48 protein-coding genes and 1 pseudogene (2 of these 49 running past the window's edge) are annotated in these 57,671 nt (G+C 67.1%); 21 read left to right on the top strand and 28 right to left on the bottom strand.

All coding sequences use genetic code 11. The annotated features are described in order from the left end of the window. The 4 genes in view from HWX09_RS11555 to HWX09_RS11540 are tightly spaced (at most 18 nt apart) and all read right to left on the bottom strand, a layout consistent with a single transcriptional unit that may run on beyond the window. Positions 1–297, bottom strand: partial view of a methionine ABC transporter permease gene (locus HWX09_RS11555; protein ID WP_027781522.1) — the start only. Its footprint begins 360 nt before the window's first position; 297 of the gene's 657 nt are visible here — the first part of the coding sequence; it begins with the start codon at positions 295–297; its stop codon lies off the left edge, out of view. After that, positions 290–1,468, bottom strand: a complete 1,179-nt coding sequence (locus tag HWX09_RS11550) for an ATP-binding cassette domain-containing protein (RefSeq protein WP_027781523.1) — start codon at positions 1,466–1,468, stop codon at positions 290–292. Before HWX09_RS11550 ends, HWX09_RS11555 begins: the two co-directional genes overlap by 8 nt. Before the next feature lie 18 nt (positions 1,469–1,486). Beyond that, the gene (locus HWX09_RS11545; RefSeq protein WP_027781524.1) at positions 1,487–2,899 is read right to left on the bottom strand and encodes an LLM class flavin-dependent oxidoreductase; all 1,413 of its coding nucleotides are present in this window, start codon (positions 2,897–2,899) and stop codon (positions 1,487–1,489) included. Between the two features lie 11 nt (positions 2,900–2,910). After that, positions 2,911–3,762: a MetQ/NlpA family ABC transporter substrate-binding protein gene (locus HWX09_RS11540; protein ID WP_027781525.1), complete on the bottom strand. Its 852-nt coding sequence runs from the start codon at positions 3,760–3,762 to the stop codon at positions 2,911–2,913. A gap of 423 nt (positions 3,763–4,185) precedes the next feature. Here HWX09_RS11540 and HWX09_RS11535 point away from each other — a divergent pair, with 423 nt between their 5' ends. From HWX09_RS11535 to HWX09_RS11520, 4 genes are all read left to right on the top strand, one after another. Next, the gene (locus HWX09_RS11535; RefSeq protein WP_027781526.1) at positions 4,186–5,550 is read left to right on the top strand and encodes a 2-hydroxycarboxylate transporter family protein; all 1,365 of its coding nucleotides are present in this window, start codon (positions 4,186–4,188) and stop codon (positions 5,548–5,550) included. 174 nt (positions 5,551–5,724) lie between these two features. Further along, positions 5,725–7,620 (top strand): ATP-binding protein, encoded by a 1,896-nt coding sequence (locus HWX09_RS11530; RefSeq protein ID WP_027781527.1) that lies wholly within the window; start codon positions 5,725–5,727, stop codon positions 7,618–7,620. Further along, a complete protein-coding gene (locus HWX09_RS11525; RefSeq protein WP_027781528.1) occupies positions 7,610–8,971 on the top strand; it encodes a sigma-54 dependent transcriptional regulator in 1,362 nt (453 codons plus the stop codon). The genes HWX09_RS11530 and HWX09_RS11525 overlap by 11 nt, the downstream gene beginning before the upstream one ends. 25 nt (positions 8,972–8,996) lie before the next feature. Next, on the top strand, positions 8,997–9,326 hold the full coding sequence (locus HWX09_RS11520) for a DUF3579 domain-containing protein (protein WP_027781529.1): 330 nt from the start codon (positions 8,997–8,999) through the stop codon (positions 9,324–9,326). A 22-nt stretch (positions 9,327–9,348) separates the two neighbouring features. On the opposite strand, the gene HWX09_RS11515 is transcribed toward HWX09_RS11520, so the two are convergent. Continuing rightward, on the bottom strand, positions 9,349–10,194 hold the full coding sequence (locus HWX09_RS11515; protein WP_027781530.1) for a GSU2403 family nucleotidyltransferase fold protein: 846 nt from the start codon (positions 10,192–10,194) through the stop codon (positions 9,349–9,351). After that, positions 10,191–11,330, bottom strand: coding sequence for a helix-turn-helix domain-containing protein (locus tag HWX09_RS11510; protein ID WP_027781531.1), 1,140 nt, complete (start codon positions 11,328–11,330; stop codon positions 10,191–10,193). Before HWX09_RS11510 ends, HWX09_RS11515 begins: the two co-directional genes overlap by 4 nt. A gap of 303 nt (positions 11,331–11,633) precedes the next feature. Between HWX09_RS11510 and HWX09_RS11505 the strand changes: the two genes are divergently transcribed. Next, entirely contained in the window at positions 11,634–12,485 is an 852-nt protein-coding gene (locus tag HWX09_RS11505) for an alpha/beta hydrolase (RefSeq protein ID WP_027781532.1), read from the top strand. 262 nt (positions 12,486–12,747) lie between these two features. Continuing rightward, the gene (locus HWX09_RS11500; RefSeq protein WP_027781533.1) at positions 12,748–13,683 is read left to right on the top strand and encodes an AraC family transcriptional regulator; all 936 of its coding nucleotides are present in this window, start codon (positions 12,748–12,750) and stop codon (positions 13,681–13,683) included. On the opposite strand, the gene HWX09_RS11495 is transcribed toward HWX09_RS11500, so the two are convergent. The 5 genes from HWX09_RS11495 to HWX09_RS11475 all read right to left on the bottom strand — a co-directional run bounded on the left by HWX09_RS11495 (position 13,646) and on the right by HWX09_RS11475 (position 19,925). Next, entirely contained in the window at positions 13,646–15,166 is a 1,521-nt protein-coding gene (locus HWX09_RS11495) for a hypothetical protein (RefSeq protein ID WP_027781534.1), read from the bottom strand. The two genes, HWX09_RS11500 and HWX09_RS11495, sit on opposite strands and share 38 nt — an antisense overlap. Before the next feature lie 16 nt (positions 15,167–15,182). Then, a complete protein-coding gene (locus HWX09_RS11490; protein WP_230469044.1) occupies positions 15,183–16,526 on the bottom strand; it encodes a DUF6765 family protein in 1,344 nt (447 codons plus the stop codon). Continuing rightward, entirely contained in the window at positions 16,523–18,157 is a 1,635-nt protein-coding gene (locus HWX09_RS11485) for a hypothetical protein (RefSeq protein WP_027781536.1), read from the bottom strand. Before HWX09_RS11485 ends, HWX09_RS11490 begins: the two co-directional genes overlap by 4 nt. A 46-nt stretch (positions 18,158–18,203) precedes the next feature. After that, entirely contained in the window at positions 18,204–18,407 is a 204-nt protein-coding gene (locus HWX09_RS33595; RefSeq protein ID WP_234015457.1) for a hypothetical protein, read from the bottom strand. Positions 18,408–18,956: 549 nt separating this feature from the next. Further along, on the bottom strand, positions 18,957–19,925 hold the full coding sequence (locus HWX09_RS11475) for a LysR family transcriptional regulator (RefSeq protein ID WP_027781538.1): 969 nt from the start codon (positions 19,923–19,925) through the stop codon (positions 18,957–18,959). A gap of 176 nt (positions 19,926–20,101) precedes the next feature. Between HWX09_RS11475 and HWX09_RS11470 the strand changes: the two genes are divergently transcribed. Together HWX09_RS11470 and HWX09_RS11465 are read left to right on the top strand one after the other, a co-directional pair. Continuing rightward, on the top strand, positions 20,102–21,406 hold the full coding sequence (locus HWX09_RS11470) for an MFS transporter (RefSeq protein WP_027781539.1): 1,305 nt from the start codon (positions 20,102–20,104) through the stop codon (positions 21,404–21,406). A gap of 73 nt (positions 21,407–21,479) precedes the next feature. Beyond that, entirely contained in the window at positions 21,480–22,973 is a 1,494-nt protein-coding gene (locus HWX09_RS11465) for a M81 family metallopeptidase (RefSeq protein WP_027781540.1), read from the top strand. Between the two features lie 273 nt (positions 22,974–23,246). On the opposite strand, the gene opcM is transcribed toward HWX09_RS11465, so the two are convergent. From opcM to HWX09_RS11445, 4 genes are read right to left on the bottom strand one after another with little or no spacing between them, the layout of a single operon-like run. Then, the gene (opcM, locus tag HWX09_RS11460; RefSeq protein ID WP_027781541.1) at positions 23,247–24,782 is read right to left on the bottom strand and encodes a multidrug efflux transporter outer membrane subunit OpcM; all 1,536 of its coding nucleotides are present in this window, start codon (positions 24,780–24,782) and stop codon (positions 23,247–23,249) included. A gap of 10 nt (positions 24,783–24,792) precedes the next feature. Further along, positions 24,793–27,978, bottom strand: coding sequence for a multidrug efflux RND transporter permease subunit CeoB (gene ceoB / locus HWX09_RS11455; protein WP_027781542.1), 3,186 nt, complete (start codon positions 27,976–27,978; stop codon positions 24,793–24,795). Between the two features lie 46 nt (positions 27,979–28,024). After that, positions 28,025–29,242: a multidrug efflux RND transporter periplasmic adaptor subunit CeoA gene (gene ceoA, locus HWX09_RS11450; RefSeq protein ID WP_027781543.1), complete on the bottom strand. Its 1,218-nt coding sequence runs from the start codon at positions 29,240–29,242 to the stop codon at positions 28,025–28,027. A gap of 31 nt (positions 29,243–29,273) precedes the next feature. Then, complete coding sequence (locus HWX09_RS11445) at positions 29,274–30,134, bottom strand: alpha/beta hydrolase (protein WP_027781544.1); 861 nt, start codon at positions 30,132–30,134, stop codon at positions 29,274–29,276. 185 nt (positions 30,135–30,319) lie between these two features. Between HWX09_RS11445 and ceoR the strand changes: the two genes are divergently transcribed. Continuing rightward, positions 30,320–31,324 (top strand): putative multidrug efflux transcriptional regulator CeoR, encoded by a 1,005-nt coding sequence (gene ceoR, locus HWX09_RS11440; RefSeq protein ID WP_027781545.1) that lies wholly within the window; start codon positions 30,320–30,322, stop codon positions 31,322–31,324. Positions 31,325–31,345: 21 nt separating this feature from the next. Here the strand turns inward: ceoR and HWX09_RS11435 are convergent, their stop codons facing one another. Further along, entirely contained in the window at positions 31,346–32,053 is a 708-nt protein-coding gene (locus HWX09_RS11435) for a hypothetical protein (protein ID WP_051421304.1), read from the bottom strand. Positions 32,054–32,326: 273 nt separating this feature from the next. Then, the gene (locus HWX09_RS11430) at positions 32,327–32,644 is read right to left on the bottom strand and encodes an H-NS histone family protein (RefSeq protein WP_027781546.1); all 318 of its coding nucleotides are present in this window, start codon (positions 32,642–32,644) and stop codon (positions 32,327–32,329) included. A gap of 330 nt (positions 32,645–32,974) precedes the next feature. Here HWX09_RS11430 and HWX09_RS11425 point away from each other — a divergent pair, with 330 nt between their 5' ends. Then, the gene (locus HWX09_RS11425) at positions 32,975–33,661 is read left to right on the top strand and encodes a response regulator transcription factor (RefSeq protein ID WP_027781547.1); all 687 of its coding nucleotides are present in this window, start codon (positions 32,975–32,977) and stop codon (positions 33,659–33,661) included. Between the two features lie 384 nt (positions 33,662–34,045). Further along, positions 34,046–34,339 carry a DUF4148 domain-containing protein gene (locus HWX09_RS11420; protein ID WP_027781548.1) on the top strand — a complete coding sequence of 98 codons (294 nt, stop codon included), beginning with the start codon at positions 34,046–34,048 and terminating at the stop codon, positions 34,337–34,339. Between the two features lie 216 nt (positions 34,340–34,555). Here HWX09_RS11420 and HWX09_RS11415 read toward each other — a convergent pair whose 3' ends face one another. From HWX09_RS11415 to selD, 3 genes are all read right to left on the bottom strand, one after another. After that, positions 34,556–35,635, bottom strand: coding sequence for a purine nucleoside permease (locus tag HWX09_RS11415; RefSeq protein ID WP_027781549.1), 1,080 nt, complete (start codon positions 35,633–35,635; stop codon positions 34,556–34,558). A gap of 230 nt (positions 35,636–35,865) precedes the next feature. Beyond that, positions 35,866–36,459, bottom strand: coding sequence for a LysE family transporter (locus tag HWX09_RS11410; RefSeq protein ID WP_027781550.1), 594 nt, complete (start codon positions 36,457–36,459; stop codon positions 35,866–35,868). A gap of 72 nt (positions 36,460–36,531) precedes the next feature. After that, positions 36,532–37,596, bottom strand: a complete 1,065-nt coding sequence (gene selD, locus HWX09_RS11405; RefSeq protein WP_027781551.1) for a selenide, water dikinase SelD — start codon at positions 37,594–37,596, stop codon at positions 36,532–36,534. A 164-nt stretch (positions 37,597–37,760) separates the two neighbouring features. Between selD and HWX09_RS11400 the strand changes: the two genes are divergently transcribed. Continuing rightward, a complete protein-coding gene (locus tag HWX09_RS11400; protein WP_027781552.1) occupies positions 37,761–38,597 on the top strand; it encodes a DMT family transporter in 837 nt (278 codons plus the stop codon). A 36-nt stretch (positions 38,598–38,633) separates the two neighbouring features. On the opposite strand, the gene HWX09_RS11395 is transcribed toward HWX09_RS11400, so the two are convergent. Next, positions 38,634–39,737 (bottom strand): porin, encoded by a 1,104-nt coding sequence (locus HWX09_RS11395; RefSeq protein WP_027781553.1) that lies wholly within the window; start codon positions 39,735–39,737, stop codon positions 38,634–38,636. A 349-nt stretch (positions 39,738–40,086) separates the two neighbouring features. On the opposite strand from HWX09_RS11395, the gene HWX09_RS11390 reads away from it, so the two are divergent. The 3 genes from HWX09_RS11390 to HWX09_RS11380 are packed head-to-tail and all read left to right on the top strand — an operon-like array spanning position 40,087 to position 43,336. Beyond that, the gene (locus HWX09_RS11390; protein ID WP_027781554.1) at positions 40,087–40,986 is read left to right on the top strand and encodes an N-formylglutamate amidohydrolase; all 900 of its coding nucleotides are present in this window, start codon (positions 40,087–40,089) and stop codon (positions 40,984–40,986) included. Continuing rightward, on the top strand, positions 40,983–41,756 hold the full coding sequence (locus HWX09_RS11385; RefSeq protein WP_027781555.1) for an IclR family transcriptional regulator: 774 nt from the start codon (positions 40,983–40,985) through the stop codon (positions 41,754–41,756). The genes HWX09_RS11390 and HWX09_RS11385 overlap by 4 nt, the downstream gene beginning before the upstream one ends. Before the next feature lie 29 nt (positions 41,757–41,785). Further along, a complete protein-coding gene (locus HWX09_RS11380; protein ID WP_027781556.1) occupies positions 41,786–43,336 on the top strand; it encodes an SLC13 family permease in 1,551 nt (516 codons plus the stop codon). A gap of 73 nt (positions 43,337–43,409) precedes the next feature. On the opposite strand, the gene HWX09_RS11375 is transcribed toward HWX09_RS11380, so the two are convergent. Further along, entirely contained in the window at positions 43,410–44,918 is a 1,509-nt protein-coding gene (locus HWX09_RS11375) for a PLP-dependent aminotransferase family protein (protein WP_027781557.1), read from the bottom strand. 126 nt (positions 44,919–45,044) lie between these two features. On the opposite strand from HWX09_RS11375, the gene HWX09_RS11370 reads away from it, so the two are divergent. Together HWX09_RS11370 and gabD are read left to right on the top strand one after the other, a co-directional pair. Then, positions 45,045–46,328, top strand: a complete 1,284-nt coding sequence (locus HWX09_RS11370; RefSeq protein ID WP_027781558.1) for a 4-aminobutyrate--2-oxoglutarate transaminase — start codon at positions 45,045–45,047, stop codon at positions 46,326–46,328. Between the two features lie 90 nt (positions 46,329–46,418). Next, entirely contained in the window at positions 46,419–47,888 is a 1,470-nt protein-coding gene (gabD, locus tag HWX09_RS11365; RefSeq protein ID WP_027781559.1) for an NADP-dependent succinate-semialdehyde dehydrogenase, read from the top strand. Positions 47,889–48,003: 115 nt separating this feature from the next. Here the strand turns inward: gabD and HWX09_RS11360 are convergent, their stop codons facing one another. Beyond that, positions 48,004–49,548, bottom strand: a complete 1,545-nt coding sequence (locus HWX09_RS11360) for a PAS domain-containing methyl-accepting chemotaxis protein (RefSeq protein ID WP_027781560.1) — start codon at positions 49,546–49,548, stop codon at positions 48,004–48,006. 312 nt (positions 49,549–49,860) lie between these two features. Here HWX09_RS11360 and HWX09_RS11355 point away from each other — a divergent pair. Next, positions 49,861–50,001: pseudogene (locus HWX09_RS11355) on the top strand (SAM-dependent methyltransferase); the annotation flags it as partial. 74 nt (positions 50,002–50,075) lie between these two features. Next, on the top strand, positions 50,076–50,636 hold the full coding sequence (locus HWX09_RS11350; protein ID WP_034185244.1) for a GNAT family N-acetyltransferase: 561 nt from the start codon (positions 50,076–50,078) through the stop codon (positions 50,634–50,636). Positions 50,637–50,752: 116 nt separating this feature from the next. On the opposite strand, the gene pcaF is transcribed toward HWX09_RS11350, so the two are convergent. Beyond that, the gene (gene pcaF / locus HWX09_RS11345; RefSeq protein ID WP_027781563.1) at positions 50,753–51,955 is read right to left on the bottom strand and encodes a 3-oxoadipyl-CoA thiolase; all 1,203 of its coding nucleotides are present in this window, start codon (positions 51,953–51,955) and stop codon (positions 50,753–50,755) included. Between the two features lie 225 nt (positions 51,956–52,180). On the opposite strand from pcaF, the gene HWX09_RS11340 reads away from it, so the two are divergent. Next, positions 52,181–52,969, top strand: a complete 789-nt coding sequence (locus HWX09_RS11340) for an IclR family transcriptional regulator (protein ID WP_027781564.1) — start codon at positions 52,181–52,183, stop codon at positions 52,967–52,969. A 242-nt stretch (positions 52,970–53,211) separates the two neighbouring features. Here HWX09_RS11340 and HWX09_RS11335 read toward each other — a convergent pair whose 3' ends face one another. Both HWX09_RS11335 and HWX09_RS11330 read right to left on the bottom strand, forming a co-directional pair. After that, complete coding sequence (locus tag HWX09_RS11335) at positions 53,212–54,327, bottom strand: succinylglutamate desuccinylase/aspartoacylase family protein (protein ID WP_027781565.1); 1,116 nt, start codon at positions 54,325–54,327, stop codon at positions 53,212–53,214. A gap of 55 nt (positions 54,328–54,382) precedes the next feature. Beyond that, positions 54,383–55,156, bottom strand: coding sequence for a transporter substrate-binding domain-containing protein (locus HWX09_RS11330; RefSeq protein ID WP_027781566.1), 774 nt, complete (start codon positions 55,154–55,156; stop codon positions 54,383–54,385). A gap of 136 nt (positions 55,157–55,292) precedes the next feature. Between HWX09_RS11330 and HWX09_RS11325 the strand changes: the two genes are divergently transcribed. Further along, a complete protein-coding gene (locus HWX09_RS11325) occupies positions 55,293–56,213 on the top strand; it encodes a LysR substrate-binding domain-containing protein (RefSeq protein ID WP_027781567.1) in 921 nt (306 codons plus the stop codon). Between the two features lie 38 nt (positions 56,214–56,251). Here the strand turns inward: HWX09_RS11325 and HWX09_RS11320 are convergent, their stop codons facing one another. Together HWX09_RS11320 and HWX09_RS11315 are read right to left on the bottom strand one after the other, a co-directional pair. Next, the gene (locus tag HWX09_RS11320) at positions 56,252–57,583 is read right to left on the bottom strand and encodes an MFS transporter (RefSeq protein WP_027781568.1); all 1,332 of its coding nucleotides are present in this window, start codon (positions 57,581–57,583) and stop codon (positions 56,252–56,254) included. 53 nt (positions 57,584–57,636) lie between these two features. Next, on the bottom strand, positions 57,637–57,671 hold the final stretch of the coding sequence (locus HWX09_RS11315; RefSeq protein ID WP_027781569.1) for a M20 aminoacylase family protein. 1,156 nt of this gene lie beyond the right edge of the window; the window shows 35 of its 1,191 coding nt (coding positions 1,157–1,191); its start codon lies beyond the right edge, outside the window; the stop codon is at positions 57,637–57,639.

Below are 57,671 nucleotides of genomic sequence, written 5' to 3'. Positions count from 1 at the left end.
GGCGATCGACAGCGGCACGACGGCCGCCCAGACACCGATCGTCGTGCCGATCAGCACGCGCGTGAACGGCAGCAGTGCGACCAGCAGGATGATGAACGGCGTCGAGCGGAACACGTTGACGAGCGCGCCGAGCACCGCGTTCACGCCGCGCCGCGCATAGATGCCGCCGGGCGCGGTGGTCACGAGAATCACCGCGAGCGGGATGCCGATCAGCGCGGCGATCGCGGCCGACGCGGCGACCATCGACAGCGTGTCGCGGATCGCGTCGAGCAGTTCGGGCCACCAGAGCTCAAACATAGCCGAGCACCTCCGCGTGATTCGCATGGCGGCGCGCGCGTTCGAGCAGCGCGGCGACCGCATCGCCGCGCGCCGCCGACGGGCCGGCGTCATCCGCACGCGGCGTCGCGGCGATCACGAGCCGCCCCTGCGCATGCCCCTGGATGCTTTCGATGCCGCCGTGCAGGAACCGCACGGAGCCGCCGAGCGCCGCCGCGAGCGCGCCGACGTCCGGCTCGCCGCCGCTCTCGCCCGTATAGCGGACGTCGAGCACGATCCGCGCGCCGTCGGGCAGCGCGGCCGGTTCGGGCAGCGGCCGCACGCGCGCGGCCAGCTCGGCCGGCAGGTCGTGCTGAAGCGTGCTCAGCAGCGCACGCGTCGCACCGTGGCGCGGATCCCCGAACACGCGCCACACCGGCCCCGTTTCGACGACCTCGCCCTGTTCGATGACCGCAACGGTGTCGCACACCGCGCGGATCACTTCCATCTCGTGCGTGATCAGCACGATCGTCAGCCCGAGGCGGCGGTTGATGTCCGCGAGCAGCGCGAGGATCGATTGCGTGGTTTCCGGATCGAGCGCCGACGTCGCCTCGTCGCACAGCAGCACCTCGGGATCGTGCACGAGCGCCCGCGCAATGCCGACACGCTGCTTCTGCCCGCCCGACAGGCTCGCCGGATACGCATCGCGCTTCGCGGCGAGCCCGACGAGATCGAGCAGCGCCTCGACCTTGCGCACGCGTTCGGCCTTCGGCACGCCGGCGATCTTCAGCGGCAGCGCGACGTTCTCGAACACCGTCTTCGCGGACAGCAGGTTGAAATGCTGGAACACCATGCCGGTGCGGCGCCGCAACGCGACGAGGCCATCCTCGTCGAGCGTGCCGACGTCGACGCCCTGCACGCGCACGCGGCCCGAACTCGGCCGTTCGAGGCCGTTCACGAGCCGCAGCAGCGTCGACTTGCCGGCTCCGCTGCGGCCGATGATTCCGAATACCTCGCCGCGCCGCACGTCGAGCGTGACGTCGCGCAGCGCGGCGGCGTGGCCGCGCGGTGTCGCGAACACCTTGCCGACCTGCTCCAGCGACACGGCCGCGCCATCGGCCGGCGCGGCCGTTTCGTCATGCGCCGTCGCACCGGCGCCGACACCCGCGGCCGATGCCTCGATGAAACCCAGCGTATCGAACAATTGCGTCATCGCTTCGCTCCGTCACGTTCAGGCATGCGCGTGATGCGCGGGTTCGGATACGGCCGTCGGCCGGTGCTGCGCGCCGGTATGCCAGGCGGGCAGGCGCGGGCTCGCGCCGAACAGCTTCTCGCGCAGCGTCGGCGCGGGATCGTAGTCTTCCTTGTAGACGCCGCGGTTCTGCAGCTCGGGCACGACCCAATCGACGAAGTCCTCGAACGATTCCGGCATCACGGTGCGCGTCAGGTTGAAGCCGTCGATACCCGTCTCGTCGATCCACGACTGCAGTTCGTCCGCGACCTGCGACGGCGAACCGACGATCGGCGCATAACGGCCGCCGAGCGACATCTGCTCGAGCATCCGGCGCACCGTCCACGTGCCGGTCGTGCTCTTGCGCGAGATCGCGTCGACCGCCGACTGGATCGAATCGGTCTTCACGTACGAGATCGGCTCGTCGAGGCCGTATTTCGCGAAGTCGATACCGGTCGAGCTCGCGAAGTGCGCGAGGCCGGCTTCCGGGCTCGCGTAGCGCCGGTACTCGTCGAATTTCTCGCGCGCGAGCCGCTCGGTCTCGGCGGTCACGACGCTCACCCCGGCGAAAATCCTGATCGACGCCGGGTCGCGCCCCTGCCGCGCGGCGGCCGCGCGGATGTCGAGCACCGCCGCGCGCGCCGCGGCCTTGCTCTGCCCGTTCACGAACACGCATTCCGCGTGGCGGCCGGCGAACTCGACGCCGCGCGCGGACGACCCGGCCTGGTACAGCACCGGCGTGCGCTGCAGCGACGGTTCGCTCAGGTGAATCGCATCGATCGAATAGAACGGCCCGTCGTGCTTCACGCGCCGCACCTTGCCCGGCTGCGCGAACACACGTGCCCGCGCGTCGCGGATCACCGCGTCGTCGTCCCAGCTCTGTTCCCACAGCTTGTAGACGACGTCCATGTAATCGTCGGCGCGCTCGTAGCGGTCGTCGTGGCCGATTTGCTGCGCGAGGCCCATCCCGCGCGCGGCGCTGTCGAGGTAGCCGGTGACGATGTTCCAGCCCACCCGCCCTTTCGTCAGATGATCGAGCGTCGACATGCGGCGCGCGAACAGGTACGGCGGCTCGTAGGTCAGGTTCGCGGTCACGCCGAAGCCCAGATGCCGCGTGACCTGCGCCATCGCCGGCACGAGCAGCAGCGGATCGTTGACGGGCACCTGCACCGATTCGCGCAGCGCGGCGTCGGGCCCGCCGCCGAACACGTCGTACACGCCGACGATGTCCGCGAGAAAGATCCCGTCGAATTTGCCGCGTTCGAGCGTCCTCGCGAGATCGGCCCAGTAGTCGAGATCGGTGTAGTGCGCGGAGCGGTCGCGCGGATGCGTCCACAGCCCGTGGTTGATGTGCCCGACGCAGTTCATGTTGAACGCGTTGAGCAGGATCTTCTTGCGGTTCGCCGTCGTCATGTTCGCCTCCGTCACCACGCGATCGCGTACAGCGAGCCGAACGCGTTGTCGAGTGCCCGGCGCACGTCCGGCGAGTGCTGGTAGATCGCGATGAACTTGCGGATGCGCGGATCGTTCGCGCTCTCGGGCCGCACGACCCACTGGATCGCGAAGTTCTTGTTCTCGGTCCCGTCGAACAGCAGCGCGCTGTTCGGGTCGGTCGTGCCGGCGAGCTTGATGAAGCTCGGGTAGCCCTGCGCGAGGTCGACGTCGTCGAGCGAACGCGCGAGTTGCGACGCTTCGAGCGGGATGATCTTCAGGTGCTTCGGATTGGCGACGATGTCGTGCGTCGTCGCACGGTAGTCGGTGCCCGGCTTCAGCGTGATGAGCCCCGCGCGCTGCAGCAGCAACAACCCGCGCCCGCCGTTGACCGGATCGTTCGCGATCGCGACGCGCGCGCCGTCCTTCAGCTCGGCGAAGCTTTTCACCTTCTTCGAATAGAGGCCGATCTTCATGATCGTGCCGGGCGCGATCGAGATGAAGTTGTAGCCGCCCTGCTTCTTCGCGTTCTCGAGAAACGGGATGTGCTGGAAGTAGTTGACGTCGATGTCCTTGTTCGCGAGCGCCGCGTTCGGCGTATTCCAGTCGGTGAATTCGACGATCTTCACGTCGAGACCCTGCGCCTTCGCCTCCTTCGCGGCGATCTTCAGCGCCTCGATCTGCGGGCTGGTCGAGATGCCGACCTTCAGCGGCGCGGTGTCGGCGCGCGCGCCATTCGGCAGCACGAGGCCGAGCAACGTCGCGAGCAACGCGGCCGTCAGCAGGCGGGCCGGCCGGGCCAGGCGGCCGACGGAAAAGCGGGCGGAAAAAACGGGATGCAGCATGGAAACCACTCTCCTGTCCAGGGACGGTATCGACGGATGAGCGATGCCGCGGCGAACGCGCGGGCGTTCTCCGGACAGTCGTCATCGCATCGGAAAAGGATCAGCCGATGATAGAGAGCGGCGGGAGGGCGGTCTACGAAGCGATTGTGCGAAGAAAATCGCGCGCGGCGATATGGCGGGCGTCGGGTTCGGCCGGCCGCCCGGGCCGCCGCCAGGCCGAAATCTCGGCCTGCCCGCCGCGCCGATTCCGAAATCTCGGCCAGCCGGCGGGGAAAACCGTTTCCGCAGACGAAACAAATCCCTTGTGAATCAATGCATTAAAAATATTCCGGCAGGCCGGAATACTGGCACGGAGGTTGCGTAATAGACGGCACACGATGCCGCGAAGCGAATGCAGGCATTCCAAACATCAGGAGACACGTCTTGCAGACCTCTATCCAAACCCCGTCTCATCCCGCGCCGATTGCCGAAGCCGGTCCCGCCACGCGCGAACGCTTCTGGCCCGAAGGCTGGTGGAAGCTGATGGAAATCCGCATCGGCATCATTCCGCTGCCCGTCTATTTCATCCTGCTCGCGCTGATCGTCGGCTTCGTGGTGACCGGCAAGGTGCCCGGCGAAATCTCGATGGCGATCGCGGTGCTCGCGTTCTTCGGCTTCACGTGCGCGGAACTCGGCAAGCGCCTGCCGCTGCTGCGCAACATCGGCGCGGCCGCGATCTTCGCGACCTTCGTGCCGTCGGCGCTCACGTACTACCACGTGCTGCCGAAGCCGGTGCTGAACCTGACGACCGAATTCACCAAGTCGACCAACTTCCTGTACCTGTTCATCGCGTCGATCATCGTCGGCAGCATTTTGAGCATGGACCGGCGCGTGCTGATCCAGGGCTTCGTGAAGATCTTCGTCCCGCTCGCCGTCGGTTCGATCGCGGCCGCGATCGTCGGCACGGCGGTCGGCACCGCGCTCGGCCTCGGCGCGCGTCACACGCTGCTGTACATCGTCGTGCCGATCATGGCGGGCGGCGTCGGCGAAGGCGCGATTCCGCTGTCGATCGGCTATTCGGAACTGATGCACCTGCCGCAAGGCGAGATGTTCGCGATGGTGCTGCCGTCGGTGATGCTCGGCAGCCTGACCGCGATCATCCTGTCGGGCGCGCTCGACATGCTCGGCAAGCGCCTGCCGCACCTGACCGGCAACGGTCGCCTGCAAGTCGGCGAAAGCGGCGACATGACGCCGGAAAACGAGGAGATCCGCGGCCACGTCGACGTCACGCACATCGCGGGCGCCGGCATCACGGCGATCACGCTGTACCTCGTCGGCCTGATGGCGCACAAGTTGTTCGGTCTGCCCGCGCCGGTCGCGATGCTGTTCCTCGCGGTGCTGGTGAAGCTCGCGCGCGCGGTGTCGCCGCCGCTGCAGGAAGGCGCGTTCGTCGTCTACAAGTTCTTCTCGACCGCCGTCACGTATCCGCTGCTGTTCGCGATCGGCGTCGCGATGACGCCGTGGGACAAGCTGACCGCCGCGTTCACGATCGTCAACGTGATCACGATCGTCTCGACCGTCGCGACGCTGATGGGCACCGGTTTCGTGGTCGGCCGCCTGCTGAAGATGTACCCTATCGACACCGCAATCGTGAACGCCTGCCACAGCGGGCAAGGCGGCACCGGCGACGTCGCGATCCTGACCGCCGCGAACCGGATGCAGCTGATGCCGTTCGCGCAGATCGCCACCCGGATCGGCGGCGCGATCGTCGTCACGGTGACGCTGATCCTGGTCGCGCACTTCGGATAATGCGCGGCCGCGCGCATCGTCGCGCCGGCTGCTTCGCACGCGCCGCCGCCGGCCCTGCCGGCGCGCGGCGCGCGTCGTTCTGAGCGGACGGTTGTGGACGGCCGGTTGCGGACGGCCGGTTGTGGACGACCCGGTAGCGGACGGCCGGTGACGGACGGCCGGTGGCGAGCTTCGATGAGGGCGAACGTGCAGAAGAGCTTCAAGGGAATCCCGTGGTGGGGCTGGGCATCGGCCGCGGTGCTGTATGTCGGCGTAGCCGGTGCGGCCGTCGATTTCGCGTGGGAACGCGCGATCGACGCGCTCGAGGAGGCCGGCGCGCACCGGCTCGACCTGTACGCGTCGAGCCTGAAGAGCGAGCTCGGCCGCTTCGAGATCCTGCCCGGCCTGGTCGCGCGGCAGGACGGCGTGCGGGCGATGCTGAAAGCCGCGCCGAACGATGCGTCCGAGCTCGCGCATGCGGTGAACACCTACCTCGAAGCCGTGAATCGCGACGCGGGCAGCGGCGCGGTCGACGTGATCGATCTGCAAGGCGACGTGATCGCCGCCAGCAACTGGAACGAGACGATCAGTTTCGTCGGCACCAACGTGTCGTACCGGCCGTACTTCAAGGACGCACTCGCGCGCGGCAGCGGCCGCTTCTTCGGCATCGGCACCAACACCGGCGTGCCGGGCGTCTATTTCGCGAGCGCGGTGCGCAGCGACGGCGTACCGATCGGCGTGGCCGCCGTGAAGATCAGCGTCGACCCGCTCGAATCGGCGTGGCGCGCGCCGGGCGTCGCCGCGCTGGTGGTCGACAGCAACGGCGTGGTCGTGATCTCGACCGAGCCCGCGTGGAAATTTACCGCGCTGCGCCCGATCACCGCGCAGCAGCAGCGCGACATCCAGGCGTCGCGCCAGTACGCGGGCCGCACCGTCGACGCACTGCCCTATCGCCGCATCGGCGATCGCAGCTCGGCCGCCTGGTTCGGCACCTTCCCCGATCCGCGTCACGCCGGCCGCACCACGCGTTATCTCGTGATGTCGCGCCCCGCGCCGCAGGCCGGCGATTCGTTGATGGTGCTGCTCGACATCGCCGGCGCGCGGCGCCAGCAGCAGACGGCGTTCGTGTTCGTCACCGGCGCGTTCCTGATCGTCGCGCTGCTGGTCGGCTATGCCATCCAGCGCCGCCGGGCGATCATCGCGCGGCTGAGCGCGCAGGACGCGCTGCGCCGCGCGAACGACCGGCTCGAACTGACGGTCGCGCAGCGCACGGCCGCGCTGACGGCCGCGAACGAGCGGATGCAGCGCGAGATCGTCGAGCGCGAACGCACCGAGCAGCGCCTGCGCGCGTCGCAGCAGGAAGTCGTGCACGCGGGCAAGCTCGCGGTGCTCGGGCAGATGGCCGCCGGCCTCACGCACGAGCTGAACCAGCCGCTCGTCGCGATCCGCACGCTGTGCGACAACGCGCGCACGTTCTTCGAACGCGGCCAGCCGGCGCCGGCGCTCGCGAACCTCGAACGGGTCGGCAAGCTGGTCGACGGCATGGCCGTGCTCACCGGCGAGTTGAAGACTTTCGCGCGCAAGCCCGACGTCGAGCGCGTCGCGGTGTCGCTGAACGAGGCCGTCGCGCATGCGCGGCTCATCTACGATGCGCGCATTCGCGACGAAGGCGTGCGGCTCGACGTGAACATCGCGCCCGGCACGACGGTATCGGCCGAATCGAGCCAGTTGCAGCAGGTGATCGTGAACCTGCTCGGCAACGCGCTCGACGCGGTGCACGACGCACCGGTGCGCCGCATCGTCATCGAGGCAGCCGAAGCGGACGGTGCGGACGACGCCGGCCGCGTGCGTTTCACTGTGGCCGACAGCGGCGCCGGCATCGCGCCCGACGTGCTGCCGCACCTGTTCGAGCCGTTCGTCACGACCAAGCCGCGCGGCCAGGGTCTCGGGCTGGGCCTCGCGATCACGTCGCGCATCGTCGAGGCGTTCGGCGCGAAGATCGCCGCGGCGAACCGCGACGAAGGAGGCGCGCAGTTCACCATCGAATTCGCGGCGGCGACGCCGCAACAAAGGACAGAGCATGGAAGATGAGATTCGGGTGCTGGTCGTCGAGGACGATGAGAACGTCCGGATCGGCGTCGAGCAGGCCGTCGCGCTCGCCGGGTTCCCGGTCGACGCGTTCGCGTCGGCCGCCGACGCACTCGCCCACGTCGCGCCCGGCGCGCGGGTGGTGATCGTGTCGGATGTGCGGATGCCGGGCATCGACGGGCTGCAGTTGCTCGACCGCGTGATGGCCGTCGATGCGCAGATCCCGGTCGTGCTGATCAGCGGCCACGCGGACATCTCCACGGCCGTCGGCGCGATGCAGGTCGGCGCGTACGACTTCATCGAGAAGCCGTTCTCGTCGGACCTGATCGCCGGCCGCGTCGCGCGTGCGGTCGAGAAGCGCCGGCTCACGCTCGAGGTGCAGGGGCTGCGTGCGGCGCTGAACAACTGGCAGGGCATCGAGGCGTTCGTGCTCGGCAAGTCGCCCGCGATCGCCGACGTGCGCAAGAAGATCCTGCGCCTCGCCGACACGTCGGTATCGGTGCTGATCACCGGCGAGACGGGCACTGGCAAGGAGCTGATCGCGCGCAGCCTGCACGACTTCGGCGGTCGGCGCGATGCGCATTTCGTCGCGCTGAACTGCGGCGGCCTGCCCGAGCAGATTTTCGAAAGCGAACTGTTCGGCCACGAGGCCGGCGCGTTCACCGGCGCGATCAAGAAACGCATCGGCAAGATCGAATGGGCGGACGGCGGCACGTTGTTCCTCGACGAGATCGAGACGATGCCGATCGCGCTGCAGATCAAGATGCTGCGCGTGCTGCAGGAGCGCGTGATCGAGCGGCTCGGCGCGAACGACCTGATTCAGGTCGATTGCCGCGTGGTGGCCGCGTCGAAGGCCGATCTCGCCGAACTCGCTGCCGACGGGCGCTTTCGTGCAGACCTGCTGTATCGCCTCAACGTCGCGCAGATCGAGCTGCCGCCGCTGCGCGAGCGGCGCGAGGACGTGCCGCTGCTGTTCGAGCATTTCGTGCTCGCGGCCGCGCGGCGCTTCGGGCAGCCGGCGCCGGTCGTCACCGCCGCGCAGGTGTCCGAACTGATGACGCACGCGTGGCCCGGCAACGTGCGCGAACTGCAGAACGTGGCCGACCGCTTCGTGCTCGGGCTGACTGGCGACAGCCTGCTTTCGTCCGGCGGCGCGCCGACGGCCGGCAGCACGCTCGCGGAACAGCTCGCGTATTTCGAGCGGATGCTGATCGAGGACATGCTGCGGCGTCACAACGGCAACGTCGCGGACGCGAGCGAGGCGCTCGGCATGCCGAAGAAAACGCTCTATCACAAGCTGCGCAACCTGCGGATTCCCGCGCGCGGCGACGCGGCGGCCGACGGCGGCGAATGACGCGAACGAGGATACGCACACCAGCATGGATCGCATCGACATCACCGAACGCGGCCGTCTCGCCGGCCACCTGATCCGCGGCGTCACGCACGCGCAGAAAACCTTTCGCCCGAGCGACTGGCCCGAGCGCCTCGCGGGCGTCATCACGCTGTTCGTCGGCGAACGGCGGCCCGGCTATCCGTGCGCGCTGTCGCGGCTCGCGATGCCGGTCGTCGATGGCGGCGCCAAATGCCTGTTCGTGTCGGACGAATTGCGCGATGTGTGTGCCGATGCGTTCGAGTTCGCGATGCGGTTTGCGGCGGACAATGATCTGCCGGTCGAGGTTCGGGGTGTGCCGGTGTTGGTGGTGCGATGACGCGCGGGCGGCGGCCGGCGCTCTAGGGCACTTCACCGAAGAGCGCTTCGAAACCGTTCTTGCACAGCCTGAGTAAATCCTCGGGCTCGATCTGTCGGTCAGGCCGCGGGATGTCCGCCGCTGCACGAATGGTGTCGTTCACTTCAGTGAAAAATGCGCCGACGCCCGCATCGATGGACCTGCGCTGAGCATCCGATAACGTGGGTTCGAGGCGCCTCCAGATCGGGACAAGCTCGTCCTCGATTGCGCCGCCAAAAAGGAGCATCGCATCGTGGATGTAAAGCACATCCTGAGCGCGCTTTTCCGGAATCCTGTCGTCACGAATCAGCAGCTTCTGGATCATGAAGCTCACCGGATTGGGAATACGCAGATCGACCAGCGCATCGCCACACCCAGACTCCTCGGCGGGAATCGTCACGAGCCATGGTTCGTGCAGCAGTATCTCGAGATGGCGCAGCTTCTGTGCGACAACACCGGCATTCGCCTCCGTTGCGTCCGGCTCCATCCGCCTCGTGGCCTTGTTGCGCCGCAAGGGGCTACCTGTCAGCGGCGTGAGAAATTCCGCGTAAAACCCGTTGGCTTGCTTGCCGAGGGTGTAACGCATCGCCGGTGGCTTGAACCCGCCGGCGAAATTCGGTTCCTCCTTGAAGCCCGCACTTTCGAGCGCCCTCTTGATATCTCCTTCGAGCACTTCGCGCTCTGCATACGCGACGTCGGCATCCTGCGTGAAGATTGGCTTGTGGTCGGGCTTCCAGGCACGCGGCTCATACGAATAGAGCCGAAAAGCCCAGCCTCCGATGAAAACGATCCTGGCTCGCCACGGCGCCAACGTCATCGCGAGATTGCTGAAGTCGGCCAATTCGCTCATGCACCTTCTCCAGTCACGTTCGCGAGCACGCCGTGCTCCAGTTCAGCGGCCTGCTCTGCCCCGCGCGCCGGGTGAGCGGAAACGTCGAGCCAGATCTGGATGATGTCCGTGACCGGCAACCCGTCGCGGTAGACGACGCCCCGCCCCAGTGATTGGGGAAAGCCAGGCTGTTGCAAGACGAGATCGGGGCGTTCGCCGTCTTTGGCCCGACGCAGCGGTCGCCAGTTTTCGGCTTCCATCAGACTAGGGACCCAGACGGTTGGCGGGACGCCGCTGACATGGCCGACGCCGAGTGCATCGGCCGCGGCAAAAAGGCCAAGCGTGCCGCCCTCATTTTTGAGCATCTTGCGTAACTGGACGTCCGGCGCGGCCGGCAAAAGAAACTTCATCGGCATTGCCGCTGCCGGCCTCTGGTATTCAGCCTTCCAGCGTTGTGCGAGTTTGCGCCGTTGCACGATCTTCAGGAACGGCTTCGTCTCGATGAAGCCTTCCTGTTTGAGTGCATGGACCAGCCGCGTCGCCGTCATGACCGAAACACCGGCTGCACGCGCGAGGTCGGTTGCCGTGGTGTATTGCCGGCCCTCCGCACCGATGAAATTCTCTCTCTTTATATCGATCGCGAGCAGGAGCTTCAGCATCCACTGGTTCAGATCCGAGAATGCCAGCCCCGACTGGATACTGCGACTGCTGCTGTAGGAGCGAGTCGCCTGACCCGGACGCTCGGAAATATCCAGTCCCGGAAACCGGACATATCGCGTTCCGTCGGCCGAGAGCACGGCGAAGGGCTCACCGCCGGCGAACTCGGCGTGAAAATCGGCCAATCGCTGGATGAGCGACGGCGGAGCACTACCAACCCAAATCAGAATCGCGGGCCGCATGTTCTGTCGTTTCGCGTATGCACGTGCCTCGAGGAGCGCCTGAGCAAATAGCGCGGTAACGCGATCGGCGCGTCCCTCGTTGAACGTCTTGAGGTTCGCGACGTACGTTTGGCCCTTGTCATTGCTCAGGATGAGATCCCCGACATGATCCGGTACCGCACTCTCCTCGACCACGCGCCAACCGTCTGCTTTCTCGAACAATGTCCGGAAAGCGTCGAGCGCAATGCGCGCCGGCATAGGATTTGGCAGCGTTTTCATATAAAACTCACTTGGCCAAGTGAAATCACTTGGGCGTGTTAAATTACATGGCCATGTTATGACCATCTCGAGCGCGCCGCAAGCGTCGCTCATTCGCCATCGCTCTCACACCGTTAATGTTGATATAGGGACTGAACACGGATGCAGACGAGTGGTGTGCGAATCGTCAGCCCTCTCAGTCCGACAAGGGTTTCCAGCCGAGTCATCAATAAAATTGATCGTCACGATGAAAATTATGCGTTTTCCTTGCAGCTCGCCGTGATGCATAGTTGCGTCGTGTTGACGCACCTTTGAGTTTCAGTCATGAACATGCGAATCGAGCCGTCCGTGCTCGCGAACCCCGACCTGCAATTTGCGACGCTTTCGTCAGGCATCAGCCTGCCGTATGTCGAGCGGGGCAGCGGCGCGCCGATGGTGTTCGTGCACGGTTCGCTGTGCGACTACCGTTACTGGGATCCGCAGCTCGCGTCGCTGTCGGCACACTACCGCTGCATCGCGCCGAGCCTGAGCCACTACTGGCCGGCCGTCGAAGCGGGCATCCAGGACGAGTTCAGCTGGCAGAACCACGTCGACGAGCTCGCTGAATTCATCGACGCGCTCGATCTCGGCGCCGTGCACCTCGTCGGTCATTCGCGCGGCGGCAGCGTCGCGTTCAACGTCGCGCGCCAGCATCCGCACCTCGTCGAGTCGCTGACGCTCGCCGATCCGGGCGGTCCGCTGCAACAGCCGGGCGTGCGCGAAGCCGCATTGCCCGCCGCCGCGATCGCGCTGCGCACGAAAGCCGTGAACCTGATCGAGCAAGGCGACGTAGAAGTCGGTCTCGAGATATTCGTCGATTCCGTGAGCCTGCCCGGCGCATGGAAGAAGAGCACGTCGCGGTTTCGCACGATGGCGATCGACAATGCAAGCACGCTGCCGAAGCAACTGCGCGATCCGCTGCCCGCGTATTCGGCCGAAACCGCAGGCGATATCGCCTGCCGCACGCTGCTGATCGACGGCCAGCGCAGCCCGAAGATGTTCCGAAACAACGTCGACACGCTGCAGCAGTGGATCGGCAACGCGCAGCGGCAGACCGTCGCCGGCGCATCGCACGGAATGAACGCGGCAAGCCCCGCGGTGTTCAACCGTTACGTGCACGAGTTCGTCGCCGCGTAACGTCGCGGGCGGCACGTGCGCCGCCCGTCTTTCCCGCTGTCGTCGCACTACCCGCGACCGAACCGAAACGACGTGCGCCGCCCGCATCGAATCGTTTCGCACCCCTCGGCGTCATGCCATCGATGCCGCCCCGACTCACACACGCCGCCAGGTAAGCATCGAGTAAGTATCGCGGCCTACAGTGGGTTCGCTTGCGCGATGCCATCGCGGCATCGAATCGCATCTCGGGAACCGCTCGCCAGATCAGACGAAAGGAGAACGCGTGATCAGCCGGCCAGCCATGAGGGACGTCTGCGCGATTGCGCCGAACGGAAGCCGCGTCAGTTGGCATCCGCCGCACAAGTGGACAAGGCAGCCCGTCGCACCGTCATTCGCCGCGGTCTCGATCGAGCACTACATCGCCGGCGCCACGGAAATCGTCGATCTGGAGACGACCGGCCCGATCCTGGGCATGTACCTGCAGGCGCCTGCGACACTCGAGCTGCGAACGAACAACGGCCGGTGGGCGCCGACCCGCGTTCACGGGCCGCTGGCTTATGTTCCACCCGGCTTCTCGTTTTCCGGCCGATGGTCCGATGAAATCGAGTGGATCAGCGTCCACTTCGAACCGTCATGGCTGGCGCGGACGGGGCTGCAAAGCGACGTCTGGTTCGCGTCGGCCGCGCTCCGGATGAACGTGATCGACGACCTGCTCGCGCAGATCGTCCGCAGCCTCCATGAAGACGCCGTCGCGGGGATGCCGCAGGGCCCGACCTATGCGGAAGCGCTCGGCACGGCCGCGCTGCATCGCATGCTGCACCTGGAGTCGCGGCCGCAGGCGAAGCAATATGCGCATGCGGGCATGATGCACAAGGCCGGCGAGTACATCAGGGACCATTTCCGCAGTCCACTGACGCTGATGATGGTGGCCGATGCGGTCGGCTACCCGGGCGATCTCTATTCGTTCATCCGGAGCTTCAGAAAAGCCAACGGACTGACGCCGCACCAGTACATCATCGAGAGCCGCCTTCAAGCCGCCCGCCGCCTGATCGAGCGCGGATCCTGCGACGTGACGGAAGCCGCGCTCGACTGCGGCTTCTCGTCGGCGAGCCACTTTTCGGCGACATTCCGCAAGCGGTGGGGCATGTCGCCCTCCGCACTCAAGCCGCGCACCGCGACCGCTACGCCAGTGGAAGCGAGAGAATCCACAGGCCGCTGATCGTCAATGCGATCGTCAGCACGAGCAGCGGCAACTGGCCGACGGTCGCTCTTCCGGCCGGACTGCCGCTCCGTACTGCAATCGCATGCGTGAGCATCACGCTCACGATGTGCCCGGCGAGAATCAGGAGAACCTGCGCATGCCAGATGTATCCGACGTCGATGAGCGCCTGGGCCGCCGACACCTGATCGGCCGCGGGCGCCACCGGCAGTAGATTCCACCCGAGCCCGAGCGGATCGGAGGCGAGCTGGACGATCTGCCGCCCCTCGCCCCAGAACAGCGTGAAGTAATGGCAGACGTTGTAGAAGAACGCGATCGGCAGCAGTATCAGGCAGAACTGCCGCGAGAACGGCGCTCCGCCCGACGGCGAACGCGAACTGATCGCGCCCAGCGTGCAACAGCCGCGGAACACCAGGTAGTACGCGATGCCGATGATCGCGAACGCCAGCCATTGCCAGGTCAGCAGGATGTCCGCTGAAAAAGCGTAGTGCCGGCCGAGCGACGGAAACAGATCGACGACGTGCGGATAGATGCTGCGCCAGAAAAACGCGTGCCACGTAGCCGTATCGCGCAAGCCGTCGTAGGCCGTCGACGACAGCATGAACGACAGAAAGGCGACGACGCTGGTATCCGCCGGCCCGTCGCACGACATGTCCGCAATCGGGTTTCTCGGTTCCACGATCACGTGACGACGCGCTGCCCGACGCCATTTCAGCGGCGACAGCTTCGCGCATAGTCTGCACAGCACGCCGAACGTATCGCCGTGGTCGAGCCAACGCTCGCGCCCGAAACAGAACGCACCGATCAGCGCATACGCGGCATACGCGACGAGGAACAGACCGACGTCCCGGGGGCGCCCTGCACCGAACAGCTCCAGCGCGATGAGCGCGATATAGCCGCCCAACGCGGGCCACGAGGCAAGATGTTGCGGATAACGATAGCGCCCGCGTTCCAGGACGGGAAAATAGCGCGCGGCGATCCGCAACAGCAGCGCAAACGGATTGGTGAATGTATAAACGTCGCCCAGTATCGCGCTGACATACAAAGCGCCCAGATAGAACCAGATCCAGAAGCCCGACATCGCCAGGTTCAGGAACGGATTCGCGGTTCCCGCGAGGCCGGCCAAGACCAGGAGCGCGACGAATACCGCACTCGCGATTTGCGCGGCGTTCACCAGAGAAACCGGGATTCGTATCGATTTCTTTCGGGATCCTGATCGACTTCCCGGCTCGGGTGCGCGCGTGCCCGACGCAAACGCCAGGATCATGAACGACACCATCAGCGTGCCCGTTGCGGCATACGCATACAACCACAACGGCACCGGAAGGTAGTACGGGATATTCCATGCGTGGGCGCTCGCGCAGGTCGGCATGCACAGCCCACTCCATGCGAGCCCAGAAGGCAGCCGTCCTTTTCTGCGCAATGCGGCACCTTCGAAGTGGCCGCTCGCGCGCGCCGATTGATGCACGATATCTTCACGCATTTCGACGTCCTCCCGATTAGTAGTCAGCCGACGAGACCCACCCCGTCACCTTCCAGCCGACTCCGTCGCGCTTCTCCGACACGATCCCCACGGTGTCGTACGGCGCGTCGAGCAATTTGATGAGTGCAACGGCGCGCGGGTTGCCGGCACTCGAGCGCGGTAGCGCAAATACCACGAAAGGCAGGACGGGGGACGGTTTCTCGCCTTCGACGATCAGCGGGAGCACGGCGTCGTTCAACGACCTGAACACCTCGAACGATGCGCGATTGCGCGCAGGTGCAGGTGCGGGCGAATGCGTCGTCGAATGCGGCAACCCTTCGACGGCCAGATAAGCGCCGTGATCCCTCAGTCTCCATCCGACGAGCGCGTTGACCAGTGCATCGTCGGGCTTCTTCCCGTGCTCGGCCGAAAGCGCGGGCAGCCAGCGCTTGTCGACCGGCGACGTCGTGACCCAGTCGCTGAGAAAGCGCGTGTAGAAATCGACGATGTCCTTGTCGACGCCAGCCTGCATCGCCGACGGCAGCAGTGCGGGCAGATCGCGCCGCCCGTGCCATCGGACGGCTTTCCACGCCGGCCCGTCGGGCAGGCTGATACCGTCGAGAAACGACGTATCCGCGATGCCGTTCGCGACGAACCAGTCCGACTTCGCGCGCTTCGTTCGCGCAGCGACGAAGCCGGGGAGCCGTTGCCGGACCTGATCCCAGGGTGCCGCCTGCCGCGCCGTTCCATCGATATTCGGATACCTGATCATCTGAAGATAGGTCGCCTGCGCCATTGCTTCCACGTCGGCCGCCCGACGCCAGGTCAGATCCGCCGCGTGGCTGGACGATGTGTGTCGATCGAGCGGCGCCGCCATCGCCAGACCGGCATCGCACGCGATGCCGTCACGGTTCCAGTCCGGAACGGACGGCACACCACGATGCGCCCACGAATCCTGCCAGCCATGGAGCGCGCGGCCGAATTCGCCGAGCATGAACGCGGCCTTGCCGCCGCCGGCCTTGCGGAGCGCCGCGTCGACGGGCGCGAGCGCAGCCGGCCCACCGGGTACGACCGTTCTTGCCTGTGCATCGGCCGGCACGCTGCGCGCGCCCGGATAGTGCCGAGCCTGCGCATCGACGGCATCGGGAACGAAGCGCGACAAGCACGCGTACTGCAACGGCGACGTCATGTACTCGATCGATCCTGCATCGATGCGTTGATCCGCGAGCGCAATGGCGTCGGCGTCGCGCGGCGCGAAGCCGGCCTGCCGTGCGAGCCACAGCGTGAGGCCGAAGTGCACGTCGGCCTCGAAACCGGCACACGTCAGCGGCATCGCGAGCGCAATCGCGCAAACCAGCAGACCACGGCGAAAGCGTATCAATTGCCGATCTCCGTCGCCTTCGTGCTTTCGGGGAACGGCCAACTGCCGTTCTCGAACGACAGCACGAGCATGCCGTTGTCCTGGCACGCGGTGGTCAGCAGACGGCGGTCGAAATCGAAATCGAGACGCGACGCGCACCAGTCCGGCCCGCCCGCACGGTACTGACCGAACATCAGATGCGCCGAGCCCGCGCCGGGCGACTTCACGGAAGCCGGGTTGTAGTACGCGATCTCCTTCGGCTTCGACGGATCGCGAATGTCGAAGACGCGAATGCCGGAGTTGAAGTAACTGCACGCGAGCGCGGTCGCGTTCTGCCGATTGTCGACGCTGCAGTAGTGCGCGCCGTACGTGAATGTGGTCAGGCCGGCGATATCGGGAATGACCTTGCTGCAGTTCGCGATCGCGTGCGTTTCGAGCCGGAGTTCCGACACCAGCCGCGGCGCAGCTTCGTTGGACATGTCGTAGATGTGCCCCATCGGGAACGGCGCCACGCCGGCATTGCACGCGGCCTTGACGGCCGTTGCGCCCGGATCCTGCAGCCCGCCCCCGCCGCCCTCGTCGACTTCGATCAGATACGGTTTTCCCGCCACAGCGAACGAGATCGTATGTTGCGCGACGCTGCCGTTCCGCACCGGCACGGTCGCGATCCGGTGCATCTGCGCATTGGGACGCCGGCTCTGCACTTCGCTGGTATCGACGACGAAAAAGCCGTTGTCGCCGGTCGCGTTCGCGTCGTTCAGCGGCGGCGCGCCCATGCCGACGGCCGCGCCGCCGTTCCCCGACGCGACGAAGTACGCACGCGTCCCGTCCTGGCTCACCGACAGCCCGTGCGAAAAGCTGCCCATGCCCAGATCCGACAGGCTGATCGCGGAAATCATCTTCGGCCGGGTCGGCACGGTCAGGTCGACCGCGTAGTAGCTTTTCGTGAAGGCGCCGCCGACGTAATAGGTCAGCCCGTCCGGCGAAAATCCGCCTTCGTGACCGAGCGACCGGGTGGTCGGTACGATGCCTCCGTCCGCGCCCGTGCCGACGGGCACGCTCGCCAGCAACTGCGGCCGCGTGCAATCCGAAGCAATGTCGTACAGGTCGATCTCCGGGCCGCCACCGCCGCCCAGGCCGTTGTCGGCGGCGAGGATCCCGCGCGCGACGTTCACGCGCAGCGACTCCCACGGATCGATCATCGACGTGGACGTCAGCGAGCTCACCCGCACTGGCTGCGCCGGGTTGGTGATGTCGATCACCGGCACGCCCGGGTTCACGCGCGGCGGCGCATCGGGATTGTTGAACAGCGCGCTCGCGCCCATCGTCGCGTGATAGAAGCAGGTCTGGCCTTTCCTGTCGGTATACGTGGCGGCCGACCACGACGCGCCTTCGCCCTGAACCTGGCTGACGCGCTTGAGGTTGCAGTTGAAGCCGCCGAAGCCGGCCTGGCGAAGCGCGGCCGGCACCTGCCCCTGCAGCGCGGTCTCGGGCATATCGCCCAGGCTGCAGCTCGGCACGCGCGGCACGACATAGTCGGCCACGGACACGCCGGATGTGGCCGCCGGCGTGTCGTCGGCTTCTCCGCCGCAGCCGGCCAGCACGAACATGCAGAGCGACAGCGCGAACGCTGCGCGAATCGGTGATTGCATCGTTGTCTCCTTCCGTCTTGTTTGTCGTGATGAAAATGCGCTGCGGTCACGGCCCCGGATAGATTTCGATCACGGCGACCTCGATCGTGTCGCCTGTCCGGCTGTGGAAATGCAGCGAGAAACGCCCGGTGATGCCGATCGGGAGAATGTCCAGCGACTGCGCACTGCCGGACGCGCATGCCGCCAACGCACCCGGTATTTCATGCACCATCAGGACGCCGGTTTCCCGCGCATGCACGTCGATATGCACCGGCATGCCTTCGCGAATCGCGATCACGGGTCGCGCCCATGGCGCCCCGTCGCGGTCCACGTAGACGGAGAAATGCCGTTGCTGCGGCGCAGCCGGCGATGCCCGTGACGCATGCCTCGCGACACCGTACGCCAGTAGCAGCGTCAACGCGATCGCGGTCCATGCCGGCGCCCGGCCGCGCGACGGCCGGCGTCCTGCCTCGATGCTCGTGCTTCGTTCCATCGGCACTCACGCCACGCGAGGTGGCCCCGTCAAACCGCCCGCCCATCGGGTGGATTCGATATCGATGGATGGTAGTGAGCGGTGCCGCGACGAGATATCGGCTTATTGCGGACTGTCGAGAAATTGCGTACCGAGTAACCCGAGTAACCCGAGTAACCGCGACGAATGGAGCGGCGCGCCGATGTCGTTTCGGCTGGTGGCGGGAAAGGGAACGGGAACCCGGCACGACGGCTTGCCGGGAAATCGCATCGCGGAAGGCGGCGGACGGCCTGTCAGCGGCACACGACGCGCCGACGTCTGAGCGCCGCCGCTGACGACAGCCCCCCGTCAACGTGCGCGTTTCGCCGCGCGCGGCCGTTTCCCGGTCGGGCCCCGGCGCGTCGCCGCCCCCGCGAACATCGTCATGTCGTGCAGCAGGCAGTTCAGCAACGTATCGGCCGCGACGCCGAGCGGCCGCCCCACCTTCACGAGCAGGCGCGCTTTCGCGGAATCGAACAACGGATGCGCAATCGGCAGCGCAACGAGCTCGCCGCTCTCGAGTTCGCGATACGCGGCGAATGCGCCGATCAACGTAATCCCGTCGTGGCGCTTCACGAAATGGCGCAACACCGCGAGGGAGTTGGTCGTCAGCGTCGGACGGATCGGCAGATTCTCCGTATAGGCGAGCATCTGCGCGACCTGACCGAGGCCGAACGCCGGCGGCATCAGTGCGAGCGGATACTCGCCGAGTTCGTGTGCGCGCACCGCGCCGCCACGCACCGCGAGCGGATGGCCGGCATGAACGAGCGCCACCACCGGCTGTGACGACGTGGCGAGATACGCGATCTCCGGATGGGCCGGCGGGTTGTACGCGAGCCCGATGTGCGCGCGGCTTTCCGCCACTTCCTGCAGCACGTTGTTGACCGGCAGGACGTCGACGATCACGTCGAGCTTCGGATAGCGCATGCAGAAATCGGTCAGCACCTCGTCCATCAGCACGTCGACATAACCCTCGCTGGTGACGATGCGCACCTGGCCGGATTGCAGCCGCCGCAACGCCTGCAGGCGCTCCTCGAACAATTCCTGCTGCGAGCGGCACCCGCGCCAGTACTCGAGCAGATGCGCGGCCGCCTCGGTCGGCCGCACGCCGCGCGCCTGCCGCTCGAACAGCTCGACGCCGATCTCCTCCTCGAGCAGGCGAATCTGCCGCGTGATCACGGACGGCGCGGTATTGATGCTGTCGGCCGCGCCGCGGATGGAGCCGTGCGTCAGCACCTCGTGGAAGTAGCGCAAGCGGCGCTGGTTGAGTTCGCGCATGGAGTGTCCCGTCTGCCTGATGGTCGCCCGGGCGGTTCGCCTGAGCGGTTCGCCATGTCGTTGCCCGTTGAGCAACATTAGATCACTTAAGTTGCTCTTGCTCTGCTTTTTCGGCTCTCCGACGATGCGGCAATCGGAACCCATCCCACAAGACGCTTACGCCACTGGAGAGAGACATGTCCGCCGTCCCATCCTCCCGCCGTTCGGCCACGCACGACAGCGCGCCGGTGCAGGCGCTGTACCGCAAACTGAACTGGCGCCTGCTGCCGCTGCTGTTGCTCTGCTACACGTTCGCGTATCTGGATCGCGTCAACATCGGCTTCGCGAAACTTCACATGCAAAGCGCGCTTGGCTTGTCCGACGCGGCGTATGGCCTCGGCGCGGGCATTTTCTTCCTCGGCTACGTGCTGTTCGAGATTCCGAGCAACCTGATACTGCCGCGTATCGGCGCGCGCAAGACGATCAGCCGGATCATGGTGCTGTGGGGGCTGACGTCCGCCGCCATGATGTTCGTGCACGACACCACGTCGTTCTACGTGCTGCGCTTTCTGCTCGGCGTGTTCGAGGCCGGCTTCGCGCCTGGCATGATCTTCTACCTGACCTACTGGTACGGCCCGCGCCGCATGGCTGGAGTGATGGCCGTCGTGATGCTGGCCGGGCCGATCGGCGGCATCGTCGGCTCGCCGCTGTCGACCTGGCTGATGACCGCCCTCGATGGCGCACACGGGCTGGCCGGCTGGCAATGGATGTTCGTCGCGGAAGGTTTGCCGTGTGCCGTGCTCGGCCTGCTAGTGCTGAAGATACTGGCCGATCGCCCCGACGATGCGGCGTGGCTGAGCGATCGCGAGAAAAGCCTGCTCGCCACCGAACTGCAGGCGCCTTCGGCCGGCCACCACGCGTTCGGGCAGGCGGCGCGCGACCCACGCGTCTACCTGCTGGCCTTCGCGTACTTCACGATGATCTGCGGAATCTATGCGGTCAGCTTCTGGCTGCCGTCGATTCTCAAGGCCAACGGCGTGACCGACACGATGCAGATCGGCTTCTATTCGATGATTCCGTATATCGGCGCCGCCTGCGCGATGCTCGTGATCGGCCGGTGCTCGGACCGGCGCGGCGAACGCCGCTGGCACAGCGCGGTGTCGGCGCTCGTCGGCGCGGCCGCACTGGCCGCCGCGACCTGGGCCGGCGGCAATCTCGCGATCTCGCTCGTCTGCATGACGATCGCCACGGCGCTGTTGTGGGCCGCCTACACGGTGTTCTGGGCCATCCCGTCGCAATACCTGACAGGCAACGCGGCCGCCGGCGGCATCGCGCTCATCAACACGATCGGCCTGCTTGGCGGCTTCCTCAGCCCGACGCTGATCGGCGAAATCCGCACCGCAACCGGCAGCATGCAGGCGGGGTTGCTCGTGATCGTCGTGCTGATGGTCGCGGGCGCCGTGGCGCTGATCATGAACCGCCTGCCCGCCGCGGCACGGTGACCGGTCGCGCCGCGACGGCACCGTATCGCCCCATGGACCACGCACAGCTGCCTGCTTTAATGGACTCAGTCTCATGACCCGACGCATTCTCGTTGCCGGTTTCCAGCATGAAACCAACACCTTCGCCCCCACCAAGGCCACCTATGCCAACTTCGAACGCGGCGAAGGGTTTCCCGCGCTGGTGCGCGGCGCCGACGTGCTCGCCCTGCGCGACGTCAACATTCCGGCCGGCGGCTTCATCAACGCGGCCGAGCGGCGCGGCTGGCGCTTGCTGCCGGTGATCTGGGCCGGCGCGAGCCCGTCGGCGCACGTCACCGAGGACGCCTTCGAACGCATCGCCGGCGAGATCGTCGAGGCGGCGCGACGCGGCGGCTGCGACGCGGTGTATCTCGACCTGCACGGCGCGATGGTCGCCGAGCATACGGACGACGGCGAAGGCACCTTGCTCGAGCGCGTCCGCGCCGCGGTCGGTCCGAACGTGCCGGTGGTCGCGTCGCTCGATCTGCACGCGAACGTGACCGACCTGATGCTGAGCCGCGCCGACGCGCTGCTGGCCTTTCGCACGTATCCGCACGTCGACATGGCGGAAAGCGGTGAACGCGCGGCCGCACTGCTCGAACGCCTGCTCGCTGGCCGCGGCCCGCTGCATCGCGCGGCGCGGCGGCTGCCGTTCCTGATCCCGATCAACGGCATGTGCACGCTGCTCGATCCCGCTCGCGCGATGTACGCGCGCCTCGCGGCGCTCGAAGCCGGCGGCGTGGTGTCGCTGTCGTTCGCACCGGGTTTCCCGGCCGCGGATTTCCCGGAATGCGGGCCGGTCATCTGGGGCTATGGCGACGCCGACGCGGTAGAGGCCGCCGTACAGACGCTGTACGACACGATGCTGGCCGACGAGGCGCAGTGGCAGGTGCCGTTCCTGTCGCCGGACGACGCCGTGCGCGAGGCAATGCTGCTCGCAGTGGACGCAAGCAAACCAGTCGTGATCGCCGACACGCAGGACAACCCGGGCGCGGGCGGCGATTCGAATACGACGGGCCTGCTTCGCGCGCTGCTGCGTCATGGCGCGCAGGACGCAGCGCTCGGCCTGCTGTGGGACCCGGCGGCGGTGGCCGCGGCGTGGCGCGCAGGGGTCGGCGCGCGCGTCGACCTGTCGCTCGGCGGTTCGGGCGTCCCCGGCGACGAGCCGCTTCGCGCGTGCTTCGAGGTCGTCGCGCTGTCCGACGGAATCTGCCGCTACGACGGCCCGATGATGAACGGCATGCAGGCCGATGTCGGGCCGGTCGCCTGCCTGCGGATCGACGGCGTGCGGATCGTCGTGAGCACCGGCAAGGCGCAGATGCTCGACCGCAATCTGTATCGGGTGGGTGGCGTCGAGCCGGAAGCGATGAAGATCCTCGTCAACAAGAGCTCGGTGCACTTCCGCGCCGATTTCCAGGACATCGCGCATGCGGTGCTGGTCGCCAAGGCGCCGGGACCGATGCAGGCCGATCCGGCCGACCTGCCGTGGACCCGGCTCGCGCGCGGAATGCGAATGAGGCCGATGGGGAATGCGTTCGGCGGCGCGTAATGCGGTGGCGTGGTGGCGTGGTGGCGCGCGACCGGTTTCGCTCGGATGCGGCTACGGTGTCACGCGGTGCCGTCCTGCCTGCAGGCTGATCGTCGTCATCCATCGACGGTGCGCGTGGCGGGACGCCGCCGCACCGTCGGAAGGTGCGGGGCGGAACTGACCGTTAGTTGCAAAAAGCAGTCAATAAAAAACCCCCGGCATGCAGACCTGAGCCTGCATGCCGGGGGGTTTCGCTTCTCGGCCGGCGAGCGACGAGTCGCACGCCGTTCGCACTCACCGCGTCGCCACTTCCTGCTTGCCCGTCGCCGCATCGCCGACCGCCGTCGGCGCCGCGCCCCACCCGCCGCCGAGCGCGCGAATCAGGTTCACGGTCGACACGGCCTGCGCACCCGTCAACTGATTCGACTGCAATTGAGACTGCAGCACCGACCGCTCGCTGTCGATCACGTCGAGATACGCGACCTCGCCTTCCTGGTACTGCGTCCGCGACAGCGTCGCCGCACGGCGCGACGCGTTGACGGCCGCATCCTGCGCGCGGATCTGGTCGTCGAGCAGGCGCAGGTCGGCGAGATTGTCCTCGACCTCGCGGAACGCGACGAGCACCTGCTGCCGGTAGTTCGCGACCTGTTCGTCGTACTGCGCGCGCGCCTGCTGCACGCCGGCCGCACGACGCCCGCCGTCGAACAGCGGCAGCGTCAGCGCGGTGCCGGCGAACGGCCCGAGCAGGAACGTGCGGCTCGACCACAGGAACAGGTTGCCGAGCGTCGACGCCTCATAGCCGAACGACCCGGTGATATCGAGCTTCGGGAAGTACGCCGACTTCGCGAGCCCGATCCGCGCGTTCGCGGCCGCCATCGCGCGCTCGGCCGCCGACACGTCCGGGCGGCGCTCCAGCAGCGCGGACGGCAGGCCCGGCGGAATCTTCACCGCGACCGGCACGATCGGCGTTTCCTTGAACGCGAAATCCGCGGGCGCCTTGCCAAGCAGGATCGCGAGCGCATGCTCGGACGCCGCGCGCCGGCGCGCGACGCCGACCGCATCGGCCTGCGCGCTGGCCAGCTCGTTCTTCGCGCGCGACACGTCGAGCTCGCTGATATCGCCTTCGTTGAAGCGGCGCTGCACGAGCTTCAATGCCTGGTCGCGCAGTTCGACGGTGCGGCGATACAGATCCTGGTCCGAGTCGAGCTGCCGCAGTTCGAAGTAGTTCTGCGCGACGTCGGCCTGCAGCGCGAGCTGCACCGAGCGGAACAGCGCTTCGCTCTGCGCCTGGTCGGCACGCGACGCCTCGACGTTGCGACCGACCCGGCCGAACAGGTCGGCTTCGTACGACACCGTGCCCTGGGCGCGCCACAGCGTCGCGTTGGTCGGGCCCGTGCCCTGCGGCTGGAGCTGCGACGCCGACGACAGCCCCTCGCGCGTCGGCCCGAACCCGGCGCCGACCTGCGGGAACCATTGCGAGCGCGCCGAACGGGTCGCCGCACGCGCTTCCTCGACCCGCGCGGCCGCGGCCTTCAGGTTCTGGTTCGCGGCGAGCGCCTGCGTCTCGAGCGAATCGAGCACCGGGTCGCCGAACACCTTCCACCATTCGCCGCGATGTTCGCCGTCCGACGGCTCGGCCGTCTTCCACGTGCCGGCCTGCTCGCCGGCGGCGAGGGTCGGCGCTTCCTTGAACGCGGCGGGCGCCGCCGCATCCGGACGCTTGTAATCGGGGCCGACCGCGCACGCGGCGAGCAGCGTCGCGAGCAGGGTGCTCGCGGCCGCCACCTTCGCGAAGCGCATCAGGCCATTCGTGTTGTGCAAATTATTCATTTTCTGGTCCTCAAGCATCGGGCGCCGGCACACCGTACCCCGCCGAATCCTTGCCGGCGACGTGGATCTTCCCGCCCGCGAGCGTACGCAGCACGACGTAGAACACCGGCGTCAGCATCAGCCCGAACAGTGTCACGCCGAGCATCCCGAAGAACACCGCGACACCCATCGCATGGCGCATTTCCGAACCGGCGCCCGTCGACGTGACGAGCGGCACCACGCCCATGATGAAGGCGATCGACGTCATCAGGATCGGGCGCAGCCGCAGACGGCTCGCCTCGATCGCGGCCTCGAGCGGCGTCCTGCCGTCGTGTTCGAGCTCGCGCGCGAATTCGACGATCAGGATCGCGTTCTTCGCCGACAGCCCCACCAGCACCATCAGGCCGATCTGCGTGAAGATGTTGTTGTCCCCTTGCGTGAGCCACACGCCCGTCAGCGCCGACAGAATGCTCATCGGCACGATCAGGATCACCGCGAGCGGCAGCGTCAGGCTTTCATACAGCGCGGCGAGCACGAGGAACACGAGCAGCACGCTGATCGGGAACACGTACATCGCCGAATCGCCCGCGAGGATCTGCTGGTACGTGAGGTCGGTCCACTCGAAGCGCACGCCGCGCGGCAGCGTTTCGTGCGCGATGCGCTCGACCGCGGCCTGCGCCTGCCCCGACGAGAAGCCGGGCGCCGGGCCGCCGTTGATGTCGGCCGCCGTGTAGCCGTTGTAGCGCACGACCATTTCCGGGCCGAACGTCGGCGTCACGGTGACGAGCGACGACAGCGGCACCATCTCGCCCTTGTCGTTGCGCGTCTTCAGTTGCAGGATGTCGTCGGCGCGCTGACGGAACGGCGCATCGGCCTGCACGCGCACCTGGTACACGCGCCCGAAGCGGTTGAAGTCGTTCACGTACAGCGAACCGAGATACACCTGCATCGTGTTGAACACGTCGGTCACCGGCACGCCGAGCTGCTTCGCCTTCACGCGGTCGAGATCGACGTTGAGCTGCGGCACGTTGATCTGGTAGCTCGTGAACAACGGGCCGAGTTCCGGCGCCTGCTGCGCGCGCTTGATGAAGTCGTTGGTCGCATCCGACAGCTTCGCGTAACCGACCGCGCCGCGATCCTCGATCTGCATCTTGAACCCGCCGAGCGTACCGAGGCCCAGCACCGGCGGCGGCGGAAACACCGCGACGAACGAATCCTTCATCGCGCCGTATTTCTGGTTCAGCGCACCGGCGATCGCGCCGGCCGACAGCGCCTTGCCGTGCCGTTCCGCGAACGGCTTCAGCGTGACGAACACGATACCCGCGCTCGAGCTGTTGGTGAAGCCGTTGACCGACAGCCCCGGGAATGCGACCGCGCTCTCGACGCCCGGCTGCTTCAGCGCGATCGAACCCATGTCGCGGATCACCTTCTCGGTGCGGTCGAGCGATGCACCGTTCGGCAGCTGCGCGAACGCGATCAGGTATTCCTTGTCCTGCGCGGGCACGAAGCCGCCCGGCACGACCTTCGACACGAGCACCGTCGCGCCCACCAGCACGAGATACACGCCGAGCATCGCCGTCTTGCGCGACAGCACGCCACGCACGCCGCGGCCGTAGTTCTCCGCACCGCGATGGAACACCTTGTTGAAGCCGCGGAAGAAGCCGCCGAGTACGCGGTTCATCACGCGCGTGAGCCAGTCTTCCTTCTCGCCATGCCCCTTCAGCAGGATCGCGGACAGCGCCGGCGAGAGCGTCAGCGAGTTGAACGCCGAGATCACCGTCGAGATCGCGATGGTCATCGCGAACTGCTTGTAGAACTGGCCGGTCAGGCCCGACATGAACGCGAGCGGCACGAACACGGCGACGAGCGTCAGCGCGATCGCGATGATCGGCCCGCTCACTTCCTGCATGGCCTTGTAGGTCGCCTGCCGCGCGTTCATCCCGCCCTCGATGTTGCGCTCGACGTTCTCGACGACGACGATCGCATCGTCCACCACGATCCCGATCGCGAGCACCATCCCGAACAACGACAACGCGTTGATCGAATAGCCGAACGCCAGCAGCAGCGAGAACGTGCCGATGATCGACACCGGCACCGCGATCAGCGGAATCAGCGACGCGCGCCAGGTCTGCAGGAACACGATCACGACGATCACGACCAGCGCGATCGCCTCGAGCAGCGTGTGCACGACGGCCTTGATCGACGAGCGCACGAACTGCGTCGGGTCATAGACGATCTTGTAGTCGATGCCCGCCGGCATGTCCTGCTTCAGCTCCGCCATCGTCTTGCGCACTTCGTCGGAGATCTGCAACGAGTTCGCGCCCGGCGACTGGTTGATCGCCATCGCGACGGCCGGCTTGTTGTCGAGCAGCGAGCGCAGCCCGTATTCGGATGCGTCGAGCTGGATCCGCGCGATGTCGCGCAGGTGCGTGACGCCGCCGTCCGGCGTCGTCTTCACGACGATGTCGCCGAATTCGTCTTCCGTCTGCAGACGGCCGCGCGCGTTCACCGACAGCTGCAGCGGCGTGCCGGGCAGCGACGGCGATGCGCCGATCACGCCGGCCGCGACCTGCACGTTCTGCTCGCGGATCGCCTGCACGACGTCCTCGGCCGACAGCCCGCGCTGCGCGACCTTCTGCGGATCGAGCCACACGCGCATCGCGTAGTCGCCCGAACCCCACAGCTGCACCTGACCGACGCCCTGGATCCGCGACAGGCGATCCTTCACGTTGATCAGCGCGTAGTTGCGCAGATAGGTCATGTCGTAGCGGTTGTCCGGCGAGATCAGGTGGACCACCATCGTCAGCGTCGGCGAGCTCTTCACCGTGGTGATGCCGAGCCGCTGCACGTCTTCCGGCAAGCGCGGCAGCGCCTGGTTCACGCGGTTCTGCACGAGCTGCGTGGCCTTGTCCGGATCGGTGCCGAGCTTGAACGTGACGGTGATCGTCATGTTGCCGTCGCTGTTCGCCTGCGACTGCATGTAGAGCATGTCCTCGACGCCGTTGATCTGCTCTTCCAGCGGCGACGCGACCGTCTCGGCGATCACTTTCGGGTTCGCGCCCGGGTACTGCGCCTTCACGATCACGGAAGGCGGCACGACTTCCGGATATTCCGAAATCGGCAGCAGGAACATCGCGATCACCCCGCCGAGCAGGATGATCACCGATAGGACTCCTGCAAAGATCGGCCGGTCGATAAAGAATTTTGAAATGTTCATGTGTGGCTCTGTCTGGTTGAACGCGGATGCGAAGCGGGCGCGCCGCTTACGAATCCGCCTTCGCCGGTGCGGCCGGCTTCGCGGTGCTCGCGAGCGGCGCGGACGGCTCGTCGCCGCCCGTCATCGGGACCATGTGCGGCTTCACCTGCTCGCCGGGGCGCACGCGCTGCGTGCCGTTCACGATCACGCGGTCGCCGGCGGCCAGGCCGCTGACGATCACGCGCCGGTTGCCGTGCTGCATCCCCGGCTGCACTTCGCGATACGACACGCGGCCCTGCTGGTCGACGACGAACACGAACTTCTTGTCCTGGTCGGTGTTGATCGCCGCGTCGTCGACGAGCAGTGCCTCGTGCGGCGCGCTGCCGCCCACCTTCACGCGCGCATAGAGGCCCGGGACGAGCGTGCCGTCCGCATTGTCGAAGCGTGCGCGCACACGGATCGTGCCGGACGACGTGTCGAGCCGGTTGTCGACCGAATCGATCTCGCCGCTGCGCGAGTAGCCGGTTTCGTTGGCGAGGCCGAGCTCGACCGGCACCTTGCGGCCGCTGCGCGCGCCGTTGATGTATTGCAGATAGGTCTGCTCGTCCGCGTCGAACGACGCGTAGATCGGCGACACAGACACCAGCGTCGTCAGCGGCGCGGCCGACGCGCCGGCCGACACGACGTTGCCGAGCGTGATCTCCGCGCGCGACACGCGGCCCGATACCGGCGCGGTGATACGCGTATAGCCGAGGTTGATGCGTGCCGTTTCCAGCGCGGCTTCGGCGGCCTTCAGGTTCGCGTTCGCTTCGCGTGCCGCGTTCTGCTTTTCGTCGTAGTCGCGCTTCGCGATCGCGTTGTCGCCGATCAGCCGCTGCGCGCGCTGCCAGTCGCTCTGCGCGTAGCCGTTGCGTGCCTGCGCGCCCGCGAGCTGCGCGGCGGCGCGGTCGACTTCCGCCTGGTACGGGCGCGGATCGATCACGAACAGCACGTCGCCCTTCTTCACGAGCGCGCCGTCCTTGAAGTTCACCGCGACGATCGTGCCCGACACCTGCGGGCGCACGTCGACTTTCTCGACCGCTTCGAGGCGGCCCGAGTAGCTTTGCCAGTCGGTCACGGTCTGCGGCACGATGGTCGCGACGTCGACTTCGGGCAAGGGCGCCGCCGCTTTTTCGGGCGCGTTCGCGTTCACGCGCATCGCGCCGAACGTGCCGAGGCCGACGACGGCGAGCGTGACGATCGCCGCCGTCGCGATTCGGGAACGGGAGGTGCGTAGGATGGCCATGTGGATCTCCGGTAAACGTGGATTGGTCTGGTTATTCGGAACGGTTGGGCTGGCGCGCCTGGAAGCGGCACTGGAAGAAGCGCACGGCTTCCTCGAACGCGGCTTCGTGCGTGGCGAGCGCGGCGTGCGTGATGTCCGGATAGCGGATCACCTGCGTGAGCACGCCCGACGAAATCAGGCAGCCCGCATATTTCTCCGCCTCGACGTGCAGCACGTCGTTCTGCGCGGTGACGACGAGCGTCGGCGGCAGCCCCGCGAGGCGCACCGATTCGATCGGCGCTGCGTACGGGTGCATGCGCTGCGCCGCCTGCGGCAGGTACGCGCGATAGCAGGCCGCGCATTCGCGCGCGGTGATGTCGGACGCGAGGCGCTCGGCGTCGCCGATGCGCGTCATGCTCGGGTCGAGCATCGGCCCGAACAGCGCCTGCGCGGCGATCGACACTTCACCTCGGTCACGTGCGATGAAGGCGAGGCAGTTCGCGAGCTGGCCGCCCGCGTCGTGCCCGGCGACCCCGATCTTCTTCGGGTTGCCGCCGAACGCGCGGGCGCGCGTCGCGGCCCACACGGCGGCGCGATACGCATCCTCCGGCGCGGCCGGAAAAGGAAAGGCCGGCGCGAGCGAATAATCGACCGACACTACGAGAGCTGGTAAGCGTTCTGCTAAAAAACGCGCGGCGAAATCCGCGTCTTCGAGCGAACCGCGGACGAAGCCGCCGCCGTGGAAATAAAGCACTACTGGCAACCCGGTCTTGTCCGGACGGCGGTAGAGGCGCAGCACGATGTCCTGTGCGTAGCCGGGAATTTCCACTTCGGCAACCGTCAGCGCCGCGCCCGCCAAGGCTTGCGCGGGCAACGCGGCTTTCAGGAATTTGCTGAATTCAGATGCGTCCATGACGATGCAGGATCCATTTCGAGATGGAACGAATTCTGGGTCCGGCAGACATTGGGATAAATGCCTATAATCCGGCAACACAATTCAACGCCCCCGAACAATCCGAGGCTGCGTTCACCCATGAGGTAGCGCAGCCTTGTCGTTCCGGCGGCAAATTAGATTGCGGATAGATTGCGGAGGTTGTGATGGACCGGCTTCAGGCCATGCAGGTGTTTACTCGCGTCGTCGATACAAGCAGCTTCACCAAGGCAGCAGAAACGCTCAGCTTGCCGCGAGCGTCCGTCACGACGATCATCCAGAATCTCGAAGCATTCCTCGGCGTGCGGCTGATGCACCGGACCACGCGCCGGCTCTCGCTCACGCCGGACGGCGCCGCCTACTACGAACGATGCGTGCGGATCCTCGCGGACGTCGAGGAAACCGAAGCAAGCTTCCAGGCCAACAACCGGAAGCCGCACGGAAAGTTGCGTATCGACATGCCGGGCTCGATCGGGCGGCTGCTCGTGATTCCGTCGCTGTGCGAGTTTCATACGCGCTATCCGGACATCGACCTGCAACTCGGCCTGTCCGATCGGCCGGTCGACCTGCTGCAGGAAGGCGTCGACTGCGTGATCCGCGTCGGGGCGCTGCAGGATTCGTCGCTCGTCGCACGCCGCGTCGGCCTGTTCGAATGCGTGACGGTCGCGTCGCCCGACTATCTCGAGCACCACGGCGAGCCGCAGACGATCGACGACCTGAGCCAGCACAAGGCCGTCAACTACTTCTCGAGCCGCACCGGCCGCACGATCGACTGGACGTTCCTGATCGAAGGCAAGGAAGTCGAGATGAAGATGGAAGGCATCGTGTCGGTGAACGACGCGGATGCGTACGTGACGTGCGGGGTCGAGGGCTTCGGCCTGATCCAGCCGCCGCTGTTCATGGTGCTGCCGCACCTGCGCGAAGGCCGGCTCAAGGAAGTACTGCCCGGCCTCAAGCCGCTACCGATGCCGATCTCGGTCGTGTATCCGCACAGCCGTCATCTGTCGCCGAAAGTGCGCGTATTCGTCGACTGGATTGCCGAGGTGTTCGACCGCTGCCCGCTGCTGAGCGGCAAGGGCAGCCTCGACGCGACGTGCAGCAAGCGCACGTTCGAGGAAGCCGAGCGCGCGCCGGTGCTCGATACGCCGGTCATCAACGAGTGGGTCGCCTGAGCGGGGCGCGACCCGCCCCCATCACTTCGGCCGCCACCCGCGAATGAACGCGCCGACCTGGCTGTGCCGCACGGCGCGGCCGGGCTGCACCTCGCGCGCCAGGATCCGCGCAAACTCGTCGCGCTGCAGATTCACGTGCCGCGCGCAATGCTGATCGATCACCCCGATCTGGTGTTTCAGAAACGCGATCGTCAGGACGATGCCATTGCGCACGCTCGCGTGACACCAGGTCAGCAGTTGATATTCGGCGATCTGCATGCGCGCGAGCTGGCGGCGGCGCTGCACCAGCGCCTGCACATGTCCCAGCTGCGGATCGGCCAACGGCGCGACGAGCCGCCCGCCACGCGGATAGCGGTCGAGCGCCCCGGCCAGCGCCGCCAACAGGCGCGCCCGTGCGCCCTTCCCCTCTAGCGAGCCGGCGACGCGGTCCGGAATCCAGTCCCGGGCCTGATGCGGCTTGGCGATGGCCAGCGGCAATCGCAGCGCCTGCAGCACGCACGCCACCTCGCATTCGGGCCCGCCGGCCGACTCCACCACGACAAGCGCCGGCGCCCATTCGGCGATCGCATCCGCGAGCGATTCGATGCCGAACGTCTCGTTGCGGTAGCCGAGGATCACACTCAGCGAGGAAATGCAGACCTCGAGCGTCTCGCGCGTCACGCCGATGCCGACGTACACGGGCTCGGGCGCCGCCCCGTCGTTGTCCCGAGCCGCCATTTCGTCGTTCATGCCCGCTTCCCCTCGGCGTCGGCAACGTCGGCCGCCCCATGGCCGCCGAGGCCGCGCCCAGTTACCAGAATTGTCATAATCAAAATGTAATATGGTCGTATTGGAACCGGTCCCGGTTGCGAGGGCGTCCTCCGCATGGCCATCGCATCGCCGGCCGTTCGTTGAACGCATCGTGCGGCCGGCGCTGGGCCGTGCAGGCAAGATGCCCGGAAGAGGCAAGCGCCTGCGCGACTCGAACCCATACTTCCACCGCGATTCGACTCCACCACATAATCAGGAATCCTCAGATTGTTCCGAATCGATGGACATGGCATCGATGGCGAACCGGCTGCGATCCTGACCGCGCATCCACGCCGGTTCACGACCGACGCCGGACCACGTCTGCCCGGTCTGGGGATTGAAGTACTTGACGCGGCGCTTTCTCGTGGACGGTCCGCCATCGGCGGGGAAGATGTCGCGCGACGTGAAGCCGAACTCTTCGACGCAGCGCCGCACTTCGATCAACACGGTCGCCGCGATGGCGAGACGTTCCCGCTCCAACTGCGCCTCGAGCAACGCTTTTTTTTCGACAAAGGACTTGTAAGTCAACATGACGTGCTCCCCGAACCGCTTGTTTCCGTCGTTGCGCCAACCGTCCGACCCGATGCCCAAGCGTAATCGCGCCATTCGCGCGCATTGACAACTTTTGTCAACAAAAATCAGCCATCACATTCGCCAAAGACTCTGCAAAATTGATCAATACGTCCAATTTCAAGGATTCGTTGCGTTCAAAATCGTTGACAATTTTTTCGACGCTTCGATGCGAACATCGCGACACATTGCGTGCCGCCGATTGCCGTGTGCCTGCGTCGATCCGCCCGCTCCAGCCTGGATGCTCGATATGTCGTGATCGCCACGACCGATATCGAAGGAGTACGTAACATGAACGTTCTCTATCTCGAGGACGACCCCGCCTATGTCGAACTGGTCACCTCGATACTGGAAACGTCCGGCTATCGCGTGCATGCGGTCGGCAACGGAAACCAGGCGATTCGTCATCTGGAAAGTTCGGTGGTCGATCTGCTGATTCTCGACTGGCTGGTGCCCGGCATGTCCGGCTTCGAAGTGCTTCAATGGACCCGCGAACGGATCGGCGGCCATCTGCCGATCCTGTTCCTGACCCAACGCGCGCGCGACGACGCAGTCTTCTCCGCGATCAACGCGGGCGCGGACGACTACATGGTCAAGCCGATCAATCGATTCGAGCTGCTGGCGCGCACCAACGCGCTGCTCAGGCGCGCGTATCGCGGCGATAGCGGCCGGCACGACACGCTCAGGCTCGGCGGCTACCTGATCGACACCCGGACGCGAACCGTGCTGTTGCATGACGCGCCGATCAAGCTGACCCCGCGGGAATTCGACCTCGCGGTGCTGCTGTTCCGCAATCCCGGCCGCATCATGCCGCGCGATGCGCTGATTCGCTCGCTGTGGGGCCGCGACATGGCCGGCGTGTCGCGCAGCCTCGACACGCATATCTACCGGTTGCGCATGAAGCTCGCGCTGCAGCCGTCGAACGGCGTGCGGCTCAGTGCCGTCTACACGCTGGGTTACCGGCTCGAAGCGATCTGACTCGCCATCCACCGTCGGGCGGCGCAGCCGGCCGCGTCCGTGGGCACCACGCGCGACGAACGGCACGCGCCGCGGCATCCTGACACCGTACGCAATGGACTGTTGCTGCACGCGTACCGATCGTCGCGGCGCGCCCCGTCCGACCCGCTGTATCCCGCTGTCAGCCCCACCGAGCAAGGCTGTGCGCATGCCCTCACTGCGTGTGCGGATTCCAATTGTTCCAGTACAGCGACAATTCAATTCGCGGTAGCCGCATTTATCGGCCCGGAACGGACACCTAGAGTAAACCCTGTCGCGCACCTCGTTGCGCATCGAACAGATCCCGCCTCGCGGGACCGGAGTCAGCGCTCAAGCGCCAGCTCCGACATCTCCAGGAGTTACGCCATGAACCGCCGCCATCTTCTCTCGGCCCTTGCTCTTACCCTTGCCGTGTCCGCACCGGCCTTCGCCGATTCGGGCACCCCGCACGCCGGCGACTACGGCAACACATCGTGGTACTCGCAGCACAACGGCCCGCGTACGCGCGCAGAAGTGAGCGCGGAAGTCGAGCAGGCACGCAAGGACGGCACGCTCGCGTACCTGCGCAAGGCGACTTCGTATCCGCAAGGGCTCGAACTCGCGCAAGGCCCGTATCGCCCGATGCCGGAAGGCAATCAGCTCGCCGGCGGGGGCCGGTAAACGCACGACGCCGCGCAACGGATTGCCCCGTGCGCGGCGTCTCGAATCACCTCATCGACGACTTGCTGAGTCAGTTAGTTGCAGGAGCACATGATGAACGACCCACTTCCTTCGCCGCTCGATCACTGGGACGACACCACGCCGGTGTGGACGCCGTTCCGGTCGGTCTCGCACGTGTATTGACCATTGACCGCCGGGTGAATCATCGTCCGGCCATCAACGGCGCGGCACTCCCTCACGCCATTCGCCCCAGTGCGTGACGATGTCCTGCACCAGCGGATTGCCCGCGCGGTACAGGTTTTCGGTCGCCGGCGCGAAGCCGCCCTGATCCGCGTAGTTCAGCAGGTTGTCGGCGCTCGTCTGCCCCGCGTACGGCCGGTCGAAATCGGACCCTGTGCGCAGCACGGCAACGCGCGACAGGTCGACCCGCTTCACGCTCGCCGCGCGCTTGAGCGCTTCGTACGTCGCGTTGTCTTCCTGCGCGGTCATGCAGTAGGTGCCCTTGCCGTCCGTCAGGATCTTGGTCCACTGGCGTGCGCGCTCGCCGATCAGCGTGCCCGAGAACCACGTATTGCCCGATGACGTGTCGCACTGGATCACCGTCGGCGGCCGGTTTGCCGGCGCATACGTGAACTTCGCACGCGCCGCCTGCGCCTGTGCGCTGTCCGCCAGCACGACGTTGCGCGACAGCGCGTAGGCGGCGTCGGTCAGTTGCGGGTTGAGCTGGAACACTTCGGTGCGATAGTCGAGCGGCGGCTTGTCGTTCGGGCTCTTCGTATTGATGCCGAGATAGCCGGTGTTCCAGCCGGCCGGGATCTCGCGCGCGTCGAGCTCCCATTGCAGGCTGAAATCGACGAGGTATTTCGACCACGCGGCCGATCCGACCGTGCCTTGCGCGGGGTCGACGCCCGCGATGCCCGAGACCAGGAAATACGTGCGGCGCAGATCGAAGCGTTGCGAGAACGTAAGCGCCATGATCGTCGCCGACGCGTTCGCATAGCCCATGCCGGTCGTGACCACGCACACGTCCTGCTTGTTGCAGTGGACGGCCGGATAGTCGGGCGACAGGCCCGGCACGGCGATGTCGCGCCACGGGCCGAGCCGGTCGAGCCACGCCTGGCCCTCCGGCCCGAACATCGTGATGATCATGACCTTGACCGGGCGGCCATGCGAGCCGGTCTCGGCGAATGCCGCGTTGCCTGCATCGTTGCCCGGGTTGTCCTGCGCGATCGACGGCGCGGTCGCACAGGCGGCCAGCGAGAATGCGGCGGCGGAAAGAATGGAGCGAGTCAGCATCGGCGTTCCTTGTTTCGGTGATGTTGGGTGAGAACGGCTGTCGGAGACTGCGGGACGAGTATAGAACGGGCGTGCGCGGTGCGGAACCCGACTACGAAACGACTGGCGGTGTTTCGTGCGAACGGATGCGTGTTGCGTGACGGAAAATCGCGCGTTCGTCGCCGTGTTGCAAACATCAGGAATGCTATCGGGTTCGCCGCCACGTGCGACGTCGGCTGCTTCGCGCCGCGCTACACGCGGATCAGGCCCGCGACGCCGTAGCCGAGCACGACGAGTGCGGCAACCACATGGCTCGCCGCGAGCCACCCCGGCGATTTCACGAGGCGCCCGATCGCGCTGCCGCCGAACGCGAACACGAGCTGCCCGGCGAGGCTGCCCGCAAACACGCACGCGGCGCCGAGCAGCCACTGTCGGTGCGCACCGGCGGCAGCCGTCGCATAGCCGTAGAACAGCAGGATGGTCAGCGGGTTCGCGAGCGTCACGAAGAACATCGATATGAACGGGCGATCGCCCGGCGGCGGCGGCACGTCGCCATCGAGCGTGCGGCGCCGGTCACGCAGTGCCCGCCACAGCATCCGCGCGCCCATCGCGAGCAACACGAACGCACCGACCATGCGGAACAGCGACAGGTGCGATGCAAGCGTGCCCGCGAGCATCGCGCCGATCGTGAACGCGACGACCGCATAGCAGCCGTCGGCAGCGGCCACCCCGATCGCCGCGCGCACGCCGGTCGCCGTGCCGGCGCGCATGCCGTAGTTCGCGATCATCAGCGCAACGGGCCCGACCGACAGCGCGATCATCAGCCCGAACAGGAAGTCGTTCATCGGTCGTCGATGCCTTCAACGGAAGGCATCGATTCTATCGGCCGACGGCACTCCAGCACGAGAAAACCCGAGTCAAGCGACGTCGACGCGTGAAGGCCCGTCCACCATCTCGCCGATCACGGCCGCGCGGTCGAAACCGTCGGCACGGAAGCAGGCAAGCACGTCGTCGACCGCTTCCGGCGCGCACGCCACCAGCAACCCGCCCGACGTCTGCGGATCGGTCAGCAGCGCCTGCGCGACGGGCGGCAGCCCGTCGGCGAGCCGCACATCGGTGCCGTACGCGGCCCAGTTTCGGCCCGATGCGCCTGTGAACACGCCGTCGGCAACGAACGTCTCGACGCCAGCGAGCCACGGCAGCGACGCATAGTGCACGCGCGCGGTGAGCTGCGCGCCGCGCGCCAGTTCGAGCGTATGGCCGAGCAGCCCGAAACCCGTGACGTCGGTCAGCGCATGCACGCCCGGCAGCGCGGCAAGCTCGGCGCCCGGCCGGTTCAGCTTGGTGGTCGTCGCGACCATTTGCGCGTAACCGTCGGCATCGAGCTGGTTCTTCTTCAGCGCGGCCGACAGTACGCCGACGCCGAGCGGCTTGCCGAGCACGAGCACGTCGCCCGCGCGCGCGGCCGCGTTGCGCTTCACGCGCGACGGATGCACGACGCCGATCGCCGCGAGCCCGTAGATCGGCTCGACCGAATCGATCGAATGGCCGCCCGCGACCGGAATGCCGGCATCCGCGCACACCGATTCGCCGCCGCGCAGCACGGCAGCGATCGTCTCGTGCGGCAGCACGTTGATCGGCATGCCGACCAGCGCAAGCGCGAGGATCGGCTTGCCGCCCATCGCGTAGACGTCGGACAGCGCATTGGTCGCCGCGATGCGACCGAAGTCGAACGGATCGTCGACGATCGGCATGAAGAAATCGGTGGTCGCGACGATCGCCTGCTCGTCGTTGAGCCGGTAGACCGCCGCGTCGTCGGACGTCTCGGTGCCGACCAGCAGGTCCGGGAACAGCGCGGGCGGCGTCGCGCGCTTGAGCAGCTCGGACAGCACGCCCGGCGCGATCTTGCAGCCGCAGCCGCCCCCGTGCGAGAGGCTCGTGAGGCGCGGAACGGCAGGCGGGGTGAGGGTGGCTTCGGTCATCGTCGGCATCCGGTGAATACGGTGAATACGGTGAATACGGTGAATACGGTGAATACGGTGAATAACAACGCTCCATTATCGACAATTCCGCGCGAACGCGCCCGATACCCACATAATTGACGGCCCTTGCCCGCTCCCGCTCTCGCTCGCACCTTCATTGATCGATGGATCACCTCTTCATCGCCCTCGTGCTGTGCTCGGCTCTCCTGCACGCGATCTGGAACGCGTTCCTCCACGTCAGCGAAGACCGGCTGGTGCAACTCGGCACGATGGCGCTGCCGTATCTCGCGTTCGGCATCGCCGGCGCCGTGCTGCTGCCCGCGCCGGCGCCCGCCGCATGGCCGTACGTCGCCGCGTCGGCCGTACTCGAGGTCGCGTACTGCTTCACGCTGGCGCGCGCGTATCGCAGCGGCGAATTCGGGCAGATCTATCCGATCGCGCGCGGAATCTCGCCGCTGCTCGTTTCGGTGCTCGCGTTCGCGATGCTGCACGAGCGACCGACGCCGTTCGGCTTCGCGGGCATCGCGCTCGTGTCGTTCGGCATCATGTCGCTCGCGCTGCGGCGTGGCTTGCGGTTCTCCGGCGAAGGCGTGCCGTATGCGCTGCTCACGGGCGTGTTCATCGCCGCCTATTCGATCTGCGACGGGATCGGCTCGCGCGTGTCCGGCAGCGCGCTCGGCTACATCGCGTGGGTGTACCTGCTGTGGAGCGTGCCGCAGCTCGTGCTGGTTTGCGCGTGGCGCGGCGGCCCGCGCGCGGTGCTCGGCTCGCGCACCGCGCTCACGCAGGGCGCAATCGCCGGCACGATCTCGCTCGCCGCGTACGGGATCGTGATCCTCGCGTACCGGCACCTGCCGGTCGCGACCGTGTCGGCGCTGCGCGAGACCAGCTCGATCTTCGCGGTCGCGATCGGCTGGGTCGTGATGCGCGAGCGTCCAGGCCCGCAGCGGCTCGTCGCGTGCGCGCTGGTGGTGGCGGGCGCGGCACTGATTCGCCTTTGAGCAGAACCGGCGCGCCCGCGGCGTCGCGCGCCGGCGTCAGAACTTGTGGCGAATGCCCGTCACGGCAACGATCTGCGTACGCGTGCTCGACGGATTCGCGATCCCTTCGATCGCGGCCACCGCGTTCGACGACGCGCGCTGGTAGAACGCATTCACGTAGACGTCGGTGCGCTTCGACAGGAAGTACTGCACACCGACACTCGTCTGCAGATAGTGCGAGTTCGGCTTCGGCCCCCGCGACGCGAGCACCTGCGTGTAGGTTTCGCCCAACGCGAACTGCAGCGCGGGTGTCATCAGGTAGCGCACGCTGCCCTCGTAGTTGTTGAAGCGCATCGCCCCGCCCGTCTGCAGATTGAACAGCGAGCTCGTGTACAGCAGCCCGAACGTCGCGGCGCCCCACGCGTACGCACCGCCCGCGCCCCAGATTTGCTGGCGCGCCACGCCCTTGATGAACGTGTAGTAGTTGTCGGATGCCGCCGCACCGCTCGTGTCGAGCGCCGGATGATCGACGCGCACATATGCCGCGCCGAGTTGCAGCGGCCCGTTCTCGTAGCTCGCGCCAATGCTCCACACGCGATTTTCCGCGAACGACGTCGAATTCGAGAAACCGTACAGGCCCACCGCGCGCAGACCGTACCAGGTGGGCGTCTGATACTGCACCGCGTTGTTGGTGCGGAACGTGTTGTTCAGGTCGTCGGTGTCGAACGGATGCAGTGCGTACTGAGTGAGCGCGGTGGTCGCGCCGATCTGCAGCGGCTCCAGGATTTCCTGCGCCGCGTTGTACTGGCGCCCCATCGTCAGCGTGCCCCAGCGGTCGTTTTCCAGCCCCACGTCTGCGCGACGCCCGAACAGCCGCCCGCCCTGGCTCGCGGCACCGGTCTCGAGATTGAAGCCGTTCTCCAGCCGGAATACCGCGCGCGTGCCGCCGCCGAGATCCTCCTTGCCGAGCAGCCCCCAGCGCGTGCCCTGTTCGTTGCCGCCGGTCGCCTGCCACGCGGCATGCCCGTTCTGGTTGTTCGTGTACGTGATCCCCGCATCGACGACGCCATACAGCGTCACGCTCGACTGCGCATGCACGAGCGGGACGCCCGCTGCCATTGCAACGCCTGCCAGCGCCATCGTCATCTCTTTCCGCTTCATCTCCGACCCCTTTTGTCCATTGAATATCGAGCGTGATTTATTTCTCTCGCAACGTGTTTTATTAAATAAAACATCGTCTTATTAATTGTGGGATTTGAGGATTTGAAGCGTCAAGCCGCGCCAAAAAACGCCGACAGGCGTCGATACGAGCGTGTGTGCCCTGCGTTTCGAGCAATGAAACAACGTCAATGTGGATGGGCTTTTCGGGCGAGTCAGGAGCCGTAACTGCCGCGCCGAAAAAAGCCCTTGACCGCAATTTTCTGCCGTTGTGAAATATTGATACGCTGTTTTAATAAATAAAACATGCTGCCCGAATGCCGCGAGAAACTAGGTAAAGAACCTGATCCCCATGCTGACGTTTAATTGCAACACCGCTGCTGCCGGCGAATCGCCCGCGTATCGCGTCGCGCTGCCAACGGCGCCCGCGCTGCCGATCGTCGTCGATTCGCCGCACAGCGGCATCGCGTATCCGCCCGACTTCTCCACGGTCGCGCCGGACGATGCGATCCGCACGACGTGGGACGCGTACGTCGACGAACTATGGGGCGGCGCCCCCGCGTGCGGCGCGACGCTGCTCGGCGCGACGTTTCCGCGTGCATACATCGATCCGAACCGCGCTGAAGCCGACATCGACGCGACACTGCTCGCCGACCCCTGGCCCGAGCCGCTTGCGCCGCAGCCGTACACGCAGCGCGGGATGGGGCTGATCCGGCGCGACGCGCTGCCCGGCGTACCGCTGTATGACCGCAAGCTGTCGCTCGCGGAAGTGCGGCACCGGATCGATGCGTACTACCGGCCGTACCGCCGCGCGCTCGCGTGCATCGGCGAACCCCTGCACGCCGCGCATCGCGCGCTGTGGCACATCGATTGCCACTCGATGAAATCGCGCGGCAACGCGATGAACGTCGACGCGGGCGCGTTGCGGCCGGACGTCGTGATCAGCGACCGGCGCGGCACGACAGCCGACCCGGCCTTCACCGCGTGGACGGCAGGGTGGTTCGCCGAGGCCGGCTATCGCGTGCAGGTGAACGACCCATACCAGGGCGGCGACCTGCTGACCGCGCTCGCCGATCCGGCGCGGCAGCGCCACAGCATCCAGATCGAATTCAACCGCGCGCTGTACATGGACGAAGCAGCGTTCGCGAAACACGCGGGCTTCGCCGCGCTGAAACGCTCGGTCGACGCGTACCTCGACGCGCTCGCCGGCTACGTTCGCGCGCGCCTTGCCTCGCCGGGAGACCCCGCATGACGACCTACATCGTCGACGCCGTCGACAGCGCGCTGAAGCTGCTGACCTACGTGGCCGAGCATCCGAACCTCGGCGTGACCGAGCTGGCATCGCAACTCGGCATCAACAAGTCGCGCACGTACCGGATGCTGTGCACGCTCGAGCTGCACCGCTTCGTCGTGCAGGACCCGCGCATGTCCACCTACGCGCTCGGCCCGCAGGCGTTCGTGATCGGCGTGGCCGCGTCGCAGCAGAACGCACTGGTGCGCGCCGCGCACCGGCACATGCTGGCGCTCAATCAGGCGATCAACGAAACCGTCGTGCTGCGCGTGCGCGAAGGGCTTGAATCGGTGTGCGTCGCGCGTTGCGAAACGACGCATGCGGTGCGCACCGTCGGCGCGGTCGGCAACCGCCGGCCGATCAATTTCGGCGCATCGGGCAAGGTGCTGCTCGCGTTCGCGCCCGACGCGGTGCGCGACGAATATCTCGCGCAGCTGCGCAGAAGCGGGCAGGCCGACGCGCCGCCGAAACTCGCGGGCGAACTCGACGCGGTCGCGCGCAAGGGCTACGCAGTGAGCAGCGGCGAGGTGACGCCCGGCGCGGTCGGGATCGCGGTGCCGGTGCGCGACCTGACGGGCGCGACGGTCGCATCGGTCAGCGTGACGGGGCCGGAGGTGCGCATCAGCCACGCCGACATTCCCGACTACCTCGAACGTCTGCAGGCGTGCAGCCACGCCATTTCCGCCGAACTCGGCTACGTCCCGGCGCGCGCCGCGCTGCAACCGGCCTGACGGCCCGCTCCCTCACCGACGAGAATCCGATGTCCGCCTCTTCCCCCAACCCGGCCGGCGCGCACGGCGCCGACACCCACGCACTCGCGGCCGACGATCCGGCGGGCGGCGCTCCGGCGGCCGGCGCTCCGGCGGCCGGCGATCCGGCGGCCGGCGCTCCGGTCGCGTCCGCCGCTCATGCGCCGCATCCGCACGGCAAGATGCTGCATCCCGTCGTGATGATGCTGTGGGTGCTGGCCGCCGCGATCGCCCTCACGTGGGTCGTCGACTCCGGCCACTTCGCGCGCAACGGCCGGCTCGTGGTGCCGGGCACCTATCAGGTGGTGCCGAAGACGACCGCGCTCGCGACGCTCGTCGCGCCGGCCGTCAGCCACAGCACCGCCGCGCATGCGCTGCCGGCGAGCCTCGTGTCCGCGTTCGTCGCGGTGCCGGAAGGCCTGCTGAAGAATGCGCCGCTGATCGTGATGGTGATGTTCGTCGGCGGAATGTTCGGCGTGATGCGCCGCACGGGCGTGGTCGACGCCGGCATCGACCGTCTGCTGCAGCTCACCGGCAACAACGCGTACCTGCTGACGCCGATGCTCATGATCCTGATCGGGCTCGGCAGCACGCTGCTCGGCTTCATCTCCGAATACCTCGTGATCATTCCGATGGTCGTCGTGATCGCGCGGCGCCTCGGCCTGTCGGACCTGTTCGCGGTCGCGCTCGTCGCGATCGCCGCGAAGATCGGCTATATCGCGTCGGTCACGAACCCGCTCGCGCTGGCCGTCGCGCAGCCGCTCGTCGGCGTGCCGCTGTTCAGCGGCGTCGCGCTGCGCGCGGCCGTCTTCGTCGTATTCCTGACGATCGGCATCCTGTACCTGCTGCGCTACGTGCGGAACACCGGTTACCGGGCCGGCCAAACCGCGTCCGGCGACACCGCGCGCACGGCCGCGAAACTGTCGCTGCGGCACAAGGCCACGCTGGCCGTATTCGCCGCGGCCGTCGCGATGCTGATCTACGGCACGCGCGAACTGAAATGGGGCAACGTCGAACTCGCGGCGTTCTACGCGTTCGTGAGCATCGCGACGGCCGTCATCGGCCGGCTCGATTCGCGCAGCGCGGCCGATGCATTCGTCGACGGGATGAAGAACATGATGCTGGCCGCGCTGCTGATGGGGCTCGCAGCTTCCGTCGAACTGCTGCTGCAGAACAGCCTCGTGCTCGACACGCTGATCCATTTCTTCACGCGGCTCGCGGACGGGCAGTCGCCGGTATGGGTCGCGAACGGGCTGATGGGCGTGCAGATGGTGCTCGACGTGTTCATTCCGTCGGTATCGGGCAAGGCCGCGGTCAGCATGCCGATCATCGGGCCGATCGCGCAGCTCTCCGGCGTGAGCGGCCAGACCTCGGTGCTCGCGTTCGTGCTTGGCGGCGGGCTGACGAACCTCGTCACGCCGACGTCCGGGATGCTGCTCGCGTATCTCGCGACCGCGCGCGTCGATTTCGGCGCGTGGATCCGCTTCGTGCTGCCGCTGTTCGCGATCCTGCTCGCGCTGTCGTGTGTCGTACTGACGTTCGCGGTGTGGATCGGGTATTGAGATTCACGGTACAGCGAGACGCACGAACTCGACGGCGCGCATCGCAACGCGCTGCCGTCGCCGGATGCGACGTTCAAGCCAGCGCCACGGCCCCGCCGAACGCCCGCTCGTCGATCGCCTCCGCGAGCGTCGCGAACGCGGTCGCGATCTCGTCTTCCGGCACGCACGCATAGCCGAGCAGCAACCCCGATGCAGCCCGCGAGCGGTCGGCGTAATACCCGGACAACGGCCGCACGACGATGTTGCGTTCGAGTGCGGCCTGCGCGACCGCGCGATCGTCGACGCCCTCCGGCAACTGCGTGACGAGATGCAGCCCCGCGTCGCTGCCGAGCGCGTGCAGCGTATCGCCGTAGCGGCGCGCGACCGCCTCGAGCAGCACCTCGCGGCGTTGCCCGTACAGCGTGCGCATCTTGCGGATATGCGACACGAAGTGCCCTTCCGCGATGAATTCGGCGAGCACGGCCTGCTGCAGCAGCTGGCCTTCGCGATACAACTCGGCGCTCGCGGTCGCGAAACTCTCCGCGAGCGGCTCCGGCGCGACCAGATAGCCGACCCGCAGCCCGGGGAACAGCGTCTTGCCGAAACTCCCGACGTAGATCACCTGCCCGGCCGTGTCGAGGCCCTGCAGCGACGCAAGCGGCCGGCTGCCGTAGCGGAATTCGCTGTCGTAGTCGTCCTCGATGATCCAGCAGCCGTGCTGGCGCGCGTATTCGAGCAACATCCGGCGGCGCGCGAGGCTCATCACCATCCCGAGCGGATACTGATGCGACGGCGTGACGAGCATCAGTTTCGGCGGCTCGGCGAGATCGGCGGCCGACGGCGCGATGCCTTCGTCGTCGACCGGAATCGGCCGCGTGGTCAGCCCCGACACGTTCAACACGCTGCGCACGCCCCAGTAGCACGGATCCTCGGTCCAGATCGCGTCGCCCGGGTCGGTCAGCAACCGCACCGCGAGGTCGATCGACTGGTGGATGCCGGTCGTGATCACGATCTGCTCGGGCGTGCAGCGCACCGAGCGCGCCGTGCGCAGATAGTCGGCCAGCGCCTCGCGCAGCAGCGCGAGCCCGCCGCCCGGCGCATAGGTCAGCAGATCCGGACGCAGGCGCCGCCAGTACTTGTTGTGCAGCCGCGTCCACACGCGCGCCGGAAATCGCGACACATCGGGCACGCCCGGCATGAATGCGCCGCCCTGGCGCTTCGACACGCCGGCGCCCTCGACGAGCCGCGTGCCGCGCGCGGACAGGCGCCGCACGGACGGCATCACGACGGCCGGCCCGGCCGCCGCGTCGGGCGGCGCGCCGACGATCTCGTCCGGCGCACTGTCGGCGACGAACGTGCCGCGGCCCGTCGCCGAGTGCACATAGCCTTCGAGCGCAAGCTGTTCGTATACCTGCGTGACCGTGTTGCGCGCGATCCCGAGCTCGGCGGCCAGCAGCCGCGACGACGGCACGCGCGTGCCGGCCGGCAGTTCGCGCGACAGGATCGCCTGTTGCAGCAGCCGGTGAAGCTGCCGGTAGATCGGCTGTTCGCCGCCGCGCACGAGGCGCTGCGCCAGCCAGTCCGACAACATGCTCGCGCGCATGATTGGCTCCTGAATATTTATTGAAATGGCTCTGATTGCCAGAGCCAAATGTGATTATAGTCGCCTCCATGGGCCGCCAAGGCGCCCGATTTTCTACTGACCGGACCGAATATCAAGGAGATGACCGTGAAGAATGCCGACCTGCAGGCCCGCAAGAACGCCGCCACCCCGCGCGGCGTCGGCGTGATGTGCGATTTCTACGCAGCCCGCGCCGAGAACGCGGAGCTGTGGGATGTCGAAGGCCGCCGCTTCATCGATTTCGCCGCCGGCATCGCGGTGCTGAACACGGGCCACCGCCACCCGAAGATCGTCAAGGCGATCGCGGATCAACTGAACAGCTTCACGCACACCGCTTACCAGATCGTCCCGTACGCGTCGTACGTCGAGCTGGCGGAAAAGATCAATGAACGCGCGCCGGGCGACTTCCCGAAGAAGACCGCGTTCTTCACGACCGGCGCGGAAGCCGTCGAGAACGCGATCAAGATCGCGCGTGCGGCGACCGGCCGTCCGGGCGTCATCGCGTTCTCGGGCGGCTTCCACGGCCGCACGATGATGGGCATGGCGCTGACCGGCAAGGTCGCCCCGTACAAGCTGAACTTCGGCCCGTTCCCGGGCGACGTGTTCCACGCACCGTACCCGAACGCGCTGCACGGCGTGACGACCGCCGACTCGATCAAGGCGATCGAAATGCTGTTCAAGGCCGACATCGATCCGAAGCGCGTCGCCGCGATCATCTTCGAACCGGTCCAGGGCGAAGGCGGCTTCAACCCGGCGCCGGCCGAATTCGTGCGCGCGCTGCGCAAGATCTGTAACGAGCACGGCATCCTGCTGATCGCCGACGAAGTGCAGACGGGCTTCGCGCGTACCGGCAAGCTGTTCGCGATGCAGCACTACGACGTGCTGGCCGACCTGATCACGATGGCGAAGAGCCTCGCGGGCGGCATGCCGCTGTCGGGCGTCGTCGGCCGTGCGGACGTGATGGACGCGGCCGCACCCGGCGGCCTCGGCGGCACCTACGCAGGCAACCCGCTGGCCGTCGCGTCGGCGCACGCGGTGCTCGAGATCATCGACGAAGAGAAACTGTGCGAGCGCGCGACGCAGCTCGGCGACGTGCTGAAGGCGAAGCTGAACGCGCTGCAGGCCGACGTGCCGCAGATCGCCGACGTGCGCGGCCCGGGCGCGATGATCGCGGTCGAATTCCTGAACCCGGGGTCGGGCGAGCCGGATGCCGAATTCACGAAGCGTGTGCAGACGCGCGCGCTCGAACGCGGCCTGCTGCTGCTCGTGTGCGGCGTGTACTCGAACGTCGTGCGCTTCCTGTTCCCGCTGACGATCCCGCAAGCCGTGTTCGACGAAGCGCTCGTGATCCTCGAGGAAGTGCTGAAGGAAACGGTCGGCGTGCCGGCCTGAGTGCCCGTCCAACTCAACTGAATGCGCCGCCGCCGTCGTGAAGACGGCGGCGGCCGTTTGCATCCGTCCTTTTCGAAGCAGGTGATTCATATGAGCACGGTTCAGGAAACCCTGGCACTGAAAGATCCGTCGCTGTTCCGCCAGCAGGCGTACGTCAACGGCGAATGGCAACACGCAACGAACGGCGAGACGTTCGACGTCCGCAACCCGGCGACGGGCGGCCTGCTCGGCACCGTGCCGGCGATGGGCGCGGCGGAAACGCGTCACGCGATCGACGCCGCGAATGCCGCATGGCCGGCGTGGCGCAAGAAGACCGCGAAGGAACGCGCGGTCGTCCTGCGCAAGTGGCACGACCTGATGATGGAAAACGCCGACGACCTCGCGCTGATCCTCACCACCGAGCAGGGCAAGTCGCTGGCCGAAGCGAAGGGCGAGATCGGCTACGCGGCGTCGTTCCTCGAGTGGTTCGCGGAGGAAGGCAAGCGCGTGTACGGCGACACGATCCCGACGCCGGCGAGCGACAAGCGCATCGTCGTGACGAAGGAAGCGATCGGCGTGTGCGCGGCGATCACGCCGTGGAACTTCCCGGCGGCGATGATCACCCGCAAGGTCGGCCCGGCGCTCGCGGCAGGCTGCCCGATCGTCGTGAAGCCGGCCGAGGCGACGCCGTTCTCCGCCCTCGCGATGGCCGTGCTGGCCGAGCGCGCGGGCGTGCCGGCCGGCGTGTTCAGCGTCGTCACGGGCGACCCGAAGGCGATCGGCGGCGAGCTGACGTCGAACCCGATCGTGCGCAAGCTGTCGTTCACCGGCTCGACGCCGGTCGGCCGCCTGCTGATGGCGCAATGCGCGGCGACGGTCAAGAAAGTCTCGCTGGAGCTCGGCGGCAACGCGCCGTTCATCGTGTTCGACGACGCCGATCTCGATGCGGCCGTGCAGGGCGCGATCGCGTCGAAGTACCGCAACAGCGGCCAGACGTGCGTGTGCACGAACCGCTTCTACGTGCATGAAGCCGTGTACGACCAGTTCGCGCAGAAGCTCGCGGCGGCCGTCGGGCAGTTGAAGGTCGGCCGCGGCACGGAGCCGGGCGTGACGCAAGGCCCGCTGATCAACGAAGCGGCCGTGCTGAAGGTCGAGGCGCATATCGAGGACGCGCTCGCGAAGGGCGCGACCGTCGTGACGGGCGGCAAGCGCCACGCGCTCGGCCACGGCTTCTTCGAGCCGACCGTGCTGACCGGCGTCACGCCGGCGATGAAGGTCGCGAAGGAAGAGACGTTCGGGCCGCTCGCACCGCTGTTCAAGTTCGGCAGCGACGACGAGGTGATCCGCCTCGCGAACGACACCGAGTTCGGCCTCGCCGCGTACTTCTACAGCCGCGACATCGGCCGCGTGTGGAAGGTCGCCGAAGCGCTCGAATACGGGATGGTCGGCGTGAACACGGGCCTGATCTCGAACGAAGTCGCGCCGTTCGGCGGCGTCAAGCAGTCGGGCCTCGGCCGCGAGGGCTCGCACTACGGCATCGACGACTACGTCGTGATCAAGTACCTCTGCCTCGCCGTCTGACGGTTCAGGGCCTGCCGCTTCGGCGACGGGCCTTGGCCGCCCGGCCGGAACCGGGCGGCCCGACGCGGGCCGGCCCCCCTCTCCGTCGCGCCCGCGTCACCTTCTCTTCCCGCGATCAGCGAAACACGTTCACCGCATCCACCAGCCGCGTCGCCTGCTGCTTCAGACTTTCCGACGCCGCCGTGCTCTGCTCGACGAGCGCCGCGTTCTGCTGCGTGATGTTGTCCAGATGCACGACCGCCTGGTCGACCTGCTCCACGCCCGTGCTCTGCTCGGCCGTCGACGAGCTGATCTCGGCGATCAGATCCGACACGCGCTTCACCTGCGTGACGATGTCCTCCATCGTCTTCCCCGCGCCGTCGACGATCCGCGCGCCCGATTCGACACGCTCGACGCTCGCGCCGATCAGCGTCTTGATTTCCTTCGCCGCGTTCGCGCTGCGCTGCGCGAGCGCGCGCACTTCGCCGGCCACCACCGCGAAGCCGCGCCCCTGCTCGCCTGCGCGCGCGGCCTCGACCGCGGCATTCAGCGCGAGGATGTTGGTCTGGAACGCAATGCCGTCGATCACGCCGATGATGTCCGCGATCTTGCGCGAACTGTCGGTGATGTCGTTCATCGTCGCGACGACTTCGTTCACCGCCTGCCCGCCGCGCCCGGCCGCCTCGCTCGCGGAAACGGACAACTGGTTCGCCTGCAGCGCCGTCTCCGCGTTGCTCGATACGGTCGCCGTCATCTCGGCCATCGATGCGGCCGTTTGCTGCACGCTCGAGGCGGCCTGTTCGGTGCGCGCGCTCAGGTCGCTGTTGCCCTGCGCGATCTCGTTGCTCGCGCGCTGCACGTTCAGCACCTGTTCGCTGACGTCGTCGACGAGCCAGCGGAACATCAGCCCGAGCTGGTTGATCGTGCGCAGCGTCATGCCGATCTCGTCGACACGGTTCATCCGCACGCCGCGCCGGCTTTCGCCGGTCGCGACGCGCAACGCCTCGTCGCGCAACTGCCGGAGCGGCCGCACGATCTGCGCGTCGAGCCACAGCCCGGCGCCGGCCGTCACGGCGACCGCCGCCCCGGCAAACGCCGCGAGCGCCCCGCCGGTCAACCCGCACGCCCAGCCGGCGCCGACGACCGCCGGCGCCAGCACGCACAGCGTCGACGCCACCCGGGCCCGCACCGACATCGTCTGGAACAGCGACGCGACGCGCATCGCGCCCGTGCGGACGATCAATCCCTTGTGGAACCCGCGGCTGCCGGCCTTGCCTTCACGGAAATCGCGATACAGCGCGTCGGCGGCCGCGATCTCGTCGCGCGTCGCCTTCGTGCGCACCGACATGTAGCCCTTCGGCTGCCCGTTGCGCATCACCGGAATCGCGTTCGCGCGCACCCAGTAGTGGTCGCCGTTCTTGCGGCGGTTCTTCACGAGCGCGGCCCACGGCTCGCCGCCCTTGAGGGTCGCCCACATGTCGGCGAACGCCTCCTTCGGCATGTCCGGATGCCGCACCACGTTGTGCGGCTGGCTGACGAGCTCCTCGTTCGAGAAGCCGCTCACCTGTGCGAACGTCGTGTTCGCGTAGGTGACGATGCTGTCGGCATCGGTCGTCGACATCAGCGTGACGTCGTCGGGAAAATCGAATTCCTGTTGGGTAACGGGCTGGTTGTTGCGCATGCAAGGCTCCGAAAAGCGGATCTGTCGTCCGCGCCGCGCTGAAATCGCGCTCAGTAGCCGAAAAACGGTGGATCGCTTTACGACATTCTCGTCCTTGCTGTCGGCAATTCACCGGAAAACCTTAATTCAATTGCGAATAAAAACGGATAATCCGGCCATTACCATGATTTCGATCAAATAATCCGGCGATAATCGTCGCGCGCGTTTATCCGCATGTCATGAAACGCCGTGCGGCATCGACGATGTCCGTATCCGTTGCGTGCGGCGAAACGATTGGCCTATCCTGCTCCATTCCACCGGAATTCGAATTCGATGAAAAAGGCATTGCATGAACTGAATCGGCTGTCCCGGAATACGGCGACGGTCGCGCATGATCGCAATCAAGGCGATCAGCACGCGTTTTTCCCCAATGGCGGCGCCACGCGGTTCCCGGAAAAGCATGAACTGGACGGCCACCCGATGGCGCTGCCCGACGGCATGCCGCGCGTGCCGCCGATGGTGGCAATCGCCGCGCACCGGGTGGCCGCATGACGCGCCGCACCCCCGCCGAACGCGACGCGCTGTCGGCCCGCCTGCTTGCCCGCGACGACGTACCCCTCGTATGGACCATCGACCGGCGCGAAATCATCGAACACCTGTACGTGCTGCGCGACGGCGCGCTGCATCTCGTGCCCGAGTTCTACGACGTGGCCGACTGGCCCGACGGCGAAGCCGAGCATTACACGCCGATCCTGCTCGACTGCCACGATCGCGGCGGCTGGTTTCTCGGCAAGTTCGACGGCGCGCGGCTCGTCGCGGCTGCGATCGTCGACAGCCGGCCGCTCGGCCCGCAACGCGACATGCTGCAACTGAAGTTCCTGCACGTGAGCCACGACTGGCGCGGCTGCGGGCTCGGCGAACAACTCTATCGCGCGGCCCGCGCACAGGCGCGCGCGATGGGCGCCGAGCGCCTGTACGTGTCGGCCACGCCGTCGCGGCGCACGATCGACTTCTACCTGCGGCTCGGCTTCACGGTCAGCACGGCGCCCGATCCCGAGCTTCATGCGCTCGAGCCCGAGGACATTCACCTCGAAGGGCCCACGCGCTGACGGCCCGGGCCGGTTAACGACACAGGGCGGCACGAGATACCTCGTGCCGCCCTGCGTGGCGGAATCAGCGCAGCGGTAAAGCGGCACGTATCCGGCCGCTTCACCGCATCGCGCGCTCAGACGCGTTCGATCGCGATCGCGATGCCCTGGCCGACGCCGATGCACATCGTGCACAGCGCGAAGCGGCCGTTCGTGCGATGCAACTGGTACATCGCGGTCGTCACGAGGCGTGCACCCGATGCGCCGAGCGGGTGGCCGAGCGCGATCGCGCCGCCGTTCGGGTTCACGCGCGGATCGTCGTCGGCGACGCCGAGCATGCGCAGCACCGCAAGGCCCTGCGACGCGAACGCTTCGTTCAGCTCGATCACGTCGAACTGGTCGATCGTCATCCCGAGCCGCGCGAGCAGCTTCTGCGTGGCCGGCGCGGGGCCGATACCCATCACGCGCGGCGCGACGCCGGCCGTCGCGATCCCCAGCACGCGGGCGCGCGGCGTCAGGCCGAAGCGCTTCGCGGTTTCCTCGTTCGCCAACAGCAGCGCGGCCGCGCCGTCGTTCACGCCCGACGCGTTGCCGGCCGTGACCGAGCCGTCCGGGCGCACGACGCCCTTCAGCTTCGCGAGCGCTTCGAGCGACGTCTCGCGCGGATGCTCGTCGCGCGACACGACCACCGGATCGCCCTTCTTCTGCGCAATCGTGACCGACACGATTTCTTCGGCGAGCGTGCCGTCCTGCTGCGCCCGCGCGGCCTTCTGCTGGCTGCGCAGCGCGAACAGGTCCTGATCCGCTCGGCTGACGTTGTAATCGACCGCGACGTTCTCGGCCGTCTCCGGCATCGAATCGACACCGTGCAGTTGCTTCATCAACGGATTGACGAAGCGCCAGCCGATCGTCGTATCGTAGATGTCGGCCTGGCGCGCGAACGCGCTCGCGGCCTTGCCCATCACGAACGGCGCACGCGTCATGCTCTCGACGCCGCCCGCCACCATCAGCGCGGCTTCGCCCGACTTGATCGCGCGCGCGGCCACGCCGACCGCATCCATTCCGGAGCCGCACAGGCGGTTGATCGTCGAACCCGGCACGCCCTGCGGCAGGCCCGCGAGCAGCAGCGACATGCGCGCGACGTTACGGTTGTCCTCGCCGGCCTGGTTCGCACAGCCGTAGATCACGTCGTCGATCGCCGTCCAGTCGACGTCGCGGTTGCGCTCGACGAGCGCCTTGAGCGGCACCGCGCCCAGATCATCGGCGCGCACGCCGGACAGTGCACCGCCGTAACGCCCGATCGGCGTACGGATCGCATCACACAGAAAAGCTTCGGTCATCAGTGTCTCCGGTCCCGTGAAAGGCTGGGAAGTGAACAGCGCGCGCCCCTTGCATTGCCCGTCGGGATGCGCTTATATGTTCTATATACGAACATAAGATCGTGTATCGAACGTTCAACGCATCATAGGGAGTGCAGGGACGACCTGTCAAGCGCGGTCCGCCCGGCGGTTGGCGGGTCGGGTCCCATGCGCTATCTTCTCGGCTGCACGATATTTCAGGCACTCATGACAACCGACGATATTCAGACGAAACCCGGCGACTCCTATGTGCAGTCGTTCGCGCGCGGCCTCGCGGTGATCCGCGCATTCGACGCGGCGCGCCCGGAGCAGACGCTCACCGAGGTCGCGTCGGCCACCGGCCTCACGCGCGCGGGCGCGCGCCGGATCCTGCTCACGCTGCAGACGCTCGGCTACGTCGAGGCCGACGGCCGGCTGTTCCGGCTCACGCCGAAGATCCTCGAGCTCGGCTTCGCATACCTGACGTCGATGCCGTTCTGGAATCTCGCCGATCCGGTGATGGAGCAACTGTCCGCGCAGATCCACGAAAGCTGCTCGGCCGCGGTGCTCGACCGCACCGAGATCGTCTATGTGCTGCGCGTGCCGACCCGCAAGATCATGACGATCAACCTGTCGATCGGCAGCCGGCTGCCCGCGTACTGCACGTCGATGGGCCGCGTGCTGCTGTCCGCGCTCGACGACGCGGCGCTCGACGAGACGCTCGCGCAGAGCGGCATCCGGGCGCATACGCCGCGCACGATCACCGACCTCGGCGAGCTGAAGGCGGCGATCGCGCAGGCGCGCCAGCAGGGCTGGGCCGTGGTCGACCAGGAACTCGAAGTGGGGCTGATGTCGCTGTCCGCGCCGATCCGCAACCGGCGCGGGCAGATCATCGCCGCGATGAATATCAGCGGCAACGCGCAGCGGCATACCGCGAAGCAGATGGTAAAGGAGTTTCTCGGGCCGCTGCAGCAGGCCGCGCAGACGGTATCGGAACTGGTGGCGCGGCGCGGCTGAGCAATCGGTTCGCCGGGCGGACCGGCAAGACGGGGGATGGGCGGAGCGCGTGGAGTGCACGGATAAAAAGACGGGCGGCATGCGCCGCCCGCTCAACTCTCTGACTCTATTTGCAACGTCCTTCTCACGGAACACGGAGCGCGCTCCGCATTACCCAATTTAGAGGTGCGGCAACGCCCGGTCAATTTGACGAGAACGAAATTGCACGGCGCATCTCGTACACCATGCGCGCCCGGCGCCGCTCACGCGCCCAGCAGCATCCCCTTTCGCACCGGCACCGTGCCCGTCACGCGGCCGAGCGGCGCGCCGGCCGTCACGAAACGGATCGCGCGCCGCATATAGAACACGCCATCGGTCGCGCTCGAGATCGTCGTGACCGCATCCGTCAGCGGATCGACGATGTCGAACAGCGGATCGCCCGCACGGATCGTCGCGCCGATCGCCGCACGGTGCACGAGGATCCCGCTCACCGGCGCGTAAAACTGCTCGCTGCCCGCAAGCGGCGTGGCCGGCGCGGCCAGCGGCGGCAGCGGCGCACGTTCGCCGCGCACCGCGCCGCACCACACGAGATAGTCGACGAGCGCGTCGGCATCGCGTTGCGCATAGTCGTACGTCACGTCGCGCTGGCCGCGGCACTCGACCGTCACGGCCACGGTGCCGGCCGCCATCGGCGTGCCGTCCGGCAAAAGCGCGCGCAACCGCGACCACAGCAGGTGATGTGCATCGTCGAACGCATGGCCGCCCGAATCCTCGGCGAGCAGCGACACCTCCGCACCGAGATAGCGCGCGAGCGGCTCGACCTCCGGCCATGCGGTATCGCTCGTGTACACGTGCATCACCGCTTCGAGAGAACAATGCAGGTCGATCACGACATCGGCGTCGTGCGACAGCTTCAGCAGCGCGAGCTGCAGTGAATCGAATTCGGTGCGCGGCGCGATGTCGTCGAGCGCCGCGCCGACGCATTCGCGCACGATCGCGCGATTGCGCACGCCGTCGTCGCCCAGCCGGTCGCGCGCACGCGCGGCGATCTCCGCGAGCGGCAGGAAGCCGCGATTGAAGTTGCGGCCGCTCGCGAGGTCGAAACGGCCGATGAACTGCCCGAGCAGATGATGATTGAGGCCGACCGGGTTCGACACCGGCACGAGCACGATGTCGGCCGCGAGCCGGCCCGCGGCGTCGAGCTGCGCGAGGCGCTGCTTCAGCACGACCGCCGCGAGCATCGCGGGCGTCTCGTCCGCGTGCAGCGCGGCCTGCAGGTAGATCTTGCGGCCGCTGTCGGCCGGCCCGAAATGAAAGCTCGTCAGCGTGCGCTGCGTGCCGATCGACGGCGACAGGAGCGGCGTGGTGCGAATCTGCATCGATGGTCTCGAACGGATGAAAACCGGGAATCGGAAGAACGGGCCTGAACGGCGCTCAGTCGCCGTACGGATTGAAATCGAAGTACTGCTTCGCGATCCGGTCGTACGTGCCGTCCTTCAGCATCGCCGCGATCGCGCCGTCGATCGACGCCTTCAGCGCGGTATCCGACTGCCGCATGCCGATGCCGACGCCGCGATCGCCCATGTCGAGCGGCGCGCCGACGAACGCGAAGCCCTTGCCGCGCGGCTGGCGCAGGAACCCGTAGTCGGCTTCCACGGTGCCGAGCAGCGCCGCGTCGAGACGGCCGTTCACGAGATCGGCGAACACGTCGTCCTGGCTCTTGTACGGCACCACGCCGACGCCGGCGGGCACCCAGTGCGCGAGCGCCCACGATTCGAACTGCGTGCCCGACTGCACGCCGACGCGCTTGCCGGCCAGCGACGCCGCCGTGCCGTCGAGCCCGCTGCCGGGCCGCGCGACGAGCCGCGACTTGAAGCGGAACAGCTTCGACGAGAACAGGATCTGCTTCTCGCGCTTCGCGGTGATCGCCATCGACGACAGGATCGCGTCGATCTTGCGCGCCTGCAGCGCGGGGATCATCCCGGAGAATTCGAGCTCGACCCACTGGCAGCGCAATTGCGCGCGGCGGCAGATCTCGTTGCCGAGATCGACGTCGAAGCCCTTCAGGCTGCCGTCGGGCGCTTTCGCGTCCATCGGCGGATAGGTCGGGTCGATGCCGAGCCGCACCACGTGCGCATCGAGCGCGAACGCGGATGGGGCCGCCAGGCCAATGCACAGGGAAACGAGCGGGACGAGGAAACGTTTCATGATCGACGATGGGCAGGACGCGGGACAAACGGCATGAGCCGGACTGCCTGCGATCGTAGGGGCCGCGGGCTGCCGCCGGAACCATCGGCTGACTTATCATGATCGATATTTCCGATCACCGGCCTCGCAGCTTCCCATGGCGTTCACGCTGTCCCAGCTCCGCATCTTCCAGGCCGTCGTCGAGCACGGCAGCCTGCGCGCGGCCGCACGCGCGCTCGATCTCGCGCAAAGCGGCGTCACGCAGCAACTGCAGGGCCTCGAGGCAGCGCTCGGCGCGACGCTGTTCACGCGTACCAATCGCGGAATCGTGCCGACGGCCGTCGGCCAGCGGCTGCTCGCGCGTTCCGGTTCGATCCTCGGCGAATGCGAGCAGGTCGAGCGGGAAATCCGTCAGTTGAGCGGCGCCTGCGAAGGCACCGTCACGCTCGGCCTCGTGACCGAGCCGCTGATCGACGCGTTCGCGCCCGTGCTGACCGCGTTCCGCGCGCGCTTCGACAAGGTCGACGTGCACCTGCGCACCGGCACGTCGCGGATGATGATCGGCTGGCTGCGCGAAAGCGCGGTCGATTTCGCGATCGCGCTGGTCGCGAAGCAGACCGACACGACCGATCTCGCGGTCACGCCGCTGCGCACGTCGGCGCCGGTGGTCGTCTGCCGCAACGGGCACCCGGCGATGCATGCGCGGTCGCTCGCCGAGCTGGCCGACCATGCCTGGGTATCCACGCGCTCGCCGAACCTGAGCGCCGACCCGGTCGTCAACCGGCTGCTCGCGTACTTCGACGCGCACGGCCAGCCGCCGCCGAAGATTCTCGCGACCGTCGAAGGGATGTTCGAGACGCTGCAGATCGTCACGCAGACCGATTCCCTCGCGCTCGAAACCGAAGCGATCACGCGGCACGGGCCGTTCGCCGGCGCGCTCGCGAAGGTGCCCGTGCGCGAACGGGCCGAAGCGCAGGACGTCTGCCTGCTGCAACGCGCGGCCGTGCCGCTGACGCCGGCCGCGCAGGAACTCGCGACGATGCTCGCGTCGTATCTGCGGGTGGTGCGCGGGCGGTAAGCGCAACGCGCGCCGCCGCCCACGTTGCGTGTTGCGCGTCAGTCCAGCGATTCCCGCGCCGTCTCGCGCAGCTTCGCGACCGCGATCAGCGACAGCACCACGCACGCAGCCACGTAGCCGGCCGGCGCGAGCTTGCTGCCGGTCGTCTTCACGAGCCAGGTCGCGATCAGCTGCGCGGTGCCGCCGAAGATCGTCACCGCGAGCGCATACGCGATCGAGATGCCCGTCGCCCGCACGTGGCGCGGCAGCGACTCGCACATCAACGCCATTTCCGAGGCGGAGCCGAGCGAATAGAACAGCAGCATCAGCGCGGTCAGCGGCAGGATCACCGACAGCGTCGGATGATGGTTCATCAGCCAGAACGCCGGGAACAGCAGCGCGACCAGCACGCCGCGGCCGACGAAGATCGGCAGGCGCCGGCTGCCGAGCCGGTCCGACAGCCAGCCGAACAACGGGCACGTGACCAGCATCACGCAGCCCGACGCGACGCCGACGAACATCGACAGCTTCATCGGCAGGCCGAGCGAGTGGATCGCGTAGGTCGGCATGTAGAAGGTCAGGATGTAGGTCGATACCGTGCCGCCCATCACCGTGAGCATCAGCAGCAGCACCGTGCGCGTGTGCTTCGAGAACAGCTCGTGCAGCACGCCGCGCTCGATGCCGTGATGGCGGTCGCCGGGCGCATCGTCCGCGAGCCGCCGGCGCAGATACATGCCGACCGGCGCGATCAGCACGCCGACGAGGAACGGCAGCCGCCAGCCCCAGCTTTCCAGCGCGCCCTTCGTCATCGTGTTCGACAGCAGCGCCGCGAAGCCCGAGCCCATCAGCGCGGCGCCGCCCTGCGTCGCGAGCTGCCAGCTCGCGCGGAACGCGCGGTGCGACGTGCCGCCCTGTTCGAGCAGCGTCGACGTCGCCGCGCCGAATTCGCCGCCTTGCGAGAAGCCCTGCAGCAACCGCGCGAACACGACGAGCAACGGCGCGGCCACGCCCACCTGCGCATAGGTCGGCGCGATCGCGATCAGGCCGGTGCCGAGCGCCATCAGCATGATCGTCAGGTTCAGCGCGGCCTTGCGCCCCTTGCGGTCCGCGTAGACGCCGAGCACGACGCTGCCGAGCGGCCGCGTGAAGAAGCCGGCGGCGAACGTCGCGACCGACAGCAGCAGCGACGTGGTCGGGTCGCTCGACGGGAAGAACAGCTTGCCGATCAGCACCGCGAAAAAGCCGTATACGGTGAAATCGAAGAATTCCAGCCAGTTGCCGATCACGGCCGCGGCGATCGCGCCGCGCCGCGTGACCGCGGGCGCGCCGGGCGCGCTGGTGTCGGCGGCCCCCGTCGACGCGGGGTGCAGCGCGAGATGGTCTTTCTGCATCGTTCCAGTCTCCTCTCAATGCGGCCGGAAGCGCCGGCCGCGCGCCACTGCGATCACTGCCCCAGGTAACGCTCCACGAGACGCGTCC

It is taken from the genome of Burkholderia sp. BCC1208 (genome assembly GCF_902833095.1).
Classification (GTDB): Bacteria; Pseudomonadota; Gammaproteobacteria; order Burkholderiales; family Burkholderiaceae; genus Burkholderia.
The sequence above is the reverse complement of the archived record's forward strand: the minus strand, read 5'-3'. Positions and strand labels throughout refer to the sequence as shown.

Bases quoted from the DNA above. Each gene is read 5' to 3' on its own strand.
- HWX09_RS11530 (WP_027781527.1), top strand. From the start codon at position 5,725: ATGAGGGCGAACGTGCAGAAGAGCTTCAAGGGAATCCCGTGGTGGGGC.
- HWX09_RS11550 (WP_027781523.1), bottom strand. From the start codon at position 1,468: ATGACGCAATTGTTCGATACGCTGGGTTTCATCGAGGCATCGGCCGCG.
- HWX09_RS11520 (WP_027781529.1), top strand. From the start codon at position 8,997: ATGGATCGCATCGACATCACCGAACGCGGCCGTCTCGCCGGCCACCTG.
- HWX09_RS11410 (WP_027781550.1), bottom strand. From the start codon at position 36,459: ATGAACGACTTCCTGTTCGGGCTGATGATCGCGCTGTCGGTCGGGCCC.
- HWX09_RS11325 (WP_027781567.1), top strand. From the start codon at position 55,293: ATGGCGTTCACGCTGTCCCAGCTCCGCATCTTCCAGGCCGTCGTCGAG.
- HWX09_RS11445 (WP_027781544.1), bottom strand. From the start codon at position 30,134: ATGGACGCATCTGAATTCAGCAAATTCCTGAAAGCCGCGTTGCCCGCG.
- HWX09_RS11395 (WP_027781553.1), bottom strand. From the start codon at position 39,737: ATGAAGCGGAAAGAGATGACGATGGCGCTGGCAGGCGTTGCAATGGCA.
- gabD (WP_027781559.1), top strand. From the start codon at position 46,419: ATGAGCACGGTTCAGGAAACCCTGGCACTGAAAGATCCGTCGCTGTTC.
- HWX09_RS11330 (WP_027781566.1), bottom strand. From the start codon at position 55,156: ATGAAACGTTTCCTCGTCCCGCTCGTTTCCCTGTGCATTGGCCTGGCG.
- HWX09_RS11495 (WP_027781534.1), bottom strand. From the start codon at position 15,166: ATGCGTGAAGATATCGTGCATCAATCGGCGCGCGCGAGCGGCCACTTC.
- HWX09_RS11505 (WP_027781532.1), top strand. From the start codon at position 11,634: ATGAACATGCGAATCGAGCCGTCCGTGCTCGCGAACCCCGACCTGCAA.
- HWX09_RS11380 (WP_027781556.1), top strand. From the start codon at position 41,786: ATGTCCGCCTCTTCCCCCAACCCGGCCGGCGCGCACGGCGCCGACACC.
- HWX09_RS11470 (WP_027781539.1), top strand. From the start codon at position 20,102: ATGTCCGCCGTCCCATCCTCCCGCCGTTCGGCCACGCACGACAGCGCG.
- HWX09_RS11475 (WP_027781538.1), bottom strand. From the start codon at position 19,925: ATGCGCGAACTCAACCAGCGCCGCTTGCGCTACTTCCACGAGGTGCTG.
- HWX09_RS11515 (WP_027781530.1), bottom strand. From the start codon at position 10,194: ATGAGCGAATTGGCCGACTTCAGCAATCTCGCGATGACGTTGGCGCCG.
- selD (WP_027781551.1), bottom strand. From the start codon at position 37,596: ATGACCGAAGCCACCCTCACCCCGCCTGCCGTTCCGCGCCTCACGAGC.
- HWX09_RS11485 (WP_027781536.1), bottom strand. From the start codon at position 18,157: ATGCAATCACCGATTCGCGCAGCGTTCGCGCTGTCGCTCTGCATGTTC.
- HWX09_RS11350 (WP_034185244.1), top strand. From the start codon at position 50,076: ATGACGCGCCGCACCCCCGCCGAACGCGACGCGCTGTCGGCCCGCCTG.
- HWX09_RS11545 (WP_027781524.1), bottom strand. From the start codon at position 2,899: ATGACGACGGCGAACCGCAAGAAGATCCTGCTCAACGCGTTCAACATG.
- HWX09_RS11390 (WP_027781554.1), top strand. From the start codon at position 40,087: ATGCTGACGTTTAATTGCAACACCGCTGCTGCCGGCGAATCGCCCGCG.
- ceoB (WP_027781542.1), bottom strand. From the start codon at position 27,978: ATGAACATTTCAAAATTCTTTATCGACCGGCCGATCTTTGCAGGAGTC.
- HWX09_RS11435 (WP_051421304.1), bottom strand. From the start codon at position 32,053: ATGAACGACGAAATGGCGGCTCGGGACAACGACGGGGCGGCGCCCGAG.
- HWX09_RS11415 (WP_027781549.1), bottom strand. From the start codon at position 35,635: ATGCTGACTCGCTCCATTCTTTCCGCCGCCGCATTCTCGCTGGCCGCC.
- HWX09_RS11340 (WP_027781564.1), top strand. From the start codon at position 52,181: ATGACAACCGACGATATTCAGACGAAACCCGGCGACTCCTATGTGCAG.
- HWX09_RS11385 (WP_027781555.1), top strand. From the start codon at position 40,983: ATGACGACCTACATCGTCGACGCCGTCGACAGCGCGCTGAAGCTGCTG.
- ceoR (WP_027781545.1), top strand. From the start codon at position 30,320: ATGGACCGGCTTCAGGCCATGCAGGTGTTTACTCGCGTCGTCGATACA.
- HWX09_RS11430 (WP_027781546.1), bottom strand. From the start codon at position 32,644: ATGTTGACTTACAAGTCCTTTGTCGAAAAAAAAGCGTTGCTCGAGGCG.
- opcM (WP_027781541.1), bottom strand. From the start codon at position 24,782: ATGAATAATTTGCACAACACGAATGGCCTGATGCGCTTCGCGAAGGTG.
- pcaF (WP_027781563.1), bottom strand. From the start codon at position 51,955: ATGACCGAAGCTTTTCTGTGTGATGCGATCCGTACGCCGATCGGGCGT.
- HWX09_RS11375 (WP_027781557.1), bottom strand. From the start codon at position 44,918: ATGCGCGCGAGCATGTTGTCGGACTGGCTGGCGCAGCGCCTCGTGCGC.
- HWX09_RS11360 (WP_027781560.1), bottom strand. From the start codon at position 49,548: ATGCGCAACAACCAGCCCGTTACCCAACAGGAATTCGATTTTCCCGAC.
- ceoA (WP_027781543.1), bottom strand. From the start codon at position 29,242: ATGGCCATCCTACGCACCTCCCGTTCCCGAATCGCGACGGCGGCGATC.
- HWX09_RS11540 (WP_027781525.1), bottom strand. From the start codon at position 3,762: ATGCTGCATCCCGTTTTTTCCGCCCGCTTTTCCGTCGGCCGCCTGGCC.
- HWX09_RS11465 (WP_027781540.1), top strand. From the start codon at position 21,480: ATGACCCGACGCATTCTCGTTGCCGGTTTCCAGCATGAAACCAACACC.
- HWX09_RS11335 (WP_027781565.1), bottom strand. From the start codon at position 54,327: ATGCAGATTCGCACCACGCCGCTCCTGTCGCCGTCGATCGGCACGCAG.
- HWX09_RS11320 (WP_027781568.1), bottom strand. From the start codon at position 57,583: ATGCAGAAAGACCATCTCGCGCTGCACCCCGCGTCGACGGGGGCCGCC.
- HWX09_RS11420 (WP_027781548.1), top strand. From the start codon at position 34,046: ATGAACCGCCGCCATCTTCTCTCGGCCCTTGCTCTTACCCTTGCCGTG.
- HWX09_RS11425 (WP_027781547.1), top strand. From the start codon at position 32,975: ATGAACGTTCTCTATCTCGAGGACGACCCCGCCTATGTCGAACTGGTC.
- HWX09_RS11400 (WP_027781552.1), top strand. From the start codon at position 37,761: ATGGATCACCTCTTCATCGCCCTCGTGCTGTGCTCGGCTCTCCTGCAC.
- HWX09_RS11525 (WP_027781528.1), top strand. From the start codon at position 7,610: ATGGAAGATGAGATTCGGGTGCTGGTCGTCGAGGACGATGAGAACGTC.
- HWX09_RS11510 (WP_027781531.1), bottom strand. From the start codon at position 11,330: ATGAAAACGCTGCCAAATCCTATGCCGGCGCGCATTGCGCTCGACGCT.